Origin of the sequence: Streptomyces sp. NPDC097640 (assembly GCF_040302705.1) — a bacterium.
Classification (GTDB): Bacteria; Actinomycetota; Actinomycetes; order Streptomycetales; family Streptomycetaceae; genus Streptomyces.
Genome location: NZ_JBEOSB010000024.1, coordinates 1 through 55243 on the forward strand (window position 1 = coordinate 1; position 55243 = coordinate 55243).

The following is a 55243-nucleotide window of genomic DNA, read 5'->3' on the forward strand; positions in this document are numbered from 1 at the left end:
TGCGCGGGTCCGCGTCCTGCGGTGTCGACTGCTGGCCGTCCGGCAGCCCCCCCCCCCCCCCCCCCACGCCCGGTCCGACGGCTCTCAGCAAGGACCCAGCGGACTCTCGGCGAATTCCCAGCTCGCTGTCGCGGGATTCCCGGTTGGGGCCGGGAGGGTTCTGCGCAGCTCGCTGTCCGGTCGGCAATGCCGGGTACCGGGGCCTCCGCGCGCTCGCCCGTTCTGCCGGAGCCGTCCCGTCACCGCTCGCCCCGCCCGCATGCCGCCGGATGACGCGATACCCCCACCGTCGCCTCTCCGTACGAGGATTCCATGCCCCAGACTTCCAGTGGCCTGTGTACCGTCGGCGGCTTCCAGCCCGCGGCCCGCCCTGATCTTTCCGACCCGTCCGGGACGAACCCCCCGACCGTAGAGATCGTCGTGCCCGTGTACAACGAGGAACGCGCACTGCCCGGCTGTCTGCGCACCCTGCACGCCCGGCTGCGTGAGCAGTTGCCGTACCCGTGGCGGATCACGGTGGCGGACAACGCCAGCATCGACCGGACCTTCGAGGTGGCGACGGAGCTGGCCGATGAGCTGCCCGGGGTGGGGGTGTTCCACCTGGACCGCAAGGGCCGCGGCCGGGCGCTGCGCACCGTGTGGGGCGCGAGCGAGGCCGACATCGTCGTGTACATGGACGTCGACCTGTCCACCGGACTCGACGGGCTGCTGCCGCTGATAGCGCCGCTGGCCAGCGGCCATTCCGACCTGGCCATCGGCAGTCGCCTCGCGCCGGGCGCGCGGACGGTGCGCGGGCCCCGCCGCGAGTTGATCTCCCGCTGCTACAACGGGCTGATCCGGCTGACCCACGGCGCCCGGTTCAGCGACGCGCAGTGCGGCTTCAAGGCGGCCCGTACCGCGGTGCTGCGACCGCTGCTGGAGAAGACCCGGGACGACGCCTGGTTCTTCGACACCGAACTCCTCCTGCTGGCCGAACACAACGGGCTGCGCATCCACGAGGTCCCGGTCGACTGGGTGGAAGATGTGGACACCCGGGTCGACGTGGTCGGCACCGCCACCGACGACCTGCGGGGTCTTTACCGGATGGCGCGGCTGAAGGCGTCCGGCGCCGCCCGGGTCGCGCTGCCGCGCCGTCCCGCTCCGGCCGCGGAACACCCGGACGCGGTGCTCGCCCCCGACACCGGACGTTCCCGGTTCACCTGGGAGGTCGGCTGCTTCGCCGCGATCGGCGTCGTCTCGACGCTGGGGCAGGGGCTGCTCTACTGGCTGCTGCGCGGCTGGTGGCCGCCCGCGCCGGCGAACCTCGTGTCGCTGCTGGTGCTCACCGTGTTCAACACCGAGGCCAACCGCCGACTGACGTTCCGCTGGTCCGAGACCGGGGTGGGACGGGCGCACCTGGGCGCGGGCGCCCTGTTCGTCCTGGGCTACCTGGTCACCTCCGCCGCCGTGCTCCTGTACCGCGAGAGCAGCCCGGACGCCTCGCCGGGCGCCGAAACGCTCGTGCTGATCGCCTCATCCGTGCTGGTCACCGCCGTGCGCTTCCTCGTGCTGCGGCTGGCCGTCTTCCGGCGCCCCTGAGCCCCGTCGCCGGCCCCGAGCCCGGTATCCCCCTCTCTCCCAAGGACAGGAAAGCGAAGCACACCGTGACCCGAACATCACAAGAACCGTCGACCACGCCCGCGAGCGCACCGCCACCGCTCGTCGCCGGCCGTGTGCTGCCCCGCTGGGCCGCCCCGGCCACGCTCGGCGCGATCCTGCTGCTGGCCGCGGTGCTCTACGGCTGGGCCCTGGGCTCCCTCGGCTGGGGCAACAGCTACTACGCGGCCGCGGTGAAGTCGATGGGGCGTAACTGGACCAATTTCCTCTTCGGCGCGTTCGACCCGGCCGGGGTGGTCACGGTCGACAAGCCGCCGGCGGCGCTGTGGCCGCAGGTGATCAGCACCAAGGTCTTCGGCCTGCACGGCTGGGCGATGATCCTGCCCCAACTGCTGGAAGGCGTCGCGGCGGTGTTCGTCCTGCACCGGACGGTACGCCGCTGGGCGGGCGAAGGCGCCGGGCTGCTCGCCGCGCTGGTCATGACGCTCACGCCCATCACCGTGGCCATCAACCGCGACAACAACCCGGACACGCTGCTGGTGCTGACCCTGGTGGCGGCGGCGTACGCGCTGACCAGGGCCCTCCAGGCGCCGTCCGGCCGGACGGCCCTGTGGTGGCTGTGCGGCAGTGGCTTCCTGATCGGCGTCGGGTTCCTGACGAAGATGCTGGCCGCCTGGATGGTGCTCCCCGCGCTCACGGCGGCGTGGCTGATCGGCGCGGCCGGGAGCTGGCTCGTACGGGTGCGGCGGCTGCTGATCGCGGGAGCGGTGCTGGCGGTGTCCTCGCTGTGGTGGGTGGCCATGGTGGCGCTGTGGCCCGGCGACCGCCCGTACATCGGCGGCAGCGACGACGGCTCGGCCTGGGACCTGGTGATCGGATACAACGGGCTCGGCCGGATCTTCGGCGAGAGCGGCGCCGGCGGGGGCATGGCCGGCGGGGGCATGACCGGCGGGATCTCCTTCGGTGGCGCGGCCGGGCTCGGCCGGCTCTTCAACGACCAGGTCGGCGGCCAGATCAGCTGGCTGCTGCCGCTGTGCGGGGTGGCGCTGGGCGTGGCGGTGGCCGTGGCGGTGCTGCGCCGACGGGGCAGCACCACCACGGGCGAGCCGCTCGCCGCCTCCGGGTGGGTCCTGTGGGGGACCTGGCTGGTGGTGTGCGGGCTGGTGTTCTCCACCCAGGAAGGCACGTTCCACCCGTACTACACGACGCAGCTGGCCCCCGCCGTCGCCGCGCTCACCGCGGGCCTTGCGACCATGCTGGCCCGCGCCCATCGGGCCGGTGCCCGCTGGGCCCTGCCGACGGGGACCGGGGCGGTCCTGGTCACGATGGTCTGGGCGGTCGTCGTCATCCTGCGGCAGTCGTCCTGGAACGGCTGGCTGGCGTGGCTGGTGGTGGTCGCCGGACTCGGCGCGGTGGCGCTCCTGCTGCTCTCGGGCCTACAGCACAGACTGCTGCCCGCCGCGCTGGGCGGCGCCGTGCTGGCGGTGCTGCTGGCGCCCGGTGCCTGGGCGGTCAGTGTTCCCGGGGCCACCTCCGTGATGGGCGGCACCAACCCCATGGCCGGACCGGCCGGGGGCATCCCGTTCGGCTCGGGTTCCTTCCCCGGTGGGGGCGCCGGCCCCGGGGGGGCCGGGCTGCCCGGGGGCTTCGGCGGCGGCACGGGCGAGATGCCCGGGGGTATGCCGTCCGGGATGCCCTCGGGGATGCCGTCCGGGATGCCTTCGGGGATGCCTTCCGGATTTCCCGGCTTCGGCGGTGGCAGCGGCGGCAACGGCAGCCCGGAAGGCATGGGCGGCATGGGCGGCCTGGGCCGGCTTCTGGGAGGCACGGACCTCACCGCCGATCAGCGCAAGATCCTCGACTACGCGGTCGAGCACTCCGGCTCCGCCCGGATCAGCCTCGCTGTCGAGGGGGGCGCCAACGCCGCGTCCACGTTCATCCTGAACAGCGACGCCACCGTCATCGGCATGGGCGGCTTCATCGGCACCGACGACGCGCCGTCCGTCCACCAGCTGGAAACCTGGACCAGCAAGGGCGAGCTGCGCTACGTCCTGGGCTCCGACGCACGCTCGGGTGGCACCCCCTTCGGCGCGATGGCGGGCGGCGACAGCGCTGCTTCCCAGCGCTCCGAGTGGATCAGCGAGCACTGCACCAAGGTCCCGGCCTCCGCTTACGGTGGCAGCACCGGCGGCTCCGGGAACAAGGCCTCCGGGCGGACCGGCATGATGGGAACGGCCACCACGCTGTACGACTGCGCCGCCAAGAAATAGCCGTCACACAGTGAGCGACGGCAGAACGGACCGCGACACGACATGGCCGAGCAGCCCGCCACCCAGCTCACCCACCGCATCCTCGTGGTCGAGGACGACCCCGGCATCCGCCTGCTGCTGGAGTCGGCCCTGGGCCTGTCCGGATACCAGGTGAGCAGTGCCGCCACGGGGCGCGACGCCCTGCTGGGGGTCGAGCGCTTCCGCCCCGACCTCCTGGTGCTCGATGTGATGCTGCCCGACCTCGACGGCTTCGAGGTCACCCGAAGCCTGCGCGCGGTCGGTGTGCGCACACCGGTCCTGTTCCTGACGGCCCGCACCGAGGTCGGCGACCGCATCGCCGGCCTCGGCGCGGGCGGCGACGACTACGTCGGCAAGCCGTTCAGCATCGAGGAGGTGCTGCTGCGCATCCGCGCCATCCTGCGTCGTACGGGCCACGACGTCCCGTACGACGCGGGCGAGCACGAGGCCGAAGTGCTGCGCTACGCGGACCTCGAACTGGACGAGCGGGCACATGAGGTCCATCGGGCGGGGCAGTACATCCCGCTGTCCCCCACCGAGTTCAAGCTGCTCGCGTTCCTGATGGAGAACCCCAACCGGGTGTTGAGCAAGGGCCAGATCCTCGACCGCGTATGGGGCTACGACTTCTCCGGCGACGGCCGCATCGTCGAAACGTATGTGAGATACCTGCGGCGCAAGATCGACCACCTCCATCCCCCGCTCATCCACACCCAGCGGGGCGTGGGCTACTGCCTGCGCCTACCGCGCGACCACACCCCATGGACCGAGGGATGATCCGCCGGATCCGGCTGCACGCCAAACGGCCCGGATCGTTGCGCAGCCGCCTGGTGTGGGGGGCGGCGCTGCTGGCCGCCGTCGCGGTCCTCGCCGCGCAGACCATCGGATTCCTGGTGCTGCGCTCATGGTTGCTGGGCCGCGTCGATCAGCAGCTCGACGACTTCGTCCTGCCGCAGCAGGCCTTCGCCCGAGACGCCGATCCCGAGCGGCTGCCCCGGCCGCCGAACCCCGGCTCGGTGACCCTGCCCTCCGACTTCCGCCTCACCTTCTACGACACATCGGGCCACGAACGGGGCATTCTCGGCGGCGGCAAGGCCCCGGGGCCGGATCTCCCCGCTGCCGTCGACCGGTTGCCCCCGGCCGACGGCAGGCCCACCACCGTCCCGGCCGTCTCCGGCGACGGCCACTGGCGGATCCGGACCAAAGCCGGACCCGATCACACCCGGTACGTCGTCGCGCTGCCCCTGGACACGTTCGACGGCGCGACCTCCAAGCTGCTGTGGCTCAACGCCATCGTGCTGGCCGCCACCCTCACCGGTCTCATCGCCCTCAGCCGATGGGTCGTCCGGATCGGCCTGCTCCCGCTGACCCGCATGGAGCGCTCCGCACAGGACATCACCGTCAGCGACCTGAGCCTGCGACTGCCGGACACCGACCCCCGTACCGAGACGGGCCGCCTCGGCACCGTGCTGAACTCGATGCTCGAGAGACTGGAACAAGCCCTCCGTGAACGCGAGTCCTCCGAGGCCCGGCTGCGTCGCTTCGTCGCCGACGCCGGACACGAACTGCGCACACCGCTGACATCCATCCAGGGCTTCGCCGAACTGGCCCTGCGCCACGAGGGACGCTCCAGCGCCGAACGGCGCGAGGCCGACCGGCTGATCGCCCAGAACGCCGAGCGGATCAGCCTGCTCGTCGACGACCTCCTGCTGCTGGCCAAGCTCGACAAGGAACCCGCCTACCGCAGCGAGCAGGTCGACCTGCTGTCGGTCGCCGCCGACTCCGTGAGCGCGGCGGCACACCAGAGCCACGGACACCCGATCCGGCTGGGCACCCTCAGCACCGGGGCGGCCACCGACGAGGAGGAACTGGAACTGGTCGAGACGACCGGCGATCCACACCGGCTGCGGCAGGTCGCGGGCAATCTGCTGTCCAACGCGCTGACCCACACTCCGCCCGGTACGAGGGTGGACGTACGTGTGGGAACCGGGCGGGCCGGCCCCACGACCGGCGGCACCAACCGCCCCGGCCGGATCAGTCCCTCGCCACCGCTGCGGGAAGGGGCGCCGATCTGTGTGCTGGAGGTGGCGGACCAAGGCCCCGGTCTGTCCCCGGAGGCGGCCGAGCGGGTCTTCGAACGCTTCTACCGGGTCGACCCCTCCCGCTCCCATGATCACGGCGGCTCCGGCCTCGGCCTGGCCATCGCGAGCGCGATCGCCCAGGGCCACGGCGGCCGACTGGAACTCGAGACCGCCACGGGCCGCGGAAGCGTCTTCCGGCTCGTGCTGCCCGAAGGCGGCACCACGGTAGCCCTGGCGTCCCTCAAGTGACGCCCCGGGTACCAGGGGTGCGCCATCATGCCCTCGGCACCAGCCGGACCTCGGGTGCGGGCAGAGCTGGGAAGCCGTGCGGAAGACCCGGCCGCCCGCACCGATCGTCTGCGACGAGTGCCGCCCCCTCCCCGGTGCGCACCCAGCCGCTGACGGTCGCGCTCGCCGGAGCGGGGGTACTGGTCACCATCGTCGGAGACGAGCGCTGGGCCGTTTTAGCCGGGCGTGAGTGGGGCGGCAGCCCAGCGACAGTGGCCTCGACCAGGGTGGGTGACGTACCGAGGAGACAACGACACAAACCACCCCCGGGGGGAACCGAAATGAGCTCCAGCACCGCTGTCCGCACCGCCCCGTCGGCATAGCCAACTGAGCACCCCGAAGTCGGCCCTGTGCTGGTGGACCACGACGACGTCCCGCTCCAGGACCGTGTGGCTGCCGCGCTCGTCCTCCTCCACGCGCAGCCGCTGACACGGATTGCGCGGCTCGGCACCGACGACGTCCAGCACGAAGACGGCGAAGTCCTCGTCCCACTCGGTGACCCGCCGTCGCCCGTCCCAGCCCCGTTCGCCGGGATGCTGCCGGACTACCTGGGGCAGCGGCCGAACACCATGACCGCGACCAACCCCAACGCCCGACGGCCCTTCCCCGGCCGCCGGGCCGGACAACCCATGGCCGCAGGCACTCTGGAACTCCGGCTCCGCCACCTCGTCCTCCGGGCCCCGGCCCCGGTTGTCGCCCGGATGCTGGGCTACAACGACGACACCACAGCCCGCCTCGCCGAAGAGCCCGGGGGAACCTGGCGCCACTGTGCCCCCGGTGACCACTCGCGGTGACTCCCAAGCCACCTCATCGCGTTCCGGCAGCGGTCGCCGGCTCCCCGCCACGCGTTGAGTCACGGATGGAACCGCCACCGGCCTTCCGGCGCTCGGGCCTGGACGACTCCGGTGGCGGGCACGGAACGGGGACGCTGACGGCGAGCAGGCGCCGACTGGCCGAAGTTCCGCGCGCGGAGGTCCCGAAGCAGGGGACCCGGCCGGCCAAGTACACCCATATCCAGGCCAGTCCGACTACGGGGCGGCCTGGAAGGAGAAGGAGCGGTCGTACGTGTGGGCAAGTTCGCGCCTGCCGTTCGCCTTCCGCGCGCCCAAGCCGCTGTTCTGCCGCACCGGCGGCAAGGGCGATCTCCTCACGTACGAGTGTGAGCGCAGCGCCATGGCGACGGCGACGGCGGCAGCACAGGTGCCGGACATCAAGATCCGGATCGCGTCAAACCTCGGCTGCGGGGCCTCCTGCCACGAACGGGACGCCGACGCCTACGAGCGCGCCCTCCTGAAGTACGGCGATCCGCGGTGGACGAGCGTCCCGTCGTCCCCTGAGCGCGGCACGGCCGCCTACGCGCAGGAGGCCAAGACGATCGACCGGGAGCAGCGCTACACCATGTATCTGCGCCGGAGTTTCATCTGGCACAGCAAGGGCAGGCAGCTGACCTGGCGGATGTGGGTGAAGGTGGACGTGCCGGAGAAGGACAGGGACCTGGCCCACAAGGTGGCGAACGACATCTTCACCCAGTCCGTCAGCTGAAGACGATCAACAAGCCCTGGGGCAGGTTGCGGGTTGTTGCCGCGTGCAGTGCGGGTGCCGCCAGGTCAGCAGTCTGGGCTGACGAGGCACACTCGTCTCCTGGGCCGTCACGACGAGGAGAGTGCTCATGGTTCCGACGTTGAGGATCGGTGCGTTCGTTCCCGCCGGAATGCCGATCACCGCCCCGGTCACCAAGTTCGGGGGCCAGCCCGTGTGGCTTTCCGAGCCGCAGTGGCCGGTCAATGACGCATGGGATGAGCCGATGCGCTTCATCTGCCAAATCGAGCTCGGGGCCGTGCTCGGCGACGTGGGGCGAGGCAAGCTGGCGTACGTCTTCGTGACTCACGCGGCCCACGGCGACGAGACGTTCTTCGACCCCGACATCGCCTTTCCCGACGAGGGCGCGAACGCGGTCATCGTGCAGCCGGGTGGTGTCTACGGCGGTTCAACGCTCCCGATGGCCACCGGGCCCAGCCTGTACCACATCGAGGATGGGTCCGACGCCGAGTACACCGTCCGGCTCCAGCCGGACAAGGACCCCGACTTCCGTCCTCAGCACGACCACGGGAGGCTTCCGCCCAATGATCACGATCAATACTGGGAGCAGATCAGCGGTGCCAAGATCGGCGGGACGCCGGCGTTCTTTCAAGGCGATGACTGGCCTGACGGCGGCCTCTGGAAGCTGGCGTTGCAGCTGAGCCCGAACTTCCAGCCGTTCCACCTCAATCTCGGCGCCGCGCCTACAGCGTTCGCGTTCGTCTCGCCGGACGCCAAGCAGGGGCGGTTGCTCGTACAGGACACCTGACCGAGGCCAGCGAGCCATGGGCCGGGTGGGAGGACCTGGGCGTGTCCGCCGCCAGACGGCTGGCTCCAAGGGATCGCTGGCGGGGTACCGTTCACGCTGCTGCGTCTGCTGCCGATGAGCGACCGGGACAAGGGTGCGGAGATCCTGGCTCTCCGCCATCGGATCACGGTGCTCGAACGTCAACTCGGCGGCGCCCAACTACGGTTCGCTTCGAGCGATCGGGCGCTCCTGGATGCGCTGCTGCACCGGCTGCCGTTGCCCGCCCTGTCCTGACACGGTACTGCGCTGGCATCGCGCCCTCGCGAGAAGCCGGCATGCCGCCTCATCACCGCCCAAGCGACCCGGTCGGCCTCGTACCGTGCGCTCCATCCGGATTCTGGTACTGCGCCTGGCGAGAGAGAGTGCGAACTGGGGCTACAGGCGTCTGCACGGCGAACTGCTGGTGCTGGGAGTGAAGGTGGCCGCCTCGACAGACCTGCAGACACGAGCTCCTGGACCTCCTCCACGCATATCACCATGCCCGCCTGACCTGCATGGATGAGGTTCTCGGCAAGGCCTCCATCACCTTCCGCAGCCCCACCCAAACCGCCGACGTCTCGCTCGACTTCCTCTACCGCTGCACCGAGATCCGCCGCCGTGGCGAGCAGGCCCGGCAGCGAAGCCATCCGCCGGGGCCCGCCACGCAACTGCCCGACGACTCGCCCAGCAGCGTCGTGCGCACCGTCACCGCTCAGCTGCTCGCTGAGCTCAAGCGGCAGCACCGCGACGAGGTCCAGGCCCTGCGACAAGCCCTCGAAGCCGCCGAGAGCGAGAACCTCGAGCTGCGACGCCACCTCGGCCCCCGGCACACCACCCGTCCCAAGACGTCCTGACGGCGGATCCTCTACGGAATCTGGCCTCAGTGGGGCGCCGCGACCGCAGTGGTGCGATAGGCCCGCTCGATCTCGGCGGTCGGAAATGGCGTCCGCTTGCTCTCGGTGAGCAGACGGCGGGTGAACTCGCCCATGACAACGGCAGCCCGGGAATGCTGGTCGATGATCGCGGCGATCTCACGCGGGACGTCACCGGGCTGGTGGCCGGCGATCCACTCGCGCAGGAACGCCTCGTGTTCCCTATCGCCGCGCAGGCCATCGGGCAGGTGGTGGCGAAGCAGATGGCTCACGGTGTGGCAGCGGTCATACACGAGGTGGGCGGAGAGGAACTCAGCCTCGGACGCTGACAGTTCGAAGCAGGAGCTCAGGGCGAGTCCGAAGTCCGCGAAGTACAGCAGTCGACCGTCGGTCAGGACATTGGCGAAGTGGGCGTCGAAGTGGACGAGTCCGTGCGAGCTCATGAAGGCGGTGCCGCGCGCCAGGGCTTGCTCCACCCACCGGTACGGCGAGCTCTCCCCACCCTCCGGCGCGGCGGTCCGGTAGTCGTGCAGCCAGTCGGCAAGGGTCTGCGGGAGGTGTTCCAAGAAGAGAACCAGGCTGGACGAAGACCGGCCGATAGCCTCCAGCCTCCCACGCACGGCCGATGATCCCTCCCAGTGCACGACCGCCCCGTCGATGCCCCCGAACTCGGCGGCGACCCCTTCGGGAGGTGAGTCGGGCAGGATGCGCCAGTGGTACATCAGCGGAAAGCCCTCGTACTCGTTCCCGAGGACCCAGTTGGTGGTCATGGCGTGCACGGCCAGCTCCCGCCAGGCCCCGAACCCCGCTGAGCCCACCCCGTACTGGTAGAACATCGGCAGTCCGAAGAGGTTCGCCGTCGACCGCGCGTTCTCCGGCCGCAACTCGGTCTCCGTCAGGGGGATCCGCTTGACGAACACCCGCGTGCCGTCGATGTCCAGCTCCGCCGACCTGCCGCCGATGCCGGACCCGAGCGGGTCCGCTGCGGCCACCATCTCGCCGAGCCGACGGTCACTCAGCAGGGACAGGTGCGTGGCCACAGTCCCATAAGTGGCGAGTCGCGCGGCATACCGCGGGTCCGGGTGGTGCATGGACGACTCTCGGTGCCCGGAATCAGGGCCTTGGTGATCTCGCGACACGTTGTCGAGCCTATCCGCCGGGCTGCCGAAGGAGCAGGTACGCGAAGTCGCCCGGGACGCTGGCCCCCGGACGCCGCCTCACCCGACGACACGCCCCCGGCACCGATCTCTCACGGACGCGACCGCAAGCGTTCTACCTGCGTAAACGGCCCCCGTTCACCCGTTTGCCCCGGACACGCGGTGGACGACGCGGTACATCGACGCCACCGTCGACCAGCTCACGGCTTCCCGGAGGGGACCTGGTCGTACAGCTGTGTGCCACGTCGCTGTCGGAGTTCGACCACACTCTGGAGCGGGTCCGCGGCGTACCGGGGGGGTGAAGGACACCCAGACCAGCCTGCTGTTGGTGTTCATCACTTCCGCCGTTGGTGATGCACACGCGCGGTCCGCCGCACCCGCTCCCGGGCTACGACGGACCCTATGGCTGTGGGGGCTTGGGCCGGACTTCGACCCAGAGAGCGTCCCCGTCCAGCACGCGCTGCTTCTTGCGGAAGGTCCCTGTGCGGCCGCCTTGCCGGTCCTGCTCGTGATCGCGAACCCAGGCGATGCCCCGGCTGTTGGCCGGCAGACTCGTGCCGCCCTCGCGAGTGCCGGCAAATGGGCACTCGTCACACGACAGGCCCCGAGCCGGCGGCCGCCGGCCCCCGCACACCGCCTGCTGGCTCTGGCCGACCTTGACAGGGTCTGCCTCCCGGTGCAGAGGCGGACCGGCATTGAGCTTTCCGTGGTGGCCACCGCGTGCCTGGACGTCGCGGATGTTCTTGGCGATCCACGGCAGCGACTTCATCGACTCCATCGACGGATAGAACTCGGGGAAGACACAGCCCGCGCGTCTGCCATCGCGCCAGCGCAGGCAGCTCCGGCTGACACCTTGTCAATCCGGTCCGGTGCCCGCAACGCCATCGCAGAACGCTGGATACACACAGGTCGCATAGGGGTGACACCGTTTCCGGCACCCATAGGCGCGAACGTCGGCGCGTGACTATCGGGTGTGGTGCCCGACAACCAGGCGGACATGGTCCGGAATCTGCGCAAGCCAACCAAGCGTGGTAGCGTCCGCGGGTGCAGCAACCGGCACGCGCGCTTCTTGCCGCGATCGACGATAATAACCCCGACGCGCTGAGTCGACTGTTCACTCAGGGTATCGATCCAGCAGTCGAGTACGACGACTACGGTTTGGTGGATCTGGTCGCCTTCCGGGCCGTCGACACCGGTGCGGTGGAATTGGTTAGCCCGTTCATCGCCGCGGGACTACCGGTCGACGCACAGGTTCCCGGGAGCCTTCGAGGCTCAACAATGTTGAGTAGTGCCGCAGAAAACGGCTGCCTTCCGATTGCCGAGTACCTCATCAGCGCGGGCGCCGACGTAAACCACAGCGATCGGGGTGACCCAAACGACCCGGACGATCCAGATGTCGGGACGGTGCTGACCCACGCGCTCGGGTCTGACGAGCCCTTGCCGATGGTGTCCGCCCTGCTGCGTGCTGGAGCCGATCCGAGCTTGTCCCGCCCGGATGGTTGGACGCCGCTGATGCTGGCCGTACAGGGCGGGGATATCAGAGTCGTGGAGGTGCTGCTGGCAGCCGGGGCGGACGTGCTCGCGGTGAAGGGGGCTGGGAATCGCAGGACCAACGCGCTGCGCATCGCCCGTTTCCACCGTCACCGCGATATTGCAGCCCTGCTGCGGAAGGTCGGGGCGGTCGATCTGACCGATGGCGCATCCGAGGTAGCTGAATGGCGTGCCGCTCATGCCGGTACAGCAGTACCGCTCGTGCACCAGGAGGCACTGGATTCCGCCGAAATGGACGCCTTCACCGTGCGGCTGACCACGACCGTATCCGACATCGCCGACTGGCTCACCGCGCATGCCGTCAGTGCCACTGAGAGGTTGAGTAGCCGACGTGGTGCAGCGGATCTGGCTGCGATCGCCGAACTCGAAGCCGCGGTCGGTGAACGGTTGCCAGCCGATTTCCGGTCGTACCTGCGGTTTTTCGGCGGCTCTGCTGGTCTGGATGTGTTCGAGTATGACGGGATGTCGGTGCCGAATATCCTGAGCCGCTGGCGCGGACTCACGGATCTTCTCGCCAAGGGCACCTTTGACAGCGCGGAGCCGCACGAGCTGGATCCGGATAACGGGTCCGTCCGATACCGGTGGTGGCATCCCGGCTGGATTCCGTTCGCGCAGGACAGTGGCGGCAATCTGCACTGCATCGACCTTGCTCCCGAGCGTGACGGCGTTCGCGGGCAGGTGTTTTCCTGGGAGAACCACGGCGGTCCGCTGGGCGTGCGCGCACAGTCGTTTGAGCAGTTCCTTATAGCCTAACGAAATAGGTTGCTCAGCGGCTGTGCAGGTTGGTGGGATTGATCGGCGCGGCTTGGTTCCTACTCGGATGCCTAGACCATGGTCAACGGATCCTGCCCTTGCCGGAAATCTCATCCGACCTGGTGGTGGCCGGTGCATCGGGTTTCCCGAAATCTGGCCGCTGTCGCTCGAGATGGCGCTACCGCGCAGCTGCCTGAAGGGTGTCAATACTCCGATCAGGCTGCTGAGCTGGGCCTTCCCTGTGGACGGTGAGGCAATCGGAGTGGCGTGTTCTGGTACTCGTCAAGCAGTCCACCAAGTACCTGTCGGCGCCCGACTGTGCCAGCAGGTAGCGGGATGAGGTGCGGGGCCTCGTCGGGTGCTCGTAGCCCGAGGCTGCGGTGAGCTCCTCCGGCGTTGTAGTGCTCAGCGCACTGGTCGAGGACCGTACGCAAGTGTCGTCGGCGGCAGTGAACTTACTGTCCCGGTCACGGAGGAGGAACCGGAAGCACCCCGCCCCCTCCTCGAGATCCATCAGCAGGTCGCGGGCGAGCTGGGTGAGCTGGGTGACCCATGCGCCGGTCGGGTGAGCGGTGACACCCCGGACGTGAACGCGCCGGGTGGCAATCTCCATAACGAAGAAGGCCGGCGACCCACGGCGACCTCATGACGAAGGACAAGGATCTCGGCGCTGTTCGCAGCGGTCGAGCGGCCAAGCAACGAGAAGCAGCACAGCAGGCGGCAAAAGATCAGGTAAAGCAGTCGCAGACCCACGATCACTGATCATGCCCGCACTGGGGCGATCGCAAAGCCCCAGGCCAACCACCATACGGCGATAACGACACCCTTCACGCGATCACGCCGAGAGGAACGGCTCCGTCAAATGCGGCGTCGCCAGGTGCAGCGTGGTGGCGGTTTCGCGGCCGAGCATGCGCTCCCTTGAGTGCCTGGCCGCCTCAGGGTCGGCCTCGTGCGCGTAGGCGAGCTCGGGGTGGAGCAGCTGGAGGGCGTGCACCAGGAGGTCGCCGGTCACGAGGGCCGACTCGCGCCCGTCGGCGACCAGCACGCTCTGGTGTCCGGGCGTATGACCAGGCGTGGCGACCGCGCGCCCGGCGCGCAGCGGCGTGTCCCCGTCGAGGAGCCGGAGCCGACCGGCGGCCGCGAGCGGGTCGGTGAGGGTCTCGCGAAGCTGCGGGTTGAGCGCGTCGAGGGCGTCGAACTCGGCCCGCTGGAGCAGGTATTCGGCGTTCGGGAAATAGGGGCGGCGGCCGCTGGTCGCGCCGTTGGTCGAAGCGTTGCCGTCCACCGCGCCGCCCGCTGATGGGACGGCCGTCTCGGTCACGACCGCCCACCCGACGTGGTCGGTGTGTAGATGTGTGAGCACCACGGTGTCGACTTCGGCCGGGTCGATACCCGCGGCGGCCAGCGACTCGGGGAGCGCACCGGGCACGGGCGCCCACGAGCCGGCCGGGCTGTCCGCCGGACCGATCCCGGCGTCCACGACGGTGAGTCCCTTGTCGCCGCGGATCGCGTACGCGCGGAACTGGAGCCGCCAGCGGCCCTCGGCGTCGACCGCGCCCGGGTCGTAGCGGTCGACCTCGGCCCACTGAGCGACCGTGGCCTCGGGGAATGCCTCGGCGCGCGGGGAGAAGAACGGGCCCTCGCCGTCGGCGAGGGCGATGATCTCGGTCGAGCCGATCCGCAGGCGGGGAACGCTGAGGGACATGGCCGCGATCCTGCCATGCCTTCTACTCGGGTGGTGACTAGCCCCATGCCGTGATGATCTCCATGTGAGGCGAGGCGATCTCTCAGCCGACCGCCTCGACATCACCGGCGCCCACTGAGGGCTCGACGGCGCCGAAGCCGTTGGTGGGCCAGTCAGGGCTTCAAAATCATCACATTGCCCCTTTGACGCGTATCTCGGCGATACCCCGGCTCCCCGGGCGACGGTTCCGTGGCGAACCGGCCGTAGCGGGCCCTCTTGCCCACCCACTCCTGCAGATCTGGTGCGCTGTCAAGTTCCCTACGAGGCCGTAGACGGCAGTCGTCAAGTGTCAACGCAGCGCTCCCACAAACGCATCCGACGCAGGTCCTCGCTCAGTGGCATCCCCGCGCACACGCGCAGATCCGAGTGCGGCTCCGAGCCTGGATCTCGGCGATCCTTGACAGGAACTGCGCGGAGCGTTGGCCGACGGGCCGGCCTGTACCGCTGTCCCTCACTGAAGGCGATCTGGAAGCGGTGCTGCTGGAGGGCGGTTCCCTGTCCGAGTTCGCCGAGCAGGCGGCAGACCTGGTCCAGCACGCTGATGGCGAGGCGGAACTCGTTCAACATCAGGTCTTCGCCGCACTGATGCTGCGTGCACGGATGAACGGTAGGGACGATGTGGGGACGACGATGCGGTCCAGCGGGTCTACTGTCGGCTGCCAGCACCCACTGATCGACCATCCGGTGCTCAGCGACCGCGAGGTCCGGCGAGCAGGGCTGCGGCGGCACCGGGGCCGGCGAGGCCCACCAGGTGGACGTGCGCATCGGCGGATGCCAGGAGCGCGGCGCAGCAGAGCGAGACCGCGGTGGCCGGGAGGGCGATGGCCAAGGTGAGGGGGTTGGCCAACCCGGGATACGCACATGCCCGACCAGGGTGACAAGGTCGCCCGCACCGTCACCGAACCCCTCGTCGCTGCCTGGTCCGACATGGAACGCGACACCGCCCTCGCCCAAGCCCTGCATGCCAGCACCACCGCCCCTCACCAGCCCCGCCGCCAGGCGCCCTCTACCGGCCGGACGGAGTCTGTCGATGCGCTGGTGTCCGATGCACAGACCTCGTGCATACTGCCCCACAGCGGCCAGAACCATGGGGAGAGAGCATGCAGCATCCGGCGCCCGGATCGAGGCGCGGCCGTGCCTGGAGTGACGCGGAGGACGCTCGGCTTGTCGAGGGTGTGCGCGAGGGGCTGGCTCTGTCCGGGCTTGCTGAGCGGCATGGGCGTACAGAAGGCGGCATCCACGCGCGCCTCGACCAGTTCGTTCCACAGTCCGGCCCTGTCGTCGACGATCCGCTGGAGTGGCTGAGAGCCCAGCTGGCCTCGGATCCCTACTACGCGTGGCGAAGCGTCCGCGACGAGCGGCAAAGCCACCAGCGGCGCGAGCGCCGGCACTCCGCAGCCGAGCCGGTACCGGCCGCGGGAGCTGGTGAAACGGCCGGGGTACTGGCCGACTGGGAGCAGGTGACAGGGCATGTACTGATTCCCGAACGCCGCGAGGTCTTCCTCGCCCGAAAGGTAGTGCACGACCTAGCGGCCACGCCCGTGGACGTGCGACAGACAGCAGCCCGGCGGCTGTGGCACGACAGCCAACAACTGTTGATGGACAACTGGCTGCTCGAGTGCGTGTGTCCTGGCGCCGTTGCTCTGACAGCCGACTGGCCCCTGATCAGCGAACGCGATGCCGACACGGTGCTGGTGCTGAGGGAACTCGTGGCCGCGGCCGTGGGCGAGATGCCCGCTGAGCGGGACCAGGAGGTGCTCTCCCGCCGCCTGGGTCTTCATGACCAGCCGGCCCAGACCCTGGAGAAGGTGTCCGAAGCCCTCGGCATCTCGCGGGAGCGGGTTCGCCAACTACAGACGCGGGCCATTCGCCGCCTGGCCAAGACCGCTGCCCCGGCTTGCCGGAAGCTCCGACAGATACTGGCCGAGCTGAGTTGCGTGGAGCGCGTGCCACCCGAGGCCGGGCCCCCGGCTGCTGAACGCCTACTCGACCTGGCAGAGGTGCTGCTGCCCTCGGTAGCACCTCGGCAAGCCATCCCTCTACTGGCCAGGCTGGCGGGCGCAGACAAAGTCCGCGCCGACAATCTCGCCGCAGAGGCATCGACGATTCGCATCCTGCGTCACGAGACCGCTCGTCGGGAAGCAACGCGACAGAGAAACATCGAACGCGCCACCCGACGCTGGACGGCCCTGGAAGGCGAAATCAACTGGTTCGGGGCCCTCCAGCCGGCCCCGCCACGGTCCGAACTCGAATCCCTGCGCGAAGACGAGGGCGTTGTTGCGCGAGGACGCTTCGGAGTGTGGCGCTGTCCGAAGCTGGACCGGGATGTGTCGTACGAGTCGGAGACCGAGCTGCGCGTGATCCAGTTGCTCAGCTTCGCCCCGCAGATCGCGTACTACCAGGAGCAGCCCCTGGCCATCAGTTACCAATTCGCGGGTCAACAACGCACCTACTACCCGGATGTCCTGGCCGCTACCAAGGACGGGCGTTGCATTCTCATCGAAGTAAAGCCGGTCTACGAGATGGCGATGGCCATCAACGTCGCAAAGTACCAAGCCGCCGAGGAGTTCTGCCGGAGCCGGGGCTGGGGTCTCGTGGCGACGGACGGCAACCGCACCCGCGGGCTTATTGAGCATCACGCCGTCGATCCTCGCCTGGAAAACGCACTCGCCGCCGCCCTCAGCGCCCGGGGAGAGCTCACATGGCCACAGGTTCGAGCCGCAGCCGGCTCGCTACCCATTGACACGCTGGGCCTCTGTTCCTTGATCCTCAAGCGAGGCTGGGCGTGGCACAGCCGTCCCTACCGGCTCCGCCTTGCACCGGCTCCAGGCCCATCAGGTCCGTGAAGGGTGTCTTTATTGACGTACGGTACTTGACCTGGTGCTTTGCGGTCGTCCGAGTATGGGCGTGATCAGTGATCGTAGGTCCGCCGCATTCGACGCCGTCTTCGCCGGCAACGGCACAGCCGTCATCCCAACGCCGCCGCAAAGCCCACGGTCCAACGCGTTCGCCGAACGATGGGTACGCACAGCCCGCGCCGAATGCACCGACCGCCTCCTCATCACCGGCGAACGACGCCTGCGCACGATCCTCAACAAGTACGCCGAGCACTACAACGCGGGATGGGCCCACCGCGGCCTGGACCTACGAGCACCCGACGACCACCCCAACTTCATCCCACTGCCCGCTGCCGTGGTCGGGCGCCGCCAGGTACTTGGCAGGCCGCTCAACGAGTACCACCCCCTGCCATCCCGACTGCCTCACCACCCACAGGCCAGCTCAGCAGCCTGATTGGAATATTGACACCCTTCAGGGCGAACATCCCGTCACCCCGCCGCTGGTCGACGAGGCGGGTTGCCCGAGTAGTACGCAGCCCACGCAGATCGGGTAGCGGCGCCCCTCAGCGCGTACGGACAGGAGCTGACAGCCGGCCTGCTAAGGCCGCCACTCGGCCCGGTAGTCGGGGTGGCTGGCATAAGGCAGGGCGAGAAGGCGCACGGTCGGGCACGGGTACGTTCCCGCCGCTCCGCCGCGCTGGCATTCACGGCAGAAGCCGCGGTCCGGGTCACCTTCGAACGGCTCGAAGCGGTGCAGCGTCAGTATCTGCTCCTTGGCCTCGACCTCGTCGAGCACGCGGGCCGGGTGATGGCGGGCGATGTACTCGGCGTCACGAGTGTCGCACTCCGCTCGGGCCTCGTGCACCTCCGGCTCACGCGTAGGGATGGCGTAGGTGAACCAGCAGTCGAGCTCGCCCCCATCGTCGCGACCGACATGGAGAGTCTGCCCGTGCCAGCGCAGTGACCACGGACCGGGCGTTGCTTGCTGGGCGTTCAACTCGTCTTCGAGGAACCGGCGGATCAGGAACCACACCAGGTCGTCGGTCATGCTGATCCTTCTCTCGTGGTGCAAGTGAGGCCCTGCCGCGCCTCGCGCGGTCTCCAACGCTCGCCCGACGGCTTCCACCTTCCGTACCGGTGCGGCCTCTTCCCCTTGCAGGAGGTAGGCATTTCCCAGCTTGACGGACAGGTGGGTGAGGTCGGCCTGCATCTGGGCCAGCATGCGGCCGATCTCTGCGTGCTCCTCTTCACTGAGTCGTGGCTTCGTCATGTCATCATCGTCCCGTCTTGGGCTGGCCGGGGGTGGGGGTTTCCGGCTTCGGGTAGTGCCCGCCGCGGGAGGCCTGGTAGGTCGTCGCGTACTTCGGGTCGGGCTTCGGGACCATCCCCGGCGGGTGCGGGGAGCCAGACCCCCACCCGCTGCCGGAAGGAGCCGACGATGGCGGTCAAGTCGTCCTGAGCGCGTGTTTTCGCGCTGCCGGACCTCCGGACTCCTTGGTTCCCGGTCTCGCAACCGGGCCGGTCGAGCGAATGACGGGTCTGCCACGAGCTTGGCCCCTATCCAGGGACGGAGGCCTCGCTCGTTAAGGGCCGTGAACGAACGGACAGCCCCCCTCCCCGCAACTGCGCCGGCTTGATCGCGTCGCCCGCCCGCTATCTGCGTCTCCTCACAGACAACCCACAGACACCTCGCCCCCGTCCTAGGTGACGCGAGAGGCGCCCGGGACCGACGGGACGTCTGCGCACGAGGTTTTGAGGAGCGGGCCATTGATCCGTGCCCGGCGAATATGTGTGACCGCCGTGGCGGTGCTGGCGGCCTTAGCGGGCTCGCCCGGACTGGCACAGGCTGAACAGCCCCACGAACTGAGGTCGTTGAGCGCGGCGGACGACAACCCACTTCCGCCGGGGTGGCGGATCGACGGGGAGAGCGGGGCGCGTGAGCTGGTCTGGCGTGCGCCGAAGGCCGTGCCCATGGGGGATGCGCGGGTCGAGTTCCGTACCGGGGACCGGCTGCTCGGGGTGCCGAAGCCGGCGAGGGACGGGCGGACCTTCCGGCTCGCCCTCGACGAGGCGCTGCCCAAGAAACTGGCGGGCCTTCAAGTGACCGCCGCCGGGCGCCGACTGGACGCGGCGGCCGACGACACGCACAAGTCCGGTTCGCGCAGGGCACGGATGCCCGCGCAGGCGCCGGCGAACGGCGTTGATCCGGGCAAACCCGGCTCGTACCGCACGGTCACCGGGGAGTACGACCTCGACCCGGTGCGCCTGCCCGGGTTCGACACCCCGGTGGAGATGACCGCCGAGGTGGTGGCACCGAAGGGTGCCACCGGCAGCCGACCGCTCGCCCTGTTCCTGCACGGCCGCCACGACACCTGCTACAAACCGGGATCCGAGGACGACGTGACCGGCGACTGGCCCTGCGCGGACGGCTACAAGCCGATCCCGAGCTACCTGGGCTATCTGCGAGACCAGCAACTGCTGGCCTCCCAGGGCTACGTGACGGTGTCGATCTCGGCGAACGGCATCAACGCCCAGGACTGGGAGCCCGAGGACGCCGGCGCGCAGGCGCGATCCTCGCTGGTACGGCAGCACCTCGCCCGCTGGGCCGACTGGACCGCCCATCGCTCCTCCGCCCCGGCCGTCGTACGCGAGGTGGCGAAGGCGGACCTCTCCCAGGTCCTGCTCGTCGGCCACTCGCGCGGTGGCGAGGGCGTCAACCGGACCGCCATGGACAGCCTTTATCCCCCGCCGGCCGCCGAGGACGGCTACCGGGGCCCGGTGCGCTGGAAGGTGCGCGGGACTGTGCTCATCGGGCCGACGATCTTCGGCCAGAATCCAGTCGCCGACGTGCCGTCCGTGACGCTGCTACCGGGCTGCGACGGCGACGTGTCGAACCTTCAGGGCGAGGACTTCGTCGACGGGACGCGCGGGATCAGCCGGGGTACGGCACTGCACAGCGCGGTCTACATGGTCGGCGCCAACCACAACTACTTCAACAGCGAGTGGACCCCGGGCGAGGCCGTCGCACCGGCCATGGACGACTTCGGGACCGACCCGGAGCAGCCGGACCCGGTGTGCACGCCGGGTGCCGCGACCCGGCTGACCGCCGCCCAGCAGCACAAGGCGGGCGCCACATACATCGCCGCCGCGGCCCGGCTCTTCCTCGCCGGGGACGATCGGGTGCGTCCGCTGCTCGACGGTTCCGGCAAGCGGGCCCCGTCCGCGGATCCGGTCCGGGTGCTGACCCACGCGGTCGGCGGCCGCCGCAGCGGTGGCTTCCTGCCGGACGGCGGAACGAAGGTGACCGGAGCGCGGCTGTGTTCGGCGATCGACCCCGACCCGGCCGTGGCCTGTCTGGACCCGGAGACCCTCGGATCGTCACCGCACTTCGCGTCGTGGGAGACGGAACAGGAGACCGGCCGCAGCGCGGTGGACCTGAAGTGGTCCGCGCCGGGCACGGCCGCGCGTATCACTCCGGCCAAGCCGCTTTCCCTCCGCGGCTCCCAGAAGCTCGCGCTCCGGGTCTTCGTACCGCCGAACACGACCGGCACGAAGTTCGACGTGTCCGTCACCGACTCCTCCAACCGTCGGGTGACGCTGGGCTCGGTCCAGGTGGACGGGCTTCCGGGCTCTGTGAACACCGCCTCGTACTGGGCTCAGGAGCTGCGTGTCCCGCTGTCGGCCGCGACCCGGGCCGGGCTCGATCTCAGGCATGTCAAGTCCCTTGAGCTGACGCCCCGTTCGCAGTCCGGTCGGGCCTGGCTGATGGACGCCTGGGGCTGGGCGCCCGGCACTTTGGCGGTGAAGGCGGCCGCACTGCCGCGTGTCGACGTGGGCCGCGCGGTCGTCAAGGAGGGCGACTCGGGCACCCGTACCTACCGGATTCCGGTCGAGATCTCCGGGCACGGCAGCGGGCAGGTCCGCGTGTACGTCCTCGACCTGGACAGCGGCCGGGCCGAGAACCGCCTCGTGACCGTACGGCCCGGCAGCGACGGGATCGACGTGCCGGTCGAGGTGAAGGGCGACACGGTCTACGGCGACGACGTAGAGCACGACATCGCGGTCAAGGCCGTACACAACGCCGTTGTCGGCAAGCACCGGGGCGGGCTCACCGTCGAGAATGACGACCCCGAGCCGGTGATCACCCTGTCGCCGGTCGTGGACCGGGTGACCGAGGGAGAGGCGCTGACCTGGCGGATGTCGGTGGACGCGCCCACGGCGGTGGAGATCTGGCAGCCGGTGCGGGTGCTTCCGGTCACCGAGGGCGCCGAGCTGTCCACCAAGGACGTGGACCCGCAGTGGCTCCAGGAGTGGTCCGGTGACGTGCCCGACCCGGAGCGGCCGCTGTCCGACGCGAACCTGTGGGTGTGGCTGAACATCCCGCCTGGGAGCACCAGCGTGGACTTCGTCGTGCCGACCGTGCGGGACCAGGTGGCCGAGCCGACCGAGTCGATGCGCCTCGCGCTGACCGACCGCAACGCCGAGCCGCTGCCCGACAGGCCGGTGCTGACGGGGACGGTGCTCGACAAGCCGTAAGCACGATGTACGAGGGATCGTGAGCACCCTCTTGTGCGGGGTCCGGTCTGTCCGGGCCCCGCACTTCACAAGGTCGCGCGGATCCCGACCCTCCCGTCCAGCCCCCGGCGCAGCCTGCTGCCGAAGAGCGTGAGCCGGCCGAGGATGCCGTACTTGCGGGCCAGGAGCTGCCGGTAGCGGACGGTGGTCGCGGCGTCGATTGGTTCACCCGCACGACCAACGGTGGGTCAAGCCGACAGGCGCACGCCTGTGGGCGCCGGGAGTTATGTCACCGGGGCTGACCTGCTGATTCGGATCTGCCAGACCTCGGGACGAGAAAGCCGTTCAGAGGCTGTGTGCCAGTCGTGGTGATACGGCTGATCTACCTGCTCGCCTGCCAAGCCTTCCGATGAGCTTGCCCTGCTCGCCCGCTCGGATGCCCCGAAGGACGCAGAGATCTTGATGCTCCGGCATCAACTCGCCATCGCGCGACGCGCCCAACCACGGCCGCGCTTCTCCTGGAGCGACAGGGCTGTCATGGCGGCACTGCTTCGGCTCGTCAGCAAGCAGCGGCGTACCCAGGTGGCCTTGCTGGTCTCTCCACGGTCGGTCCTTCGCCGGCACGCACGGCTCACCGCCTGGAAGTGGACTTACTCCTCCCGTCGTCCGGGCCGACCACCGAAACCAGAGGCCCTGCGGCAACTGATCGTGCGTCGCACTGGTTCGTGCTGTTCTTCATCGACCACGACACGCGGCGGGTGCACATCGCCGGCATCACCCGACACCCGACCAGCTCCTGGATCACGGCGCCTGCTTCACCGACAACTTCGACGCCGACGCCGTCGCACTGAAACGCGGGAGGCGGGTACTCCACCGCGCCGTTCACCGACAGGAGTGAAGACTGCCTCATCCGCAAGTTACAGTCAAACTGAAACCTTCGACCGAGTGAGGTGCCGTGACGGTCCCGCCCCAGCCCACCAGTACCGCCTTCCTGCTCGCAGCCCTCGGCAGGCACGTGCGCAGCGACGTCGAACACACGCTGAAACCGACCGGCTACACCCTGCGCCACCTCGCAGCTCTCGGGCATCTGCGCCGCGAACCCAGCGTGCCCTACAGCGAGTTGGGCCAGGCGGGCGGGGGTCACCGCACAGAGCGCCCAAGCCACCGTCCGCCAGTTTGAGGAACGGGGGCCGTCGAGCGGCGCACCGAAGCAGGCCGCGGTCGACGCGCGCCTACAGAGCGCACTCGGCCCTGCTGGCTGCCGCCATCTCACCGGCTTGCTACTCCAGGCGCTCTCCGCTCGCGCTGTCTGACCCTCGCGCACGACCGGCGGCGAGCCGTTGACCAGACTCTTTGTGGTTGAGACGAAGCACTCGGGCGGTCCAAGGCCATCTCAGGCGCCGTGGATGCGAGTGCAAGGAACTGCAGGCGCTCGACCGACGACAGGTTGGCCAAGGGGGGCGTGAACCGCCCCGGGGTCGGTAGAGATCTCAGATTGTGGTTGTGAGGGTTTGCTTCGGGGTGGGATAGCCGACGTCGGACTGGGCGGGCGGGCGGTCGGTCGGAACTGCGACGGTGCCTGTCGCGAAGGCCCCTATCGGGGCACGTCCGCGCCGGTCCGACGGCAGCGAGCACCGCTCCGGCCCGTGGTCGACGGATCGAGACAACAGGCACCGCAGGCCAGTTAGGGAATGAGTCAGGCCACCGGCCGAAGCGGCACGACCCCATACTCACAGTTCGGGTAGTCGTCGCACACCTCGGCGACCATGCGCACCGCGCGGCGGCAGGGCTCAAGCGAGCTCAAGCGGGTAACGGGAAGGTCGTGCCATGACTCGATCCCTTCATGAAATCGAGTCTCTATTCGAACCGGGGCCGTTCAGCAGGCTTTCCGCGGAAAGAGCACCGGCAGCCGGGGTGGCCATCGCCGAGGGCGGGCTTCCGGGGTGAGCTGGTCCCGCCATGGGGGCAGGTCAGGGAGCCGCAGAGCGCCAGGAGCTCCCGCTCAAGGAGTCGGAGTCGTCCGGCCGGAGAACGCGGCCCGATACTCGGTGGGCGACACGTCGAGGATTCTCCGAAAATGCAGGCGGAGGTTGGATCCGGTTCCCAGTCCGACGCGCTCGGCGATCTGGTCGACCGGGAGCTTCGTCGTTTCCAGGAGCGCTCGGGCAGCGTCGACCCGAGCGCGCAGAACCCACTGCAGCGGCGTGTCGCCGGTCTCCTCGGCGAAGCGGCGCATGAAGGTGCGCAGCGACATCCGCGCGTGCGTCGCGAGATCGGTGACTGCGAGCGGTTCGTGGAGGCGCGTCAGCGCCCATTCCCGGGTCGCCGCGAGCGTATCGCCATGCGGTGCCGGGCTGCTTCGGGGAAGGTACTGAGCCTGGCCGCCGCTCCGATAGGGCGCCGTCACCAGACGGCGGGCGATGTCGTTCGCCACGCTCACGCCGAGGTCGCGCCGGACGATGTGAAGGCACAGGTCGATGCCCGCCGCGACACCGGCTGATGTGAGGACCGAACCCTCATCGACGAACAGAACATCGGGCTCCACCAGGATGTCCGGATGGCGCAGCGCCAGCAGCTCCGCTGCGTCCCAATGCGTTGTCGCGCGCCGCCCTGCCAGCAGACCCGCGTCGGCCAGGGCGAACGCGCCGTAGCAGATCGATGCGATGCGGGATCCTCTTGCATGCGCCCTCCGAAGCGCTTCGTGCACTGTGGCCGGGATCGGTCGGCCGACCGGCGCGTAGCCGGGGACGATGATGGTGTCCGCCCCGATCAGCGCGTCGAGACCCTGCGGCACCGCGTACCCGAAACCCTCACTGGACGGCACCGTTCCCGCAGCGACGCCGCACACTGTCAGCTCGTACGGGAGTCCGTCACGCGGATGGAACACCTGGGTCGGGATGCCGACGTCGAGCGGGAGCGCCCCATCCAGCACAAGCACCACCACCCGGTGTGAACTCATCGTCGTCCATCTCCTCAGCTCGCGGCGACCAATCCCCCATGGCGCAATCCTCGCACATATTGGCATTCTTGCCACTGGAGGGTGTCGTCCAACCGCTCGACACTGAGTGGGCCGTCCAGTCGGGTTCGGTCCTACGTCGAGTCCTACGTCGAGTGGATATAGGGGTTCCATGCCGCGTCCAACGGTTCCGCCGGTCGTCGCCTTCGTCACTTCGGCTATCGCGTTCATGGCAGTGATGGCCGCCGCGGGAGCACCGAGCGCCCTGCTGGTCGTCTACCAGCAGCACTGGCATTTTCCCGACAGCGAGCTGACGGTCGCGTTCGCGATCTACGCCTTCACGCTCCTCCTCGCGCTCCTCGTCATCGGTTCCCTGTCGGATCGAATCGGTCGCCGTCCGGTACTCATCGCGGCCCTCGCACTCCAGGCGGTCGCGATGGCGGTGTTCCTGTTCGCCCCGGATATCGGCGTCATCATCGTCGCGAGGGCGCTGCAGGGCTTCGCGACGGGAGCGGCCACGAGCGCGTTCAGCGCCTACATCGCCGAGGTCGCACCAGCGGCGCAGAAGAAGGTCGCAGCACTGGTCGTGAGCATCGCATCCGTCGCCGGTCTCGGCATCGGTGTCGTCCTGACCGGCGTCGCCATCCAGTTCGCGGCAGCACCCGCCGCGGTCGTGTTCGGAGCCGCACTCGCGATCATCGTCATCGCCATCGTCGTCACAGCGGCCTCGCCTGAGACGGTCGACAAGCGTCAAGGGATCGGTGATGCCCTCGTGTCACGCATCGGCGTTCCATCCGCGGCCCGGACCGCGTTCGCTCGCACTGCCCCAGGGATGATCGGGATCTGGATGTCGGCCGGGCTGGTCCTCGGCCTCGGGGCGTCGATCGTCCATCAAGCCCTGCACATCACCGGCGGAGCCGCCCTCGGCCTGGTGGTCGCAGTCCAGCCCCTGGCTGCGGCCGTCTCCGCGCTCGTACTCGGCCCACTGCTGCCGCCCCGGCGGTTCATGATCGCCGGATATGCAGCGGTCCTCGCCGGTGTGTCGCTGGAGGCGTGCTCGTTCGCGGCGGGCCTCGCATCGCTCATCATCTGCGGCGCGATCATCACCGGCCTCGGCTTCGGCGCCGTCTTCTCCAGTACGCTCGGGCTCCTTGTTCCGCTGACGCGAGCGCAGGAGCGCGCGAAGCTGTTCTCCGCCGTCTACGTCGTCGCTTATCTCGCGTATGGCGTCCCCACCATCGTGGCCGGCTTCCTCAGTGACGCCATCGGTTTGGTGCCCGCGGCAATCATCTACGCCGCCGCAACACTCGCCATAACAGCCGCTGGACTGATCGTCTCGCTCACCCGGACGGGATCGATGTCGGGGGACGCTCTGCCCGGCGGCACGCAAGAAGCACGAGCGCACGACGTGCGAGCGTCCACATCAAGCGCGGCCTAGTGCAGCGTCGCATTGATCTTGCGAGGGTCTGTGGCTGCCGTCGGTCTCGGTCGGGCCGACGGCAGTGGCAGGTGGCGGGTCGGTTCTTGACCAGTACGGCGGCAAGGGCTGATAGCGCGGAGTTGACCTGGGCCGCGTCGAAGGCCGCGGGGTCGAACTCGAACTGGTCGGCGGAGACCGGACCGAGCCATTCCAGGCGCTCTTCATGTTCTTCGTGCTGAGGGTCGGCGGGGATGTCGTGTTCCCAGTCGTCGCCGAAGTCCTAGGTGTTGCGCAGCCGGTCGCCGGTCCTGGGCGCCACCTGGTCGAGCCGCTTGGAGGCGGCACTACGGATGCCGAGCCCGGGGCCGGAGACGCCGTAGCGGTCGTGGCCGATCCCGAAGGCCGACATGTGGTGGTCCTCCCAGCCGAAGGCTGCCTGAATGATGCCGTGCGACGCCCGCAAGGTGGTGCCCGACGGCACTTCCAGGCGGCGCCGGACGGGAGGGCGGGAGTCTCGCAAGGTGACCTTGATCTTGTGGACGGTTCGGCTCGGCGCGATGTGTGAACTCGGGTTGGTGCTTCTGGTGTTCGCCATGGCGGCCACCCTGCCGGCCTGCCGCCTTGCGGCAGCAATGATCACCGTCCGGGGAGCCGAAAGGGTGGGGTCCCAGCACCTCTCGTCGGTCAGCCCGTCGATCGCCGCCTTGAAGCTCGGGTACCAGTTCGCGGGGTCCCGCACACGCCTCGCGGTCGGGAAGTACACGCCGCGGATGCAGATCCGTTCGAGCCTGGGAATGCGGGCCGGCGTGTCAGCTGCGGTTTCGTCGCTCAATGTGGAAGTGAGCCATGGCATGTTACGGTACTGAGTACCACTTGGAACTGAATACCAAGGAGTCTGCCATGGATAGCCGGACCATCGTGTTGACCGGCGTGACCCGCGGTTTCGGCCGCGAGTCCGTCGAGTTGCTGATCCGGGAACGGCCGCAGGACCACTACGTCGTGCTGGCTCGCCGCGGCCGCGAACGCCTCGCTGCGGAACTCGCCCAGGCCACCGGCGCTTCCGCGGTCACAGGCGTGGACTGTGACCTCGCTTCGCTCGCCGAGATCAGGCGGGCGGTGGAGGAGATTCTGCGTGGGCTCGATACCGGGTACCTGCCGCCGCTCGGCGGCTATCTCGGCAACGCCGGCCTGACGGTCACGACGACCGAGAAACGCACCACGGACGGGTACGAGATGACCTTCGGGGTCAATGTGCTGTCCCACTATCTGCTCGTCAGGGAGCTGCTGCCCCGGTTCACCGGTCCGGGCTGGATCGTGCTCACCTCGAGCGACTGCCACTTCGGGCAGTTCCGCTACACGCTCGGCGCCACGCCGCCGCCGCGCTGGGAGACGCCGGACCGACTGGCCACGCCTCGTGCCGGTGGCGCGCGGGAGGCCGGGCGGGCGTACGCGACCAGCAAACTCGGCGTCATCTACCTGACCCACGCGCTGGCCCGCCGCCTGCCCGAGAGCGTCGGCGTCTACTCCTACAACCCGGCGCTCGTCGCGGGCACCGATTTCTTCCGCCACGCCCCGGGGCCCGTGCGGGGCGTGCTCAACGGATTCTTCCAGCTTCAGCGATTCCTCGGCCGGGGCATGACGCCGCAGCAGGCGGGCGCGCGGCTCGCTGAGACGATCCTGACCGGGCTGACCGCCCGGACCGGGTCCTACCTCGATCGCGGCTGCAACGTGCCGTCGTCGCCGGAGTCGCACGACGAGGCCCGCGAGGAGGAGCTGTGGCGCGAGGCCGCCCGCCTCGTCGACGCTGACCGCGGGGCGGGACGGGCCGATATCCTGGCCGAATGAGCGCGAACAAGTTTCCGGTGGAGTCATTGCGGGACCGCAAACGCCGCCAGACCCGGGAACGGATCATCGAGACGGCCTTCGCGCTCTTCATGGAGCGGGGGTTCGATGTCGTCACCGTGGACGAGATCGCCCAGCGGGCCGAAATCGGCCGCACCACCTTCTTCCGCTACTTCGGCGACAAGCAGGAAGTCGTCTTCTCCACCGAGGACGACTTCCTGCGCGCGCTCACCGCGGCCATGCACGATGCGCCCACCGAGCCGCTCCAGGATCTCGCGCAGGCACTGGCCACATCTCGGCGGCTGCTGCTCGTGATCTGCACCGAGGCCGCCCGCAACCCCGGCCACTACGCGGTTTACCACCGTCTGGTCAAGCAGCACCCCGAGCTCGAAGACCGCCACACCCGCAAGACCCGGCACTACGCCGACCTCCTCGAGAAACACCTGATCGACCACGGCACCCCGCCAGCCACCGCCGTCCTCGCCGCCCAGTTGACCGTCGCCTGCTACCAGGCGGCGTGGCGCCTCGGCGGCCACGACGCGACGGCGGTGCTCCGCGAGGCGAATGACGCCTTCGACCTCCTGCTGGGCGCCACCGCCGCATAACCGGCGGACTGGCCTTCGCCCGGCCGGGACATGCGCAACCTCGCAGCGGGCTCGACCACCGTCAAACACGCCGCCGCCGCGGCAAATCCGATGCGTCCACCGCGGTCTTGTCGCCGTGCGCGACGTTGAACACGTCCTTGGGCAGCCCACGAGTCGAGTCACGCCATCGCGAGTTGGCCGTCCGCAGCGCCGCGGTCGACGCCTCCTGCCATGCCCGTGCCGAGGCCAGCAGCCCGGTCATGGACGGGGGCATATGGACATGCCCCTCCCCCAGGTACAGCTCGACGGGGACACTCGCGTCGCCCAGCCGCTGCGCGTATCACTCGCCATCACCGCGCAGTACGTCGTATTCGGCTACCGCGATGTATGCCGGGGGTAGCCCGGTGAGATCTGCGGCCGGCAGAGGGGAAGCAATCGTGTCATCGCCGTTGTCGCTGTCCCCGAGGTAGAGGGCGCAGAACGTGCGTACGTCGGTCATCGCCAGCGGCAACTCGTCGCCCTCTTGCCCAGGGCGGCTGTAGGTAACGCAGGAACGGCGGGGGCGGCCGATCCGTCATCGCGCCGCCGAGGACTGCGGACCGTTCTCGACCGGGTACTCAGAGTGCACGCGCCGTGGTGGTGGCGCCCATGGAAGGAGTACAGGGCCACTGGATTGGTTCATTCAGCTGCGAGACCGGGCAGGGCGAGTGCCTCTCCGGTTGCAGTGGCGGTGGTTCGGGTTCTTTACTAGTAGGTACAAATCCGGCTAATCCGTGCGGTCCGTGAGGTGGCGTGGCGGAAGATTCCCTCGTCGGCGGGGGCGTCACACGGTGGATGGACATGGGTTGCCGCGTGTCGGCACGCCGAGGTCTCTACAGGCCTCCGGGTGAGCTACATCGACGAAGCAGTCGACATCCTGGGACAGCTTGATGGCAAGGTCAGTTTGGTGACTGCTCGACCTGGCTGTAGTCCGCCGGTTCGTCGCAGGGGGCTCCACCGCGCACCTCACGGGCCGGAGTAGAACCGAGTTGGTTTCAGCTGTGGAAACCCTCGGAGGCCGGGCCGCCGGCATCCAAAGCGATGTCTCGAATATCGACGAAGCAGCGAAGCGACGAAGTGAGGAGTCGTGTCCCATGCTCGCCATTCACCTCACTCAGTTCGGGGAGCCGGAGAAGAGCCTGAAGGTGGTGGACGTGCCCGAGCCCCCGGCTCCCGCCGCCGGACAGGCGCTGGTCCAGGTCGAGTACGCCCCGCTCGACCACCACGACCTTCTCCTGGCGCAAGGTATCTACCCCGTACGCCCTGAGCTGCCGACGTCTATCGGAAACGAGGGCGTCGGGACGGTCATGTCCGTAGGACCCGGCGTCACGGAGGTCAGCCCCGGCGAGAGGGTCCTGCTTCCCTTCGGTGTCTTTTCCTGGTCCCAGCGGGTCGTGGCCAGGGCAGCAGACCTGACTGTCGTGGACAAGTCCATCAGCCTTGAACAGGCAGCGATGCTCACCATCAATCCCGTCACCGCGGGGCTCCTGGTCAGCCTCCGTGACCTTCCAGCCGGTTCCTGGGTGGTGCAGAACGCGGCCAACAGCGGGGTAGGCCGGTCCGTCATCGCGTTCGCCAAGGAACGAGGGCTGCGCACGATAAACATCGTGCGCCGCGCGGAACTCGTGAGCGAACTCCATGATCTTGGCACCGACATCGTGGTTGTCGACTCGGCGGACGTCGGCTCGCGCGTGCGGGAAGCCATCGGCTCCGATCCGGTGCTCCTCGGCCTTGACGGTGTCAGCGGAGCGGCGACCGCACTGTTGCTGGACGTGCTGACCGACGGCGCCCTGCTGGCGATCTACGGGTATTTGAGCGGCCGGCCGTTCACGCCCGATCCTGACGTGCTGAGGACGAAGAACATCACCACGACGGAATTCTGGATGTACCAGGACGAGTTTCTTCCCCGGCTTCCGGCCCTCAACGCGGAGTCCGCGCGGCTGGTCTCCGAGGGAAGACTCGTCCTGCCCTCCGCGCCCGTCTACAAGGCGGCGGACTTCCCCGAGGCGCTCGCCTACTTCCGGGAGAACGGCAAGGTCCTCCTCGACTTCAACCCGAATCGCGCGTAGGCGCCACCGCACCTGCCGCTGAGGCCGGGACCATCCCGGCAGAAAGCGGTCGGAGCCGGTCACGCAGCAACAGCCGGGGTGCCGGCACGGCCCCCGACACACGATCAAGGATGGGCAGCATGGCCGAACACAGCACCATCGGCATTCTCGGCGCGGGAGAGATCGGCCGGGCCGTCGCCGACAAGGCCGTCCGCCACGGACATGAGGTACTCATCGGCAACAGCCGGGGCCCGGAGACGCTCAAGGCGGTCGTGGAGCAGCTGGGGCCGAAGGTCCACGCCGTGACGGCCGGGGAGGCGGCGCGGCCGGACCTCGTCTTCCTCGCGGTCCCGTTCTTCGCCGTACCGGACCTGACCAGCCTTACCGACTGGTCCGGGAAGATCGTCGTCGACACGACGAATCAGTTCGCCGAGGCCAACCCCTGGCGGGGCCGGTACGACGTCGGTGACCTCACGGGCAGCGAGTGGGTCGCCGAGCGCCTTCCCGGAGCGCGGATCGTGAAGGCGCTCAACAACCTGTTCGCCGCGTTCATCGCTGCGGACCCACAGCACGCCGAGGGACGGCAAGTGGCCTTCTATACGGGCGACGACGCCGACGCGAAAGCGGCCGTGGCCGGCTTGCTCGACGAATTCGGATTCGCCGCCCTGGACCTCGGCGGTCTACAGGAGGGAGGCCGGCTGATGCAGCTGGACGGTCCACTCAACGCGAAGCACCTGCTGCTCCAGGACGTCGGCTGACGCCCCGGCCAAGCCCCATACACACCAGCGCACAGGAGGAGAATCATGAACCGTCGTGTCGTCTGGACCCGTAGCGGGTCGCCCGCCGACGTCCTGACCGTCATCGAGGAGCCCGAGCCGGAAGCGCCCGCGCACGGTCAGGTCCTCATCCGAACCACGGCCTTCCCTGTCCACCCTGGTGATCTCCTGGGCCTCGAGGCCTTCCCCGCGACGGCTGCAGGGCCGATACCGATCGGCGTGGAGGCAACCGGCGTGGTGGAGGCCATCGGCCCGGATACGCGCGTGGCCCCGGGCGTCGAGGTCGGCGACCGTGTAACAGCCTTTCCCCTGCCCAGGGGATGGTCACAGGAGATCCTGGCGGACGCCGAGACTGTCGCCGCCGTGCCTGATGAACTGTCGGACGAGGTCGCCGCGCAGATGCTGACGAACCCGCTCACCGCAGTGATGCTGCGCCGTGAGGCGGAGCAACACCCGGCCTTGGGCTACGACGGCTATTTGGTGCAGGTCGCCGCCGGGTCGTCGGTCGGGCGGCTGGTCACGGGCGTGATGCAGTACCACAACGTGGGCCTGGTCAACGTCGTCCGCAGCGAACGCGGCGCCGCCGAGCTGCGCAGACGGTTCCCGGACGTCCCGGTCGTGGCGACAGAGAATCCGGGCTGGGCCGACGAGGTCCGCAATGCTGCCAGCGGCCGCCCGATCAGTGTGGCCTTCGACCCTGTCGGCGGAAAGCTCACGGAAAGCCTTCTCGACCTGTTGGCGCCGGGCGGCAGGCTGGTCATCTACGGGGAACTCGCCGAGGAGCCGATCTCGGTGCATGCGTCGACGCTGCTGCACCGAGCGCTGACGGTGCGGGGCGCGACCCTCGGCCGGTGGCTGGTGGAGGCATCCGCCGAGAGGCGGGCATCGGACGTGGTCGCCGCGACACTGATCGCGCTGGCATTCGAGGACCAGTTCGACGTGGCCGCAACGTACGACCTCGGCGAACTGGCCACCGCCGTGAAGCACACGGTGCGGCCCGGCAAGGTCGGCACCGTCCTCATCCGCCCCTAGTAACCGCTTCCACCACGGGCGGAAGACCTGGTGGTCGGTGAAGCCGAGGGATCCCACGAAACCGTGCAACTTCAGTTATGGAAGCGAGGTAGCCATGAACGTGGACGACGTCCGGGAGCTGGCGCTCTCTTTCGCCGGAGTCAGCGAGTCGCGTCCGTTCGCCCCGGACCGCGTGGTGTTCAAGACCGCGGCGAACAACAAGGTGTTTGCCATCCTCAGTGGCCATGAGTTCCCGGACGACCAGGTGACAGTCAAGGCCGATCCGGAGCGGGTCGCCGAATTGCGGAACCGCTTCGAGGCAGTGCACCCGGCGTACAAGCTGAACAAGCAATACTGGGTCAACGTTTCGTTGGATGGCGATGTCCCGGACGAACTGATTCGGGAGCTGATAGTGGACAGCCACGACCTGGTCGCACCATGAGCCCCGCGCTCCCAGGACCATCGGCCACCGGATGTCAGACACCTCCCTCGACAGGCAGTCATCCGACGTCGCCGCCGCGAAGATGATCGCGATGGCAGCCAAGGACCGGTTCGACGTAGCCGCGACCTACGGTCTCGGCGACCTGGCAGAGGCCGCACAACACGCGCAATGGCCGGGCGACGCCCGTCGTCGACAGGCGGGGTAAGACCTCCACGGCGTGCGGCCCCAGCGCTGAAACCCAAGGCCCGTCCACGTCAGGACCGGGTCACGGCGCTGCACGGCCTTCCTGCCGATCCGGCCCCCGCTCGTTCGTCGAAGCGCGGGGCAGAAGGGCCAAAGCCTGCTCGGCAGCGCCGATGACGACGTCCGCTGCGGCTCCCGCCCTGCCCAGGGCCTCCAGTCCTCGCAGTACGGCAAGGAGAAGGCTTGCGAGCCCGTCCGTGTCCGCGTCGGCGTCCAACGAGCCCTCCTCCTGGGCCCGGGCGAGGCAGTCCGACAGCTCGCCATACAGCCCGCGGACTGTGGAAGCAGTCCGCTCGGCAACGCTCTTGTCGACTGCGGCGAGTTCCGTGGCGCTCCTGGCCATCATGCAGCCGCGCCGCTCCACGTCCCTGCTGATCGCTTCGGAGATGTCGCGTACAAGGTGTTCCAGCCGAGGGAGGGCCGGCCCCGGGCCGCGCAGAGCCGAACGCCAGACTCCGATCGCGTCACTGTTGTAGCTGTCCAGAGCCTGCAGAAACAGGGCGTGTTTGTCTCCGAAGGCCCCGTACAGGCTTCCGCGTCCCAAGCCTGTGGCGGCGCTCAGGTCGTCGATGGAGGTTCGGTCGTAACCGTGGGACCAGAACTGGTCGCGAGCGGCCAGCACAACCTCCTCGTCGTCAAACTGCCGAGGCCGCGCCATGAGAAAACTGTACGCCGCGTGTGGGGTATTACGGGGAGAAGGCAGGGCAGCACGAGCCTGTTTCGGGGCTTGCGACACCGGCTCGCCCGAACGGCCAAGCTTGTGCCGCCCGCCCCGCTCGCCCCGCTCGCCCGCAGAAGGGCACCCCGGGAACCCCTATGACCTGCTGTCCCATGGTGTTCACATCTCCCTTGCGGCAACTTGACGAGAGACCGACTGAAGGCCCAGCGCGCCGGCACGCGGCGGCTACCGCCTCGCCGACGGCGAAGTCCTCCGTCCTGCCTCACGGACCGCACGGTTTGGATCGATTTGTACCTAATAGTAAAGAACCCTGAGCGAGGTGCTGCAACCGGAGAACCGAAGCTTCGGCGCAGTCCGTAGCCGCCCTCGGCGGCGCGGCCGCGGTGCCGACGGCCAGGGTGGGTGTGGCCGGGCCGGGCGGCAGGACCCGCATCGTGTGGACCACGTCCTGGCCCACCGCCTTGTTGGCGGCCGCCACCAGGTGCGCCGAGCTCAGCCGGGCCTGGACGCCGTAGGCGGAGGAGTCCGGGCGCGGATCCAGCCGCCCGCTGGCCGCGTCGAGCGCGACCGCGGCAACGTGCACGGCCAACTCGGCGATGATCGAGCACGGTTCGCTCCGGGCGATCGGGCGGTCCTGGCGGCGCTGCTGCACCGGCTACCGTTGCCTGTTCTGCGGCGTGTGCGGCTGCTCATGCGTCCTGGCACGGTGCTGCGCCGGCATCGCGACCTCGCCAGGCGGCCGCCATGCCGCCTTATCGCGACCCAAGCGACCCGTGCGACCTCCCACCGTGCGCTCCATCCGGACTCTGGTGCTACGTCTGGCGAGAGAGAATCCAAACCGGGGCACAGGCGCCTTCACGGCGAGCTGCTGGTGCTGGGAGTGAAGGTGGCCGCCTCGACTGTCTGGAAGATCCTCAAGGATGCCGGCGTCGATCCAGCGCCCGACCGAAGAAGCTCCAGCACGTGGGCCAGCTTCTGCGCGCCCCACCCGACGCCCTCCTCGCCTGCGACTTCTTTGAGACGGTCCCCCTGTCCGGCGCCCGGATGTACGTACTCGCAGTAATCGAACACGGCAGGCGCCGACCCTGCGCTTCTTGCCGCGCGACCGCGATGGCAAGTACGGCGAGGCGTTCGACGCCGTGATCCTCAAGAGTGCGCCACAGGCTCCCCGCATGAACGCGCACTGCGAACGGATTATCGGCAGCATCCGACGCGAAGCCCTCGACCACGTCCTCATCATGAACGAGGCCCATGCCCGCCACGTCCTCGCGGCCTACGAGCGGCACTACAACCAACACCGACCCCACCAGGCCCGCAACCAGCGACCACCCGGCGCTCACAAACAACCCGCTGCGGCGCAAGACCTCCACACCCACAGAGTCGAGCGCACCCGGATCCTCGGCAGCCTCGTCAACGAGTACAGATATGCCGCGTGACGCGCAGCGATGACTTTGCGAGCGGTACAGGTCTGTGCGAGGAGTACCGCGACGACTCCGAATCGGTGCCACAGGCCTCGGTCGGCTATGGGTAGCCGCAGATCAGTGTGGGACAGGCGAGCAGGACCCACTGGAGCACCAGGGCAGTAAAGCGGACGGGCCAGTAGCGGGCGTTCCCCGCGGGCAAGAGCAGGGCGATCAGCCCCAGAGCGGCGGATGCGCCGAAGATCGGCACGGCCCATTGCTCGTAGTCGATCAGCCCGTAGTGGCACCCCGCGCCGGTGCATGAGTCCCGTGCCATCTGCCGGACGCCCTGCGTGAGGTGCGCGATCAGCAGGGCGAGGGGGAGCAGAACCAGGCCAGCGACGGCGAACTTCCGCGCGGCGGGGCCGACATCGTGGAACGGGGATTCCGCCGCGGCGGAGGCTTGATCCCCCGGAGATGCTGGGGAAGTAGTCATGCCATCATCCCACTCCACCAGGTCGGATACCGCATGAGTGCTCGTACTCAGATACGCGCCCACTGGGGCGTTTCACCGCCCCCACACTGTCCGCCGGCGCCGCCACGGCGGGCACCGTGGCCGATGGCCCTCGTTCGGTAGCCAGCGTCGGCCCATGCCGCCGCTCGCCGTCGAGGGCGACTGCGATCGACACGGCGCCGATGGAGGCGCACGACGGATGGCAGGTGCCGCGCGAGAGCGGAGAGCACGGCACGATCAGCCCATGAGAGCCGCGGCCGCCACTTGAGCGGTGGTCAGGGCGGTGGGGTCGGGTCCGAAGGGGCCGATGGTGTGCGGATGCGTGTTGAGGAAACCCAGGTCGAGGGCGGTGTCGCCGTCCGTGGCCTGGCGGAGAGCGTCGAGGTGGACGTCGTCGAGCCTGGCCAGCTCGCCGACCCACGCCAGCAGGCGGCTCGCGGGACGAGCGCACGCGAAACGGCTGGTATTACTGGGGCATGCAGGAAGAGACCGCACGCTCCGCGATCGACATGTTCATCTCCGCGTTCAACGCCTCGGACGACAGCTATGTGACTGCCCTTCTCTCCCAGGCCCTGACCTCAGACGTGGTCTTCTGGGGGCCGTTGGGCCGCAGCGAAGGAATCGCGGCGGTCGAGCGGTTCGTGCTGGACATCCGACGCCACCCGGCGGGGACCGGCACGATGGTGCGCTGCTCAGCGGTGGACATGCCTGACGAATGGGCCCGGTACCAGTGGGTCTTCACCACGCCTGATGGAGGCCCCCGCCTGGCGGGAACGGACGTCGTCCATCTGCGGCGGAGCCTCATCGACCAGGTCATCGTCTTCGCGGGGGAGATCGAGCCGTTCGCCTCCTGAGTCATCCTTCTTTCGCTGTCCTTCTCCTGAACTTGCCCCCTTCGGCGCTCGGGGGTTGCGGTTCGCGGTTGGTCAGGCAGCGGCGTTGAGGGGGCGTCCGCCCCAGCGGATGCCCTTCTCGCTGCGGACGCGGGCGCGTTCCTTGCGTTGGGCGGCCAGGACGTTCGGGTGGCGGGCTTTGGCGTTGCGCCGACGCAGGTAGCGGTGCAGCGCCCGGGTCTGCGCAGGATGGCTGCGGTGGTGGGAGTTGGCCAGGGTGCACTGCCGCAGCGGGCCGAAGCGGCACTCGATCGGGTTGGCCCAGGAAGCGTAGGTCGGGGTGAAGCACAGCTCGACCTTGTTCTTCTTCGCCCAGCGGCGGATGCCCGCGCCGGTGTGGGCGGAGAGGTTGTCCAGGATGATGCAGATCGGGGCGCCGTCGGGTCGGGCGGCGCGGATCGACTTGAGCGCGGCCAGGGTGTTGGCGGTGCCCTTGCAGCGGCGGTTGACGCCCCACAGGCGGTCGTCGCCCACGGAGTAGCAGCCGGGCCACGCTCGCCGGCCCGGTCACACTGCACCTCAACGCGTCCATCAGCGCGCAGGACACCTACTTCGTGAGCAAGGTCGAGGACGTCCTCCCCGACGGCCGTGTCCTGCCGATCGAGACGGGATACCTGCGGGCCCAGTTCCGGGACGGCCTGGAGCAGACCAAGCCCGTCACCCCCGGCAAGGCGACCCAATACACGATCTCGCTCGGACAGCTCCACTGGCAGTTCAAATCGGGGGAGAAACTGCGCATCACGCTCAGCGGCGGTGACTTCCCCCGCGTCGTCACCGACAACCCTGCCGACAGCGTCACCATGAACCTCGGCAGCAAGACCTACGCCGAGCTGCCCGTGCTGAAGTAGCAGGAACACGCGGGTGGGGCGCGGTATCCAAGTCGCCGCGCCCCACATTCTTTCCCGCAGCTTCGGAGATCAGGTGGAGCTCAGTCCGTCCGGACCGCTTCGCGCGCCTGTGGGACAGCTTCGGCCGCCTCGAGCAGCGCCCGGTACCGGTCGGACAACGACTCTGCCAGACGGGTGAACGCTCCGATGAGGGGTCCTGCATCCCGTCGAATGAGTAAGTCATCGACCCGAGGGGTACGCCTGCGACCTCCGCGACGCCGCGGTCCACTTCCCGGTCTACCTGCACCTGTTCGCCGTCACCGCCGTCACGGCAGCCCTGTTCGCCTACGCCTACCGAGCCGTGCCCACCGGGATCGGCAAGACCACCATCCTGGCGGCGGACCTGCGAAGTCCCGCTCCAGCAGCCGCACCGGTCTGGAAGGATCGCCGGCTGCTGATGATCGGCGGCATCATTCTCGCCATGGCCCTGGCCGAAGGCGCCGCGAACGACTGGCTCCCCCTGCTCATGGTCGACGGCCACGACCTGGGCGCGGCCCTCGGCTCGGCCGTCTACACCGGCTTCGCCACAGCGATGACCATCGGCCGCTTCAGCGGCGGCATCCTCATCGACCGGATCGGCGGGGCCGCCACTATGCGAGTCAACGCCGCGAGCGCCGCACTCGGGCTGGCTCTGGTCATCTTCGTCGACTCCTCCGCCATCGCGGCAGCAGCCGTCCTCTTCTGGGGCCTGGGCGCTTCACTCGGCTTCCCCGTGGCGCTCTCCGCCGCCGGTGACTCAGGCCCGAACGCAACCACACACGTCAACCTCGTGGCAACCGTCGGCTACGACACCTTCGTCGTTGGCCCACCCTGCCTCGGATTCCTCGGCGACCACTACGGCCTGCGGACCGCGATGATCATCGTCCTCGCCTTCGCGCTCGCTGCGATCTTCCTCGCCCGGGCAGCGGGCAGCCCACCCACCCAGACCCCCACACCGCCCGCCGCCGCCTCCGGAATCCCCCGTCCACACTCCATCCGACAGCCATCGCTTCACGCCACCCCGCAACCACACCCCTGCCGTCCGCCTGCCGCAGCGGACGGCTGCCCAGAAACGAATGAAGGATCCGACGCATGAACGACACCGTGACCGTCCACGCACTGCCCTTCCCTCTCACTCCTGCCGGCGACACCGCCTGGACCGTGGACACCACCACGGTCAGTGCCACAGCGCCCGCCGACACGGACATCTTCACCGACCCGGCACGGACCACCGACCCGTCCATCGCACCCAAACTCAACGCCCCGACCCTGCTCGGTGCACCTCCCTCAGGCGACTTCCAGCTCCGCGCCCGTGTCACCGTGGACTTCGAATCCACCTTCGATGCCGGCGTGCTGCTGCTGTGGATTGACGACCAGCACTGGGGCAAGCTCTGCTTCGAGTACAGCCCCGGCGGTGAGCCAATGGTCGTCTCCGTCGTCACCCGCGGCGTCTCCGACGACGCCAACGGCTTCGTTGTCGACGGCCGCACGGTATGGCTGCGCGTCTCCCGCGTCGACCACACCTACGCCTATCACGCGTCCCTCGACGGCAAGACCTGGAACCTCGTGCGCTACTTCGCCCTCGGCCACGCGAGCGACAGCGCGAACATCGGCTTTCAGGTCCAATCACCCACCGGAAGCGGTTGCGCAGTCGTCTTCGACGCCATCGCCTTCACAACCGAACGCCTCGTCGACATGCGTGGCGGCTCCTGAGGGACTGGGGAGCAGCCAGGACCGGGGCGTCAAACGTGGACAGGTGTGGGGCAAAAAGGAGCCCTGTCGTCGCCTGGTGTAGCTGGCTACACCTCGCATTCGGGAGTGCGGTCCCTCGTGACGACGAGCGGATGACGGGATTGTTGATGACAGAGCGAAGGGGGTTCCCTTCCTCACCCCCCTGACCCTCATCCAAAGGAAACTCGCGTGAACTCGGTCCTCGCCAAGATGAAGTCCTTCTTCGTCGATCTATTCCTCTGGTCGTTCTTTGTCTCCGGTCTCGCACTGAGCGGCACGGCCAAGCAGATCTTCGACGACAGTACACAGCAGAACCTTGCCACCTACGGCGGTGGACTCGTCGCTCTCATCGCGGGCTCGCAGATCGCGAAGAAGCCGAAGATCAAGGCCTTCTTGGGCCGTCCGGGCACGCTCTGGTTTCTGTTCCTGTTCAACGGTGCCGCGGCCGCCGGCATGTACTTCGCTATGAGCGGCGTGGACCGCTACGTCGGCTCCGGCATGATGGGCCTGGTCTCTCTGGGCGCGCTCGGCGGGCTTATCGCCGGCAAGAAAGACAAGAACAAGGCGCCGAGCATGGCTACCCACCCGGCGGGCCCCAGCGGTCCTTGGGCCTGAGGAGCCCGACCGACAGGCCGCGAGTCCTGAGCGCGCCCACCGGTGAAGGGCGCAAGCCCCCTGGCCAAAATTCCTGAGCGGAACGCCAGGGACTTGCGCCTTTCTCATTTGGCGGAGGAATTCCATGACCCCGAAATGGCTGCCCGGGTGCCGGCCCGCCACCAGCCTCATCACCGACAGCCTGATAAGGCTTCACGAAATCGACGTCGAACACCACCGTCAGCACATCCCGTCCTTAAACCACTGGCGTCTCCTCATGCACCTCAAAACCTTTTCTCCAGCACCTGCGTTCCCGCCCCAAAATGCACGGTGTTCTCGTACGGTACGAGGACACCGTTTCCTGTTATCCGTGCACTGCCGACCATGGCCAGGGCGATCGAGCCATCGACGACGAGTGTCCACGGTCCCGGCCAGAGTCCGCCGTATCGAGAGTGTGCTGTCCCGAACAGGTGGTGTGGCTGGCTACACCACGATGGTGTGGTCCGCTCTCCCGGCTCTTGGTGTCTGATCGCTTAGCGTGGCGGTATGGGGAGAGCGTTGCGGCAGGCCTGGCGTGCCACCATCCATCTGGTCCTGACCGCTGTCATGACCTTCGGCCTGTACATCTTCATCACCGTGCTGCTGATCACGGTCGTCGGGACGGTCGCGGTGGTCGGGGCATGGCTGCTGCCCGAGACCGTGCTGCTGATCCGCCGGATCGCAGGAGCGAAGCGACGTATGACGACCGCGTGGACGGGACAGGAGATCCCAGAGGCGTACCAGGCCCTCGACGGGCCGTTGCGTGTGCGCCTGCGCACCGCGGTCCGTGACCCTGGCACCCTCCTCGACCTGCGCTGGATGATCGCCTCGTACGTCTATGGCCTTCTGGTCTTCCTTGCGCTGCCGCTGTGGCTGCTGGGTCCGGTCGTCGACGGGGTGTGGTGCGGAGTGCTACGCCGCGCACCGGTCGTTCTGCCGCTGATCACCCGGCTTGCGGACCTGGAGGTCGGCTGGTCGACGGCTCTGCTTCGACCCTCGCCCAAGGCGCTGCTGGCCGCCCGGGTCGAGGAGCTGGCCACGACGCGCGCGGACGCGATCGCCGCGCACGAGGCCGAGCTGCGCCGCATCGAGCGCGACCTGCACGACGGCACCCAGGCACGGCTGGTGGCGCTGTCCATGCGTCTCGGGCTGGCGCAGCGCGCCTACAACCACGATCCGGAGGCCGCGCTCAAACTGGTGGCCGAGGCACAGGACCAGGCCCAGGAGGCACTCACCGAGCTGCGACAGGTAGTGCGCGGCATCCACCCGCCGATCCTCACCGACCGCGGTCTCGTCGGGGCCGTACGAGCACTGGCGGCGAGCGGCGGGCTGGCGGTGACCGTGGACGTGGCGGGCGGCCTGGAGGACGGTCCGCGGCCTCCGGCCGCGGTCGAAGCCGCCGCGTACTTCGCCGTGGCCGAGGCGCTGACCAACGCCGCCAAGCACAGCGGTGGCCAACGGGCGGTCGTACAGCTGGAGCGCCTGCACGCCGGGCTGCGTGCGGTCGTCCGGGACGACGGCACGGGCGGAGCGGACGACATGGGCGGCACCGGCCTGCTGGGCATCCGCCGCCGGGTCGCCGCGCTGGACGGCAGCGTCCAGGTGTCGAGCCCCGCCGGGGGCCCGACGGTGATCGAGGTGCAACTGCCGTGCGTGTGGTGATTGCCGAGGACAACGCCCTGCTCAGAGAGGGGATCGTCCTGCTGCTGCGGTCGGCCGGGCACGAGGTGGTGGCCGTCGTCGGCAGCGGGCCGGAGATCCTGCCCGCATTGGTCCAGCACCGCCCGGACGCGGCCGTGCTCGATGTGCGGATGCCCCCACGTTCCGGGACGAAGGCCTGCGCGCGGCCCTGGGGGCACGGAAGAAGATCCCCGGCCTGCCGGTGCTCGTGCTCTCCCAGTACGTCGAGCAGTCGTACGCCGCCGACCCCCTGGGCGGCGGTGCGAGCGGGGTCGGCTACCTGCTCAAGGACCGCGTGGGCCGCGTCGACGACTTCCTGGACGCCCTGGAACGGGTGACCGCAGGCGGCATCGCCCTCGACCCGGAGGTGGTCACCGAGCTCCTCACCCGCCGCCGCGACACTCCGATCGACTCCCTCACGTCACGCGAGCGCGAAGTGCTCCAGCTCATGGCCGAGGGCCACGACAACGCCACCATCGCCGAATCCCTCGTCATCACGGAACGCTCGGTCAGCAAGCACATCGGCAACATCTTCCTCAAGCTGCACCTGCCACCCAGCGACAGCGGGCACCGACGGGTGCTCGCTGTGCTGGCCTACCTCAACAGCCCCTACCAGGCGTCTTCCTGAGGCTTCAGTGGAGCGTTCGCAGAACGGCGTGGACCATACCCTGCTCGCCACGCGCGTTGGGATGGACGGCCGCCGCCGGGCTGCCGGGCAGGAGCGGCTCGATCCAGCGGGTGTTTTCGTCCGTGCAGACACCGTGGTCCGTGGGGGGCCCGTAGGTGTCAACCTTGCGCTTGCCGAGATCCTGGCCCTCCACCATCAGATCACGGTGCTCGAACGCCAACTCGGCGGTGATCGACCACGGTTCACTCCGGGTGATCGGATGAGATTTCCGGCAAGGGCAATGTTCGAACCGGCAGGCCGAGAATACGCGGGCGGGCGGGGTGTCGAAGTCGGCGGGGCCCCGGTGCGCGACGCGCGACCGCCCGCGCGGGCGTCGGGGACAACGAGGGCCGACTACACCTCGCCGGTGGCGAACAGCTCGAGGTGCCCGCACTTGGGGCAGCGGAATGCCTCTATCTGCCGCCGGGGACGGCCCATCCGCTTGGCACCCCCGAAAATTCCCCGTTCCAGCGCGCCCTCGATCCAGCGCGCGTACCCACGCGAGTGCTCGCCGGCGTCCTCGATGAAACCTTCCACCAGACCGACGGTGCCGCAATGGGTGCACGTGTAGTTGTTCATCCAGTGAGTGTAGGAAACAGTGCGGCCAGGGCGGACTCGTAGCCGACGACTCCCGCCCAGCTGGGACGGCGGAGGTCTGGGCCCACGGTCGGTACGTCTGCTCAGCCCTTGAACAACAACTGGCTTCAAACAAGTCGGCGAACCCGATCCGCCATGAGCAGGTTGCGGGCGAGTTGGGTGACCCATGCGCCGGTCGGGTGGGCGGTGACCTCATGACGAAGGGCAAGGATCTCGGCGTTGCTCGCGACGGCCGACCGGCCCAGCAAAAGGAAGCAGCCCAGCAGTCGGCCGAAGATCAGTTAGAGCAGTCGCAGACCCACGATCACTGATCATGCCCCTACATGGGCGATCGCAAAGCCCCAGGTCAACCACCATACGGCAATAAAGACACCCTTCAGGAGTTCAGCGAAGGCCGAACCGGACCGGCCGGCCCAAGGCGACCGGATACAGTGCGCGGGACGGCAGCCTGGTCAGGGAGGGGAAGCGTGACCGACACCAGCAACACCCGGCCCGCCGAGGGTGAAGCGCAAGCGCCGCGGCAGAGCCGACTGCACCGGCTGATGCGCTACATCCCCCTGATCGCCCCCGTCCTGCTATGGGCCGTGCCCTGCTGGGTGCTCCTGCACAGCGGCCAGCACTGGCCGCTGCCCGTCACGCTGGCCGGCACCGCCCTGTTCGCCCTCGGTCTCGTCGGTATGCCGCTCGTGATGGTGCGCGGCCACGGCCGGCGCCAGCAGGACCGGGCGGCGATCATCGGCGACACCCTGCTGGGCACCATCTGGGTCCTGTTCACCTGGTCCGTTCTGCTCGGCATCCTCTTGCGGCTCACCCTGACCGTGGCCGGCGTCGGCGAAAGCCAGGACCGGGCCCGAATCGTCACCTGGGCCGTCCTCGGCATAACCGCCGTACTGCTCGGCTGGGGGTACGCCGAGGCCCGCCGCGTGCCACGCGTGCGCCGACTCGACGTGCAACTCCCGCGGCTGGGTGCCGGGTTGGACGGCATCCGCGTCGTCCTCATCACCGACACCCACTACGGCCCGCTCGATCGCACTCGCTGGTCGGCACGGGTATGCGAGACGGTGAACACTCTGGAAGCCGACCTGGTCTGCCACACCGGCGACATCGCGGACGGCACGGCCGAACGCCGCCGCGCCCAGGCCGCCCCACTCGGTACCGTGCGGGCCACCCGGGCCCGTGTATACGTCACCGGCAACCACGAGTACTACAGCGAGGCCCAGGGCTGGGTCGACCTGATGGACGAGCTGGGCTGGGAGCCGCTGCGCAACCGCCATCTGCTGCTCGAACGCGGAGGCGACACCCTCGTGGTCGCCGGCGTGGATGACGTCACCGCCGAGTCCTCGGGCCTGGCAGGCCACCGCGCCCACCTCGCCGGAGCCTTGAACGGCGCCGACCCCGACCTGCCCGTCCTGCTCTTGGCGCACCAGCCCAAGTTCATCGACCGGGCAGCAGCCGCCGGCATCGACCTCCAACTCTCCGGCCACACCCACGGCGGCCAGATCTGGCCCTTCCACCACCTCGTCCGCATCGACCAGCCCGCCCTCGCCGGACTCAGCCACCACGGCCCCCGCACCCTCCTCTACACCAGCCGCGGCACCGGCTTCTGGGGCCCACCGTTCCGCGTCTTCGCCCCCAGCGAGATCACCCTGCTCGTACTCCGCTCCCCGCACCTGCCCACCTCGACATAGCACTCGACGGGCCGACACATCCGCTTGGAGCAGTCCACGAGCCGAGGGATGCCGTTCCCGGGCGGACGGCTGCAACGAGCCATACGCCGGATCTCGACGGCGAGTGCGAGCGGCTCGCCGTGCAGGCATCGGTACCCGCCTCGCCGAGAGACCGTTTGGCACCGCGATGCGCGTTCTCAGAATTGAGCGATTGCGGCAGCCGGCAAGCAGGGTGCCCCCATCTCACTGCCCCGACCTCTGGCCACACACGACCACGTACAACACGGAACCAGAGTCAAGCCACCTCGACATACGCCGCCACGACCGCCTTGGCGGCATCCTCCACGCATACCAGCATGCCGCGTGACCTGCACGGACGAGATATTCGGCAAGCGCAGGGTCGACCGACCCTGAGCTCAGGGCAGGTTCACCACGGGAGGTTCCCGGATCGGTCGATGAACTGTCCCGTCGGCCCGTCCGGGCCGATCGTCGCGAGGGTCACGATGGACTCTGCGCCGTCGGCGACGCTGTGTCCGAGGCCGCCGGTGAAGTCGGTCGCGGTCTGCCCGGGGTCTGCGGCGTTGACCTTCATGTCCTTCAGTTCCTTGGCGTACTGCGTCGTGAGCATCGTGACCGCGGCCTTCGAGGCGCAGTAGAGGGGCAGGGCATACTGCGACTCGATCCGCGTCGGGTCCTGGGTCATGCTGAAGGAGCCCATCCCGCTGGACACGTTGACGATGACGGGGTTCGGGGACTCGCGCAGCAGCGGGAGGAAGGCGTGCGTGACGCGCACGATCCCGACGACGTTCACGTCGAACACGGCGCTCACGTCGGCCGCGGTGTACTCCTCGACGGGGCCGACCTTGCCGAGGACGCCGGCGTTGTTGACCAGGACGTCGATCGTTCCCTCATGCGCGGCGACATCCGCGGCCGCGGCCTGGACCGAGGCGTCGTCGGTCACGTCGATCTGAACGAACCGGGCGCCGAGCGACTCGGCCGCGGCCCGACCGCGCTCACGGTGGCGGGCACCGAGGAGGACGGTGTGCCCCGCCTCGACGAGGCGACGAGCGGTTTCCAAACCGAGGGACTTGTTGGCCCCGGTGATGAAGGTGGTGGTCATGCCGGCTCCTCCTGGTCCGAACAGCACGGTCGTGCGCTGTGCACGCACTCCATGCTGGGTCTCCGGGAGGGGCGGCGGGAGCTACGGGACTTCCTGGTACCGCGCGTACCATCCAGCAGCCTGGTCCACCGGACGAGGCGGAACGCGGGCCTTCATCCCTGAGGAGACATCCTCTGGACCCCAATGGCCGCAAGGAATTCGAGTTTGCTGCGGGCGTCGGTGCCTGGCTGCGGCGTGTACACCACGAGGCGGAGGTTCGTGTCCTGGGTGTTGAGGATGTCGGAGTTCATGGCGATGTCCCCGACATCCGGGTGCTGGACGAGTTTGTGCGCACTCTGGTGACCGCCCACCGCTCGGCGGCTCCACAACTCGCAGAACCGTGGGCTGAGGTTCAGCCTCGATACCAACGCCGCGAGGTCGGGGTCGTCGGGGTACCGGCTCGTCGTCGCGCGCAGGTCGGCGACGAGGGACTCCTCGAACGCCGCCCGCTCGGCCGCCGTCTGCCGGACCCGGGGCAGTTCACCCAGGAACTGCCAGACCAGGACGTTGCGGTCTCCCCCACCTCGGACCGTGGGATCGCCGAACGTGGCCGCGAACAGCGGATTCCAGTGCAGCAACTGCCAGGTGGCGTCGTAGATCGCCAACGGGTTGCCGACGAGCTGCTCCACGATCCGGTACAGGCTCCCTGGGATCATTCGTGGAACCCGGCTCGGATCCGCTGCATGACCGGCCATGCGCAAAAGGTGAGCGTGCTCGTCGTCGGACAGGTGCAGGGCGCGAGCCAGGGCCGAGCAGACCTGCGCCGAGGGTGTCGCCACCCGTCCCTGCTCCAGCCGGACCACGTACTCGACCGAGATGCCGGCCAGCGTCGCCAGCTCCGCGCGTCGCAGACCGGGGACCCGACGGGGTGAGGCGTGCGCGAAGCCCACCGTCGCGGGATCCAGGCGGTCCCGCCACGCCCGCAGCGCGGCACCGAGTTGACCCATGCACACCATCCTCCCGCACACCCCGCCCCGCGGGGTGGTACGCGCTGTACCACGAAGTCCCGTAGCTCCCGCCGACGCTCCCCGGAGGCTCAGTGTCGAGTCGTGAACGGCGCACAACGATGCTGTTCGGGATCAGGAGGAGCAAGCATGGCCACCACGGGGAATCTCGGGTTGGAATCGTGCCGATCGCGGGCGCGCGGCCGGATCAAGCCTCCGACGTCCACTGCTGCGTGGAGGCCAGACCCGCGCGGCACCCGCCGTCCTCTATCCGAGCGTGAGCATCGCCTCGGTGACCTCTCCGACCGCCGCATCGGGAATCGCAGTGGCGGCCTCCTTGAGGACGAGCAGCCGTGCCCCGGGGATCTCGCGCGCAATCGCCTCGCCGTTGCCGACAGGGAAGAACCGGTCGCGGCGGCCGTGGACGACGAGCGTGGGGACCTCGATCTCGGGCAGGCGCTCGCGCCAGCGGGGTTCGCAGTCGAGCCTGGAAAACACCATGCCCATCTGGTTGGCCATCTGGACCGGGGGTGCGGTGCCGGGCGTGCGGTCCCAGATGCGCCCAGCGATTGCGCGCGCGGCGACGGGGTCGTTGCCGAGAATCTCCGCGCCGGCGGCGGCGAACTCCGCAACCGCCTCGCGGTCGGTCCAATCGGGCAACGGACGCGCGAACAGCCGGCTCATCGTCGCCTGGTCATGGTCGGGGAGGTCATCGTCGGGCGGGCCAGGGGCAACCGCGCGGGTGCCGACCAGGGTGAGCGCCGAGAACGCGCCCGGATGGTCGAGCACGGCCACCTGGGCGACCATACCGCCGACGCCGATCCCCGCGAGGTGCGCAGGCCCCCCGCCGAGCGCGTCAGCAAGGGCCGCCGCGTCGGCGGCGAGGCCGCGCAGGGTGTAGGCGGGCGCCTCCGGATCCGTCGTCGTCGACTCCCCACTATCGCGCAGGTCGTAGCGCACCACATGGCGCCCTCCAGCGGCGAGGCGCTCGCAAAGCGCGTCGGGCCACGAGAGCATCGTCGTCCCGCCCGCGAGCAGGACGAGTGGCGCGTTGTCGTCACCGAACGACTCGATGCCCAAGGCGATCTCATTCGCGTTGACAGTGGTCATCAGATCACCGGAAGACGTCGTAGGTCAGGTGCGTCGCGGTCGATGTCGAGATCACGCTCCGCTGCACCAGCGTGCGCGGCGCTCCGCCGGTGAACAGTGGTGTCCCGGCGCCCAGCACGATAGGCGCGAGGTGCAGCGTCAGCACGTCGACCAGCCCGGCGTCGAGCGCCGAGCGGATCGTGGCGCCGCCGCCCATGAGGACGACGTCGAGGTCCTTGCCGCTGTCCGACGACGCCGCCTCGGCTCGCTCGCGCGCGGCGGTGACGGCGTCGGGCAGACCGGTGGTGACGAACGTCCAGTCGAGGTTGGTTGTCCGCACCGACTCCGGCGGCGAGCTCGTCACGACGACGAACGCGGGCTTGCCAACCTCGCCGACGCCGTAGCCGGACGTGTCGTCCCAGCCTTTCGGCCCGTCGACCACGTCGAACAGGTGGCGGCCGAGGACAACGGCGCCCGAGCGGGCGGTCCCCTCACGCAGGACCCGGCGGTCGTCGGGGTCGTCGGAAAACGCCCACGTGTGCAGGGCCTCGCCGCCGGTGCCCAGACCGTTGTCCAGGCCGGGGTCGGGCCCGGTGACGAAGCCGTCGAGAGAGACCGAGATGTCAGCGATGATTCGAGTCATACCAGGGCAGACCCGATCCGCCGCCCAAACTCATCGCTCACGCATGAAACGTGTGGCGGATGTGAACTCGACAGCACGCCGCGCCAGGCGGCACGTCGGACGTACAGCGGACGATCGCCCCCGAGTACCTCAGAGGCGCAAATGCACAGGTCAAAGGGTATGGCCTCTTTAGAGAGCCCGGCAGTAGGCGCACTGGCCGGCCTTCGGGGCGCCCCGGAATCACAGCAGGCCCGAGCCCTGGTGATCATGGAGTTCTCTACGCTCAGTGATCACCGAGCGCATTGCGAAAACCGGCTGCTCGGACCGTACGATCAGGCGCCGCGTCAAGGATTGGGCCCCGCTGGGGATGGCCGTGCAGATCCACGCGCTCGCCCTCCAGGCGTACGACCGCATGATCGGCCTTCAGCTCGACCAACTGTCCGTGGACGGCTGCCTCACCAAGGCCCCGTGTGGCTGCGAGGCCACCGGGCGCTCTCCGGTGGACCGGGGCAAACAGGGCCTGAAGCGCTCGGTCACCACCGAGGCCACCGGCATCCCGCTCGGCATCGTCCCGGCCGGCGCCAACCGCCACGACTCCCCACTGCTGCTGCCCACCCTCAAGGCCGCCGACGCGCAGGTCGGCGGCCTTCCCGACCAAGCCGACGTGAACCTGGACCGAGGCAACGACCGCGACAAGACCCGTTGCGCGATTCGGGAATTGGGCTTCACCGGCGAGATCGCCCGCAAGGGCGCCCCCGCCCCGATCCAGGCCGGCAAGAGGTGGGTGGTGGAACGGAGCCACGCGTGGATGAACGGCTTCGGCAAGCTGCGGCGCTGCACCGAGAAGCGCACCCGCGTCGTGGATTTCCACCTCTACCTGTCCGCCGCGATCGTCACACTGCGTATGCTCATCCGCCGCGCGACTCCGCGCTATCGCTGGGACGGCCGGCCCACGACCAAGCGCCTGAAGTAACACCTACTGCCGGGCACTCCAAGGCGTGTTGGGGGCTGCTGCTCAGCGCCTCGTCTCGTACCTGGTCAGGACCACGCCGCCGGGAACCGTCCGCGTCTCCACCAGGTTCAGGTTCACCCAGCTGTCCAGCGCGGTGAAGAACGGCGTGCCACCGCCCACCAGGACCGGATGGGCGGCGATCACGTACTCGTCGATCAGCCCGGCGCGCATGGCCGCCCCGGCGAGGTTCGCGCCGCCGATGTTCATCGGGCCGCCGTCCTCGGCCTTGAGCCGGCTGATCTCGGCGATCGCGTCGCCGGTGACCAGGCGGGTGTTCCAGTCGACCTTGTCGATCGTCGAAGAGAACACCACCTTCGGCGTGTCCCGCCAGTTCCGCGCGAACTCGATCACCGCCGGGGTGGCGTTGGGCTGCTGGTCGCCGGTCGGCCAGTAGGAGCTCATCGCCTCCCACAGCTTGCGCCCATACAGCGACAGGCCACTCGCCTGCTCGTGGTCGAGCCACCACTGGAACAGCTCGTCGCTCGGCGGTCCGCTCCAGCCGATGTCGTCGCCGACCGCGGCGATGTAGCCGTCCAGAGTCAGATTCATGCCGTAGATCAATTTCCGCATGGCCCAGCCTTCCGTCCGTGGGTGTCCGGCTTATAGACCAGCGCGGCGCGGGAAACTCATCGGTGCGCGACCTGGGCTCGCCGGTGGTCCTCGTGCTCGGGGCTCAGCGTGGTGTACTCGGCCGACACGGGCAAGCCGCCTGATCTCGACCTCGCCCTCGACCTCGCGAGGAAATGCCACGGATTTGAGACTGATCATGGGTGACAAGGCCGTGAGACAGCCAAGAACGCCCAGATCGCGCAAGATCGGCATGTCACGAGCTGTGAGACCCTACAAGTCAGCGGCCGACTCGTCTTCGTCCTCGTCCAGTTCGGGCGCGTCCGGGTCACGTAGCGGGCGCAGGGCGCCGGCGGCCGGGGTCGATCCGGTCGACGACACCTACCGCCGTCAGATGAACCGGCAGCTCACTGTGCAGGAGTCCCGCCACAAGCCGGCCCGGGACGTGTGCCACGGCAAGCGCGGCACCATCCACCAGGCCAGGTAGTTCTCGATGCGGGAACTTGCTGCTGCCTGTCCTCCAGGACCCGCGGCGTCAAGCAGGATTGTTCTGAGTCCTTCTGATGATCCATACACCGCTGCACCCAGCCGAGCGGGATCGCCCCCGATCACAACAAGGTCTATCTCCGCCCGGCGGGCGGACTTCAGCGCACCGGTCACGCCAGGGGCTGGTCCTGGTGGTGACCCCGGCACCGAGCCATCGCCCGGCGCCGTCACCGCCGCACCCGAAGTCACGAACGCGCAGTGCCTGACAGCGCGTCAGGCGAGCATACTCACAGACACGCTCCTGACCGGTGCCAAGGGCAGATCTGCGACCCGAATGCTAGGCATTGTCTGCCGTGACCAGCCATGATGTGCTGATCAGCTGGACGGTTCCGTCCGCTGTCTCGTGGGTGCGCAGGCGGTCGGTGAGTGCGCGGAGGGCCTGGGGCCGTGCGGCCGCAGGCGCCTGTTGCAGCAGGTGGCGACCGGGGCCGGTGGCCAGGAGGAACTCCGCGGCGTCCTCGGCTCCGTGCCCCCATACGCCGCATGCTTGCGCCTTGTCGATGCTGATGCCGGTGAAACCGGCCTCGGTGAGGACGGCGCGGATACGGTCCGGGGCGGCCAGGGAGAACATTCCGGGTAGGCCCGGCTGTCCGAAGTCGTCACCGACCGGAAGGATGTCGCGCAGCGACGCCATCACGGTCACCCATTCGTTGAGCGCGGCATCGGCCGGGCAGACGAACGCCAGGCGCCCGCCAGGCCGCAGCGCCTGGCCGACGTTGCCGAAGGCCGCTACGAGGTCAGTGAAGAACATCACCCCGTAGCGGCTGATCGCGGCGTCGAACGCGCCTGTCTCGAAGGCGTGGGCCTGCACGTCGCCTTGAACGAAGGAGACGTTGGCGATGCCCTCCCGGTTCGCTTCGGCCCGCGCCTCGGCCAGCATCGGCGCAGACAGATCGAGGCCCAGGGCATGCCCTCGCGGTGCCCTGAGCGCGGCGAGTCGGGTGGTCTGCCCGGCGCCGCAGCCGAGGTCGAGAACCCTGTGGTCCGCGGTGATCCCGGCGGCGTCGAGCAGCGGCTCGTTGAAACCCCCGTTCACGGCGTTCCAGCGGCCCTGACTGCGGGCCCAGTGGATGCCTTCGGCTCCGTTCCATGCCTGTGCCTGCTCGGAGTTGACGACGTCCGGCACGAGTGCCTCCTGTGGTGGACAACAGAGAATGGGCGTTCGCCCAAACAGTATGGGCGTGCGCCCAAACTGGCAACCCGCTAGCATCGACTGAGCTGAATCCCTTCAGGGCGAGGGGAAAAGAAACGGAAGAGAGGTCCATGTCACCGCGCGGAGTGGCGACACCGGACGTACGCGAACGACTGTTCACGGCCGCCGAGCGTGTCGTGGAACGGGACGGCCCCGGCGCGCTCACCAGCCGGGCTGTCACCGCCGAGGCGGGCTGCGCCAAGGGGCTGTTGCACGCGCACTTCACGGGGCTCGACGAGTTCGTGGCCGAGCTCTGCCTCGACCGGTTCGCACGGACGGTCGCGAAGGCACGGGCGCTGTCGGAGCTTGCCGGGCAGGACACGGTGACGCGGAACCTTGACGCCGTCGTCCTCGCACTGTTCGACTCGGGTGGCCCGGCCATCTCGGGCCTCGCCATGACCCGCCCCGTCGCCACGGTGCGGATCCGAGAGGCATTCGAGGGCGGAGCGCCAGGCTTCACCGCGATCCAGGAGGCCATCACCGGCTATCTGCAGGCCGAGCAGAGGCTCGGCCGGGTGGCCGCGACCGTCGCACCCCATGCCGTGGCCCTCGCTGTTGTCGGCACCGCCCACCACCTCCTGATGACCAACTGGCCGGGCGCCTCTGACCCCCGGCCCGCCATGACGTGCCTGGTAGCGGCTTTGGTGGGTGGCTAAGCCTCGATCCACCGGTCGATTTCGGTCCAGTAGCCGGACATGACCGCGCGGCTGCCCTCCAGCGCCCGTCAGGGGCGGGCTCTCCGTGGCACCGCGGACGCGCTTCACCTCAACCGCCTCGCCCTGCGGTTTCCCGCTCGCAGGCTCCCGGCTGTCGGGAGCGTCGGACGCCGCCCAGGCGCTTGTGCGCGGATTTTCATCCCACCGCCGTCCGGCAGGCCGGGCGGCGGGAGCGGCGCGCCGCGTCATCTGGCGGGCAGGAGACCCAGATCGCTCATGAGCGTCCTGGTGTTCTCGCCCGAGGTCCATGTGTGGGCGTTCCAGCCGGCCTCGCGCGCGGCCTCCACGTTCACCGGGCGGTCATCGACGAAGACGATGCTTTGCGGCGGGTACCCGAGAACGTTGGTCACCTCGGAGTAGATGGCCTGGTCTGGTTTGGCCAGGCGCAGTTCCGCGGAGAAGAACCAGTCGCTGACGTACGCGGCCCAGGGGGTGCGGCGGGCGGCTTGGGCCATCTCGCGTGTGGCGTTGGACAAGATGCCCAGCCGGACTCCCTGGGTGGACAGCGAGCAGAGGAGGGACACCGCGTCCGGACGGATCGTCGTCCATGCCTCGGTGTCGATCCTGGTCAGTTCGGAGACAGCGTCCTCGGCCGGGGAGACGCCCAGTTCGGCGAGGACGTCGCTCCAGAAGGCCTGTGCGCTGCCGCCACGGTCGTATGCGTCGCGGTAGGCCCAGTAGGCAGCCCCGACGGCTTCGGGACGGCGTTCGATCGCAGCTGCGAGCGCGGCGTAGAGGCCAGGCGGTGTGGCGAGGACTTCACCGAGGTCGAAGATGACGATGCGTGGCGTGCGTAGGCCGGTCCTTCGGTGGTCCTGGCCAGGGCGTGCGTCCGCATGGACGCTTGTCGGGTGAGCCTCCTGTGAGCCCGTGGTGTGCAGGGAGACGTTTGAGGCTGCGCCCGTGTCCTGGCGGGGCCGGCTCATGCTGCTTTCCAGGAGTGGACATGGCGCCACGTCATGTGGTGCCACCAGTGGCTGCTCCATTCGGAGCGGAACTCGAAGAGGGAGTACCAGCGAGCGATGAAGGAGTCGGGCGGCTGGAGGGCGAATTCGGTCAGGAAGTCCCCGACCTCCTCGCTCAGGTGGTTGTCCACAACCAGGTCGTGACTGGCCAGGCCGAGGTGCGCGGAGAATTCGTACTCGGCCACCGGGGTGACCAGGTAGTCGTCAACGGGCGCCGAGAGGGGCGCGACTGCTTTGGCAACGGCCGCGGCGACCCGGGCGAGAGGTTCGTTCGGCTTCGTCACGGTCTCGTCGAGATTGATGTTGTACTCGTAGGTGCCCAGCTCCTTGCGGTCGATTCCGCTGTTGTGGACGGGGAAGGGGTGCACGTTTTCGAAGACCGGGTCGAGGGCGGAGATGAGCCTGTCCTCGGATGCCTGCGTGGCGAGGTTCCCGATGAGCGTGGCGTGCGGGGGGAAGGCCCCGGCCGACACCAGACCGAACTGCTTGTTCAGGGCGTGCGTCACCTGGGTGACGTTCCAGCAGGTCGCTGCGTCGGGTCGGAGAAAGATTCCGTAGCGAATGTCCGTCAAGGCCGTTGCTTTCTCTTCTGTGCGTGGTGAGTACGTGATCGGTAGCCGGCTACCGGCCGAGCTGGTCCTGGTACTTCTTGATCGAGCTCTTGGCGTCGGTGACCGCCTGGTCGAGCGCCGCACCAATGGTCTTCTGACCAGCGAAGGCGGCCTGGATCTGGTTGATGTTGCCGGTCCGGATGGCCGTCATCGCGCCGGTCACGCAGCCGGCCGGGGCCGACACGATCGGAACGTTCTTGAGCTGCGCGACCATCGTCTGATAGTTCGGGTTCGCCTTGAGGAACGCCTGCTGCGTGGAGGACGCGTCGGTCTTTGTGTTGACCGGAAGGTAGCCGGTTGCGTGGCTGAACTCTTCCTGCGCGGCGGCAGAGGCGAGGAAGGTCTCCAGCTTCCAGCCGGCCGCCTTCTGCGCGTCGGTGGCGGTGCTGCTGAGCCAGAGGGCGGAACCGCCGATGACGGGGCCGGAGCTGGTCTTGGGACCGCTGGTGGGGAACGGCAGGGCCGCGTAGTCGAACTTGGTGCCCGTCTTCAGTGCGCCGAGTGCGCCCGAGCTGTTGAGCAGGAAGGCGACCTTGCCGGCCTGGAATCCGGACAGGGCCGCAGATCCGTCGGGTGCCCCGTCCACGGCCACACCCGAGCGGTACAGGTCGGCGACCTTGGTGATGGCCGTCTTCGCCGCGCCGGTGTTGATGGTGATGCCGGAGGCCGCACTGCCCTTGCGGCCGTTGTCCGGTGTGCAGAAGTCCTGGCCCGCCGTGGCGGTGAGCTGTTCGATGTACCAGTCGTCATCGGGCATCGTGAAGCCCTTTTGGCCGGTCTTCTCCTTGACGGTCTTGGCAGCGGCGATCACGGCGTCCAGCGTGCTGAGGTCGGTGCTCTTGGGAATGCCGGCCTTCGCGAGCAGGTCCCGGTTCACCCACAGCATCGGGGTGGACATGTTCATCGGGACGGCCTGCAGTTTGCCGTTGACCGTGTAGTAGTTGCGGCCCGCCGCGGACAGGTCGGAGATCTTCAGATCCGAGGGGTTGGCCTTGGCCATGTCGGTGGCCGGGATGCTCTTCTTCACTGCGGTCATGAAGCCGGTGGCGATGTCACCGGCGACCATGACGGTCGGGGTGCTGTTGTCG

General features: G+C 68.9%; 55 protein-coding genes and 5 pseudogenes (1 of these 60 cut by a window edge). 34 read left to right on the forward strand and 26 right to left on the reverse strand.

Annotated elements, in window-relative coordinates; genetic code table 11:
- The first annotated feature begins 312 nt into the window (after positions 1-312).
- From ABTY62_RS32050 to ABTY62_RS32090, 9 genes are all read left to right on the forward strand, one after another.
- On the forward strand, positions 313-1578 hold the full coding sequence (locus tag ABTY62_RS32050) for a bifunctional glycosyltransferase family 2/GtrA family protein (RefSeq protein WP_352132931.1): 1266 nt from the start codon (positions 313-315) through the stop codon (positions 1576-1578).
- 65 nt (positions 1579-1643) lie between these two features.
- The gene (locus ABTY62_RS32055; RefSeq protein ID WP_352132932.1) at positions 1644-3866 is read left to right on the forward strand and encodes an ArnT family glycosyltransferase; all 2223 of its coding nucleotides are present in this window, start codon (positions 1644-1646) and stop codon (positions 3864-3866) included.
- A 42-nt stretch (positions 3867-3908) separates the two neighbouring features.
- Entirely contained in the window at positions 3909-4658 is a 750-nt protein-coding gene (locus tag ABTY62_RS32060) for a response regulator transcription factor (RefSeq protein WP_352132933.1), read from the forward strand.
- Positions 4655-6211, forward strand: a complete 1557-nt coding sequence (locus ABTY62_RS32065; RefSeq protein WP_352132934.1) for a sensor histidine kinase — start codon at positions 4655-4657, stop codon at positions 6209-6211. The genes ABTY62_RS32060 and ABTY62_RS32065 overlap by 4 nt, the downstream gene beginning before the upstream one ends.
- Before the next feature lie 395 nt (positions 6212-6606).
- Complete coding sequence (locus tag ABTY62_RS32070) at positions 6607-7044, forward strand: hypothetical protein (RefSeq protein WP_352132935.1); 438 nt, start codon at positions 6607-6609, stop codon at positions 7042-7044.
- Positions 7045-7315: 271 nt separating this feature from the next.
- Positions 7316-7792: a hypothetical protein gene (locus ABTY62_RS32075; protein WP_352132936.1), complete on the forward strand. Its 477-nt coding sequence runs from the start codon at positions 7316-7318 to the stop codon at positions 7790-7792.
- Positions 7793-7919: 127 nt separating this feature from the next.
- A complete protein-coding gene (locus ABTY62_RS32080) occupies positions 7920-8597 on the forward strand; it encodes a DUF1963 domain-containing protein (protein WP_352132937.1) in 678 nt (225 codons plus the stop codon).
- 114 nt (positions 8598-8711) lie between these two features.
- Positions 8712-8870 carry a hypothetical protein gene (locus ABTY62_RS32085; RefSeq protein ID WP_352132938.1) on the forward strand — a complete coding sequence of 53 codons (159 nt, stop codon included), beginning with the start codon at positions 8712-8714 and terminating at the stop codon, positions 8868-8870.
- A gap of 260 nt (positions 8871-9130) precedes the next feature.
- Positions 9131-9469 carry a hypothetical protein gene (locus ABTY62_RS32090; protein WP_352132939.1) on the forward strand — a complete coding sequence of 113 codons (339 nt, stop codon included), beginning with the start codon at positions 9131-9133 and terminating at the stop codon, positions 9467-9469.
- Positions 9470-9495: 26 nt separating this feature from the next.
- On the opposite strand, the gene ABTY62_RS32095 is transcribed toward ABTY62_RS32090, so the two are convergent.
- Together ABTY62_RS32095 and ABTY62_RS32100 are read right to left on the reverse strand one after the other, a co-directional pair.
- On the reverse strand, positions 9496-10578 hold the full coding sequence (locus ABTY62_RS32095; protein ID WP_352132940.1) for a protein kinase family protein: 1083 nt from the start codon (positions 10576-10578) through the stop codon (positions 9496-9498).
- A gap of 466 nt (positions 10579-11044) precedes the next feature.
- On the reverse strand, positions 11045-11422 hold the full coding sequence (locus ABTY62_RS32100) for a NucA/NucB deoxyribonuclease domain-containing protein (protein ID WP_352132941.1): 378 nt from the start codon (positions 11420-11422) through the stop codon (positions 11045-11047).
- 266 nt (positions 11423-11688) lie between these two features.
- Here ABTY62_RS32100 and ABTY62_RS32105 point away from each other — a divergent pair, with 266 nt between their 5' ends.
- Entirely contained in the window at positions 11689-12948 is a 1260-nt protein-coding gene (locus tag ABTY62_RS32105; protein WP_352132942.1) for an SMI1/KNR4 family protein, read from the forward strand.
- An 835-nt stretch (positions 12949-13783) separates the two neighbouring features.
- Here ABTY62_RS32105 and ABTY62_RS32110 read toward each other — a convergent pair.
- Together ABTY62_RS32110 and ABTY62_RS32115 are read right to left on the reverse strand one after the other, a co-directional pair.
- Positions 13784-14653 carry an MBL fold metallo-hydrolase gene (locus tag ABTY62_RS32110; RefSeq protein ID WP_352132943.1) on the reverse strand — a complete coding sequence of 290 codons (870 nt, stop codon included), beginning with the start codon at positions 14651-14653 and terminating at the stop codon, positions 13784-13786.
- Between the two features lie 321 nt (positions 14654-14974).
- Positions 14975-15457, reverse strand: a complete 483-nt coding sequence (locus ABTY62_RS32115; protein WP_352132944.1) for a hypothetical protein — start codon at positions 15455-15457, stop codon at positions 14975-14977.
- A 335-nt stretch (positions 15458-15792) separates the two neighbouring features.
- Between ABTY62_RS32115 and ABTY62_RS32120 the strand changes: the two genes are divergently transcribed.
- The gene (locus tag ABTY62_RS32120; RefSeq protein ID WP_352132945.1) at positions 15793-17538 is read left to right on the forward strand and encodes a TnsA endonuclease N-terminal domain-containing protein; all 1746 of its coding nucleotides are present in this window, start codon (positions 15793-15795) and stop codon (positions 17536-17538) included.
- Between the two features lie 55 nt (positions 17539-17593).
- Positions 17594-17983 carry an integrase core domain-containing protein gene (locus ABTY62_RS32125; protein WP_352132946.1) on the forward strand — a complete coding sequence of 130 codons (390 nt, stop codon included), beginning with the start codon at positions 17594-17596 and terminating at the stop codon, positions 17981-17983.
- A gap of 144 nt (positions 17984-18127) precedes the next feature.
- Here ABTY62_RS32125 and ABTY62_RS32130 read toward each other — a convergent pair whose 3' ends face one another.
- The gene (locus ABTY62_RS32130; protein ID WP_352132947.1) at positions 18128-18799 is read right to left on the reverse strand and encodes a DUF6221 family protein; all 672 of its coding nucleotides are present in this window, start codon (positions 18797-18799) and stop codon (positions 18128-18130) included.
- 521 nt (positions 18800-19320) lie between these two features.
- On the opposite strand from ABTY62_RS32130, the gene ABTY62_RS32135 reads away from it, so the two are divergent.
- Positions 19321-22065 (forward strand): alpha/beta hydrolase, encoded by a 2745-nt coding sequence (locus ABTY62_RS32135; RefSeq protein ID WP_352132948.1) that lies wholly within the window; start codon positions 19321-19323, stop codon positions 22063-22065.
- Between the two features lie 65 nt (positions 22066-22130).
- On the opposite strand, the pseudogene ABTY62_RS32140 reads toward ABTY62_RS32135, so the two are convergent.
- A pseudogene (locus ABTY62_RS32140) lies at positions 22131-22271 on the reverse strand (PPOX class F420-dependent oxidoreductase); the annotation flags it as partial.
- 1775 nt (positions 22272-24046) lie between these two features.
- A complete protein-coding gene (locus ABTY62_RS32145; RefSeq protein ID WP_352132949.1) occupies positions 24047-25003 on the reverse strand; it encodes a GlxA family transcriptional regulator in 957 nt (318 codons plus the stop codon).
- A 169-nt stretch (positions 25004-25172) separates the two neighbouring features.
- Here ABTY62_RS32145 and ABTY62_RS32150 point away from each other — a divergent pair, with 169 nt between their 5' ends.
- A complete protein-coding gene (locus ABTY62_RS32150; RefSeq protein ID WP_352132950.1) occupies positions 25173-26438 on the forward strand; it encodes an MFS transporter in 1266 nt (421 codons plus the stop codon).
- A gap of 262 nt (positions 26439-26700) precedes the next feature.
- Here the strand turns inward: ABTY62_RS32150 and ABTY62_RS32155 are convergent, their stop codons facing one another.
- Positions 26701-27252 (reverse strand): plasmid pRiA4b ORF-3 family protein, encoded by a 552-nt coding sequence (locus ABTY62_RS32155; RefSeq protein WP_352132951.1) that lies wholly within the window; start codon positions 27250-27252, stop codon positions 26701-26703.
- 68 nt (positions 27253-27320) lie between these two features.
- Here ABTY62_RS32155 and ABTY62_RS32160 point away from each other — a divergent pair, with 68 nt between their 5' ends.
- On the forward strand, positions 27321-28265 hold the full coding sequence (locus ABTY62_RS32160; RefSeq protein ID WP_352132952.1) for an SDR family NAD(P)-dependent oxidoreductase: 945 nt from the start codon (positions 27321-27323) through the stop codon (positions 28263-28265).
- Positions 28262-28867 (forward strand): TetR/AcrR family transcriptional regulator, encoded by a 606-nt coding sequence (locus ABTY62_RS32165; RefSeq protein ID WP_352132953.1) that lies wholly within the window; start codon positions 28262-28264, stop codon positions 28865-28867. Before ABTY62_RS32160 ends, ABTY62_RS32165 begins: the two co-directional genes overlap by 4 nt.
- 61 nt (positions 28868-28928) lie before the next feature.
- Here ABTY62_RS32165 and ABTY62_RS32170 read toward each other — a convergent pair whose 3' ends face one another.
- The gene (locus ABTY62_RS32170) at positions 28929-29108 is read right to left on the reverse strand and encodes a hypothetical protein (protein ID WP_352132954.1); all 180 of its coding nucleotides are present in this window, start codon (positions 29106-29108) and stop codon (positions 28929-28931) included.
- Positions 29109-29120: 12 nt separating this feature from the next.
- Between ABTY62_RS32170 and ABTY62_RS32175 the strand changes: the two genes are divergently transcribed.
- On the forward strand, positions 29121-29246 hold the full coding sequence (locus ABTY62_RS32175; RefSeq protein WP_352133103.1) for a hypothetical protein: 126 nt from the start codon (positions 29121-29123) through the stop codon (positions 29244-29246).
- Here the strand turns inward: ABTY62_RS32175 and ABTY62_RS32180 are convergent.
- The gene (locus tag ABTY62_RS32180; protein WP_352132955.1) at positions 29187-29345 is read right to left on the reverse strand and encodes an alpha/beta hydrolase fold domain-containing protein; all 159 of its coding nucleotides are present in this window, start codon (positions 29343-29345) and stop codon (positions 29187-29189) included. The genes ABTY62_RS32175 and ABTY62_RS32180 overlap by 60 nt on opposite strands.
- Before the next feature lie 634 nt (positions 29346-29979).
- Between ABTY62_RS32180 and ABTY62_RS32185 the strand changes: the two genes are divergently transcribed.
- From ABTY62_RS32185 to ABTY62_RS32205, 5 genes are all read left to right on the forward strand, one after another.
- Entirely contained in the window at positions 29980-30954 is a 975-nt protein-coding gene (locus ABTY62_RS32185) for a zinc-dependent alcohol dehydrogenase family protein (protein ID WP_352132956.1), read from the forward strand.
- 32 nt (positions 30955-30986) lie between these two features.
- Positions 30987-31691: an NADPH-dependent F420 reductase gene (locus ABTY62_RS32190; protein ID WP_352133093.1), complete on the forward strand. Its 705-nt coding sequence runs from the start codon at positions 30987-30989 to the stop codon at positions 31689-31691.
- 45 nt (positions 31692-31736) lie between these two features.
- Positions 31737-32741 (forward strand): zinc-binding dehydrogenase, encoded by a 1005-nt coding sequence (locus ABTY62_RS32195; protein ID WP_352132957.1) that lies wholly within the window; start codon positions 31737-31739, stop codon positions 32739-32741.
- 94 nt (positions 32742-32835) lie between these two features.
- Positions 32836-33162 carry an MmcQ/YjbR family DNA-binding protein gene (locus tag ABTY62_RS32200; protein ID WP_352132958.1) on the forward strand — a complete coding sequence of 109 codons (327 nt, stop codon included), beginning with the start codon at positions 32836-32838 and terminating at the stop codon, positions 33160-33162.
- 31 nt (positions 33163-33193) lie between these two features.
- Positions 33194-33367, forward strand: a complete 174-nt coding sequence (locus tag ABTY62_RS32205; protein WP_352132959.1) for a hypothetical protein — start codon at positions 33194-33196, stop codon at positions 33365-33367.
- Positions 33368-33427: 60 nt separating this feature from the next.
- On the opposite strand, the gene ABTY62_RS32210 is transcribed toward ABTY62_RS32205, so the two are convergent.
- A complete protein-coding gene (locus ABTY62_RS32210; RefSeq protein WP_352132960.1) occupies positions 33428-34063 on the reverse strand; it encodes a TetR/AcrR family transcriptional regulator in 636 nt (211 codons plus the stop codon).
- Positions 34064-34346: 283 nt separating this feature from the next.
- Positions 34347-34736: a hypothetical protein gene (locus ABTY62_RS32215; protein WP_352133104.1), complete on the reverse strand. Its 390-nt coding sequence runs from the start codon at positions 34734-34736 to the stop codon at positions 34347-34349.
- Between the two features lie 442 nt (positions 34737-35178).
- Between ABTY62_RS32215 and ABTY62_RS47575 the strand changes: the two genes are divergently transcribed.
- Positions 35179-35520: an integrase core domain-containing protein gene (locus tag ABTY62_RS47575; protein ID WP_502997556.1), complete on the forward strand. Its 342-nt coding sequence runs from the start codon at positions 35179-35181 to the stop codon at positions 35518-35520.
- Between the two features lie 85 nt (positions 35521-35605).
- Here ABTY62_RS47575 and ABTY62_RS32225 read toward each other — a convergent pair whose 3' ends face one another.
- Positions 35606-35980 carry a hypothetical protein gene (locus ABTY62_RS32225; protein WP_352132961.1) on the reverse strand — a complete coding sequence of 125 codons (375 nt, stop codon included), beginning with the start codon at positions 35978-35980 and terminating at the stop codon, positions 35606-35608.
- A 255-nt stretch (positions 35981-36235) separates the two neighbouring features.
- Positions 36236-36493 carry a hypothetical protein gene (locus ABTY62_RS32230; protein WP_352132962.1) on the reverse strand — a complete coding sequence of 86 codons (258 nt, stop codon included), beginning with the start codon at positions 36491-36493 and terminating at the stop codon, positions 36236-36238.
- Between ABTY62_RS32230 and ABTY62_RS32235 the strand changes: the two genes are divergently transcribed.
- Positions 36475-36852: a nuclear transport factor 2 family protein gene (locus tag ABTY62_RS32235; protein ID WP_352132963.1), complete on the forward strand. Its 378-nt coding sequence runs from the start codon at positions 36475-36477 to the stop codon at positions 36850-36852. The genes ABTY62_RS32230 and ABTY62_RS32235 overlap by 19 nt on opposite strands.
- 72 nt (positions 36853-36924) lie before the next feature.
- On the opposite strand, the pseudogene ABTY62_RS32240 reads toward ABTY62_RS32235, so the two are convergent.
- Positions 36925-37395: pseudogene (locus ABTY62_RS32240) on the reverse strand (transposase); the annotation flags it as partial.
- Between the two features lie 26 nt (positions 37396-37421).
- Between ABTY62_RS32240 and ABTY62_RS32245 the strand changes: the two are divergent.
- The 6 genes and pseudogenes from ABTY62_RS32245 to ABTY62_RS32270 all read left to right on the forward strand — a co-directional run bounded on the left by ABTY62_RS32245 (position 37422) and on the right by ABTY62_RS32270 (position 42429).
- Positions 37422-37739, forward strand: coding sequence for a CocE/NonD family hydrolase C-terminal non-catalytic domain-containing protein (locus ABTY62_RS32245; protein ID WP_352133094.1), 318 nt, complete (start codon positions 37422-37424; stop codon positions 37737-37739).
- A 286-nt stretch (positions 37740-38025) separates the two neighbouring features.
- Positions 38026-38853 (forward strand): MFS transporter, encoded by an 828-nt coding sequence (locus ABTY62_RS32250; protein ID WP_502997564.1) that lies wholly within the window; start codon positions 38026-38028, stop codon positions 38851-38853.
- Complete coding sequence (locus ABTY62_RS32255) at positions 38850-39470, forward strand: DUF1349 domain-containing protein (protein WP_352132964.1); 621 nt, start codon at positions 38850-38852, stop codon at positions 39468-39470. The genes ABTY62_RS32250 and ABTY62_RS32255 overlap by 4 nt, the downstream gene beginning before the upstream one ends.
- 207 nt (positions 39471-39677) lie before the next feature.
- The gene (locus ABTY62_RS32260; RefSeq protein WP_352132965.1) at positions 39678-40103 is read left to right on the forward strand and encodes a hypothetical protein; all 426 of its coding nucleotides are present in this window, start codon (positions 39678-39680) and stop codon (positions 40101-40103) included.
- Between the two features lie 525 nt (positions 40104-40628).
- Positions 40629-41783, forward strand: coding sequence for a sensor histidine kinase (locus ABTY62_RS32265; protein WP_352132966.1), 1155 nt, complete (start codon positions 40629-40631; stop codon positions 41781-41783).
- A pseudogene (locus ABTY62_RS32270) lies at positions 41771-42429 on the forward strand (LuxR C-terminal-related transcriptional regulator). The gene ABTY62_RS32265 and the pseudogene ABTY62_RS32270 overlap by 13 nt, the downstream one beginning before the upstream one ends.
- A 4-nt stretch (positions 42430-42433) precedes the next feature.
- Here the strand turns inward: ABTY62_RS32270 and ABTY62_RS32275 are convergent.
- On the reverse strand, positions 42434-42649 hold the full coding sequence (locus ABTY62_RS32275; protein ID WP_352132967.1) for a hypothetical protein: 216 nt from the start codon (positions 42647-42649) through the stop codon (positions 42434-42436).
- Between the two features lie 173 nt (positions 42650-42822).
- Positions 42823-43047, reverse strand: a complete 225-nt coding sequence (locus ABTY62_RS32280; RefSeq protein WP_351553588.1) for a hypothetical protein — start codon at positions 43045-43047, stop codon at positions 42823-42825.
- Between the two features lie 485 nt (positions 43048-43532).
- On the opposite strand from ABTY62_RS32280, the gene ABTY62_RS32285 reads away from it, so the two are divergent.
- Positions 43533-44753 carry a metallophosphoesterase gene (locus ABTY62_RS32285; RefSeq protein ID WP_352132968.1) on the forward strand — a complete coding sequence of 407 codons (1221 nt, stop codon included), beginning with the start codon at positions 43533-43535 and terminating at the stop codon, positions 44751-44753.
- Positions 44754-45159: 406 nt separating this feature from the next.
- On the opposite strand, the gene ABTY62_RS32290 is transcribed toward ABTY62_RS32285, so the two are convergent.
- The 4 genes from ABTY62_RS32290 to ABTY62_RS32305 all read right to left on the reverse strand — a co-directional run bounded on the left by ABTY62_RS32290 (position 45160) and on the right by ABTY62_RS32305 (position 48567).
- Entirely contained in the window at positions 45160-45852 is a 693-nt protein-coding gene (locus ABTY62_RS32290) for an SDR family NAD(P)-dependent oxidoreductase (RefSeq protein ID WP_352132969.1), read from the reverse strand.
- Positions 45853-46004: 152 nt separating this feature from the next.
- A complete protein-coding gene (locus tag ABTY62_RS32295) occupies positions 46005-46838 on the reverse strand; it encodes a helix-turn-helix transcriptional regulator (protein WP_352132970.1) in 834 nt (277 codons plus the stop codon).
- 264 nt (positions 46839-47102) lie between these two features.
- Entirely contained in the window at positions 47103-47945 is an 843-nt protein-coding gene (locus ABTY62_RS32300) for an alpha/beta fold hydrolase (protein ID WP_352132971.1), read from the reverse strand.
- 4 nt (positions 47946-47949) lie between these two features.
- Entirely contained in the window at positions 47950-48567 is a 618-nt protein-coding gene (locus tag ABTY62_RS32305) for a dihydrofolate reductase family protein (protein WP_352132972.1), read from the reverse strand.
- A 274-nt stretch (positions 48568-48841) separates the two neighbouring features.
- On the opposite strand from ABTY62_RS32305, the pseudogene ABTY62_RS32310 reads away from it, so the two are divergent.
- A pseudogene (locus ABTY62_RS32310) lies at positions 48842-49519 on the forward strand (transposase); the annotation flags it as partial.
- A gap of 42 nt (positions 49520-49561) precedes the next feature.
- On the opposite strand, the gene ABTY62_RS32315 reads toward ABTY62_RS32310, so the two are convergent.
- The gene (locus ABTY62_RS32315) at positions 49562-50128 is read right to left on the reverse strand and encodes a dihydrofolate reductase family protein (RefSeq protein WP_352132973.1); all 567 of its coding nucleotides are present in this window, start codon (positions 50126-50128) and stop codon (positions 49562-49564) included.
- Between the two features lie 358 nt (positions 50129-50486).
- Between ABTY62_RS32315 and ABTY62_RS32320 the strand changes: the two are divergent.
- Positions 50487-50606, forward strand: a pseudogene (locus ABTY62_RS32320) (Tn3 family transposase); the annotation flags it as partial.
- A 342-nt stretch (positions 50607-50948) separates the two neighbouring features.
- Here ABTY62_RS32320 and ABTY62_RS32325 read toward each other — a convergent pair.
- A complete protein-coding gene (locus ABTY62_RS32325) occupies positions 50949-51797 on the reverse strand; it encodes a class I SAM-dependent methyltransferase (RefSeq protein ID WP_352132974.1) in 849 nt (282 codons plus the stop codon).
- A 137-nt stretch (positions 51798-51934) separates the two neighbouring features.
- Between ABTY62_RS32325 and ABTY62_RS32330 the strand changes: the two genes are divergently transcribed.
- Positions 51935-52519: a TetR/AcrR family transcriptional regulator gene (locus ABTY62_RS32330; RefSeq protein WP_352132975.1), complete on the forward strand. Its 585-nt coding sequence runs from the start codon at positions 51935-51937 to the stop codon at positions 52517-52519.
- Positions 52520-52764: 245 nt separating this feature from the next.
- On the opposite strand, the gene ABTY62_RS32335 is transcribed toward ABTY62_RS32330, so the two are convergent.
- The 3 genes from ABTY62_RS32335 to ABTY62_RS32345 form a co-directional block, all read right to left on the reverse strand.
- Complete coding sequence (locus ABTY62_RS32335; RefSeq protein ID WP_352132976.1) at positions 52765-53505, reverse strand: HAD family hydrolase; 741 nt, start codon at positions 53503-53505, stop codon at positions 52765-52767.
- Positions 53502-54050: a hypothetical protein gene (locus ABTY62_RS32340; protein WP_352132977.1), complete on the reverse strand. Its 549-nt coding sequence runs from the start codon at positions 54048-54050 to the stop codon at positions 53502-53504. The genes ABTY62_RS32335 and ABTY62_RS32340 overlap by 4 nt, the downstream gene beginning before the upstream one ends.
- A 115-nt stretch (positions 54051-54165) precedes the next feature.
- A protein-coding gene (locus ABTY62_RS32345; RefSeq protein WP_352132978.1) for an ABC transporter substrate-binding protein crosses the window boundary here: on the reverse strand, positions 54166-55243 show its 3' portion. Its footprint extends 302 nt past the window's final position; 1078 of the gene's 1380 nt are visible here — the last part of the coding sequence; its start codon lies beyond the right edge, outside the window; its stop codon occupies positions 54166-54168.

What these genes read in the sequence shown, in the direction of transcription:
- ABTY62_RS32100 (WP_352132941.1), bottom strand. Translation starts at nt 11,422, where the DNA reads ATGGAGTCGATGAAGTCGCTGCCGTGGATCGCCAAGAACATCCGCGAC.
- ABTY62_RS32210 (WP_352132960.1), bottom strand. Translation starts at nt 34,063, where the DNA reads ATGGCGCGGCCTCGGCAGTTTGACGACGAGGAGGTTGTGCTGGCCGCT.
- ABTY62_RS32065 (WP_352132934.1), top strand. Translation starts at nt 4,655, where the DNA reads ATGATCCGCCGGATCCGGCTGCACGCCAAACGGCCCGGATCGTTGCGC.
- ABTY62_RS32185 (WP_352132956.1), top strand. Translation starts at nt 29,980, where the DNA reads ATGCTCGCCATTCACCTCACTCAGTTCGGGGAGCCGGAGAAGAGCCTG.
- ABTY62_RS32120 (WP_352132945.1), top strand. Translation starts at nt 15,793, where the DNA reads ATGCAGCATCCGGCGCCCGGATCGAGGCGCGGCCGTGCCTGGAGTGAC.
- ABTY62_RS32205 (WP_352132959.1), top strand. Translation starts at nt 33,194, where the DNA reads ATGTCAGACACCTCCCTCGACAGGCAGTCATCCGACGTCGCCGCCGCG.
- ABTY62_RS32080 (WP_352132937.1), top strand. Translation starts at nt 7,920, where the DNA reads ATGGTTCCGACGTTGAGGATCGGTGCGTTCGTTCCCGCCGGAATGCCG.
- ABTY62_RS32200 (WP_352132958.1), top strand. Translation starts at nt 32,836, where the DNA reads ATGAACGTGGACGACGTCCGGGAGCTGGCGCTCTCTTTCGCCGGAGTC.
- ABTY62_RS32300 (WP_352132971.1), bottom strand. Translation starts at nt 47,945, where the DNA reads ATGACCACTGTCAACGCGAATGAGATCGCCTTGGGCATCGAGTCGTTC.
- ABTY62_RS32305 (WP_352132972.1), bottom strand. Translation starts at nt 48,567, where the DNA reads ATGACTCGAATCATCGCTGACATCTCGGTCTCTCTCGACGGCTTCGTC.
- ABTY62_RS32150 (WP_352132950.1), top strand. Translation starts at nt 25,173, where the DNA reads ATGCCGCGTCCAACGGTTCCGCCGGTCGTCGCCTTCGTCACTTCGGCT.
- ABTY62_RS32315 (WP_352132973.1), bottom strand. Translation starts at nt 50,128, where the DNA reads ATGCGGAAATTGATCTACGGCATGAATCTGACTCTGGACGGCTACATC.
- ABTY62_RS32090 (WP_352132939.1), top strand. Translation starts at nt 9,131, where the DNA reads ATGGATGAGGTTCTCGGCAAGGCCTCCATCACCTTCCGCAGCCCCACC.
- ABTY62_RS32225 (WP_352132961.1), bottom strand. Translation starts at nt 35,980, where the DNA reads ATGACTACTTCCCCAGCATCTCCGGGGGATCAAGCCTCCGCCGCGGCG.
- ABTY62_RS32160 (WP_352132952.1), top strand. Translation starts at nt 27,321, where the DNA reads ATGGATAGCCGGACCATCGTGTTGACCGGCGTGACCCGCGGTTTCGGC.
- ABTY62_RS32145 (WP_352132949.1), bottom strand. Translation starts at nt 25,003, where the DNA reads ATGAGTTCACACCGGGTGGTGGTGCTTGTGCTGGATGGGGCGCTCCCG.
- ABTY62_RS32235 (WP_352132963.1), top strand. Translation starts at nt 36,475, where the DNA reads ATGCAGGAAGAGACCGCACGCTCCGCGATCGACATGTTCATCTCCGCG.
- ABTY62_RS32175 (WP_352133103.1), top strand. Translation starts at nt 29,121, where the DNA reads ATGGACATGCCCCTCCCCCAGGTACAGCTCGACGGGGACACTCGCGTC.
- ABTY62_RS32110 (WP_352132943.1), bottom strand. Translation starts at nt 14,653, where the DNA reads ATGTCCCTCAGCGTTCCCCGCCTGCGGATCGGCTCGACCGAGATCATC.
- ABTY62_RS32330 (WP_352132975.1), top strand. Translation starts at nt 51,935, where the DNA reads ATGTCACCGCGCGGAGTGGCGACACCGGACGTACGCGAACGACTGTTC.
- ABTY62_RS32195 (WP_352132957.1), top strand. Translation starts at nt 31,737, where the DNA reads ATGAACCGTCGTGTCGTCTGGACCCGTAGCGGGTCGCCCGCCGACGTC.
- ABTY62_RS32050 (WP_352132931.1), top strand. Translation starts at nt 313, where the DNA reads ATGCCCCAGACTTCCAGTGGCCTGTGTACCGTCGGCGGCTTCCAGCCC.
- ABTY62_RS32255 (WP_352132964.1), top strand. Translation starts at nt 38,850, where the DNA reads ATGAACGACACCGTGACCGTCCACGCACTGCCCTTCCCTCTCACTCCT.
- ABTY62_RS32180 (WP_352132955.1), bottom strand. Translation starts at nt 29,345, where the DNA reads ATGACCGACGTACGCACGTTCTGCGCCCTCTACCTCGGGGACAGCGAC.
- ABTY62_RS32280 (WP_351553588.1), bottom strand. Translation starts at nt 43,047, where the DNA reads ATGAACAACTACACGTGCACCCATTGCGGCACCGTCGGTCTGGTGGAA.
- ABTY62_RS32125 (WP_352132946.1), top strand. Translation starts at nt 17,594, where the DNA reads ATGGGCGTGATCAGTGATCGTAGGTCCGCCGCATTCGACGCCGTCTTC.
- ABTY62_RS32165 (WP_352132953.1), top strand. Translation starts at nt 28,262, where the DNA reads ATGAGCGCGAACAAGTTTCCGGTGGAGTCATTGCGGGACCGCAAACGC.
- ABTY62_RS32290 (WP_352132969.1), bottom strand. Translation starts at nt 45,852, where the DNA reads ATGACCACCACCTTCATCACCGGGGCCAACAAGTCCCTCGGTTTGGAA.
- ABTY62_RS32095 (WP_352132940.1), bottom strand. Translation starts at nt 10,578, where the DNA reads ATGCACCACCCGGACCCGCGGTATGCCGCGCGACTCGCCACTTATGGG.
- ABTY62_RS32170 (WP_352132954.1), bottom strand. Translation starts at nt 29,108, where the DNA reads ATGACCGGGCTGCTGGCCTCGGCACGGGCATGGCAGGAGGCGTCGACC.
- ABTY62_RS32295 (WP_352132970.1), bottom strand. Translation starts at nt 46,838, where the DNA reads ATGGGTCAACTCGGTGCCGCGCTGCGGGCGTGGCGGGACCGCCTGGAT.
- ABTY62_RS32060 (WP_352132933.1), top strand. Translation starts at nt 3,909, where the DNA reads ATGGCCGAGCAGCCCGCCACCCAGCTCACCCACCGCATCCTCGTGGTC.
- ABTY62_RS32335 (WP_352132976.1), bottom strand. Translation starts at nt 53,505, where the DNA reads ATGAGCCGGCCCCGCCAGGACACGGGCGCAGCCTCAAACGTCTCCCTG.
- ABTY62_RS32115 (WP_352132944.1), bottom strand. Translation starts at nt 15,457, where the DNA reads ATGCGCACGTCCACCTGGTGGGCCTCGCCGGCCCCGGTGCCGCCGCAG.
- ABTY62_RS32130 (WP_352132947.1), bottom strand. Translation starts at nt 18,799, where the DNA reads ATGACGAAGCCACGACTCAGTGAAGAGGAGCACGCAGAGATCGGCCGC.
- ABTY62_RS32265 (WP_352132966.1), top strand. Translation starts at nt 40,629, where the DNA reads ATGGGGAGAGCGTTGCGGCAGGCCTGGCGTGCCACCATCCATCTGGTC.
- ABTY62_RS32085 (WP_352132938.1), top strand. Translation starts at nt 8,712, where the DNA reads ATGAGCGACCGGGACAAGGGTGCGGAGATCCTGGCTCTCCGCCATCGG.